Source organism: Desulfosporosinus sp. HMP52 (assembly GCF_000765145.1).
In the GTDB taxonomy this organism is placed as follows: Bacteria; Bacillota; Desulfitobacteriia; order Desulfitobacteriales; family Desulfitobacteriaceae; genus Desulfosporosinus.
Genome location: NZ_JMGA01000009.1, coordinates 1 through 57,671 on the forward strand (window position 1 = coordinate 1; position 57,671 = coordinate 57,671).

General features: G+C 42.7%; 43 protein-coding genes and 1 tRNA gene (1 of these 44 running past the window's edge). 40 read left to right on the top strand and 4 right to left on the bottom strand.

The genetic code is table 11. The features are described 5' to 3' along the window. Positions 1-132: 132 nt before the first annotated feature. The 7 genes from DP73_RS03125 to DP73_RS03150 all read left to right on the top strand — a co-directional run bounded on the left by DP73_RS03125 (position 133) and on the right by DP73_RS03150 (position 6,332). Complete coding sequence (locus DP73_RS03125; RefSeq protein WP_034597344.1) at positions 133-945, top strand: DUF3102 domain-containing protein; 813 nt, start codon at positions 133-135, stop codon at positions 943-945. Positions 946-1,231: 286 nt separating this feature from the next. After that, the gene (locus DP73_RS03130; RefSeq protein ID WP_034597345.1) at positions 1,232-2,365 is read left to right on the top strand and encodes a glycosyltransferase family 2 protein; all 1,134 of its coding nucleotides are present in this window, start codon (positions 1,232-1,234) and stop codon (positions 2,363-2,365) included. Between the two features lie 128 nt (positions 2,366-2,493). Next, positions 2,494-2,772, top strand: a complete 279-nt coding sequence (locus tag DP73_RS22975; RefSeq protein WP_242865680.1) for a hypothetical protein — start codon at positions 2,494-2,496, stop codon at positions 2,770-2,772. Between the two features lie 314 nt (positions 2,773-3,086). Further along, positions 3,087-3,302 carry a hypothetical protein gene (locus DP73_RS23790; RefSeq protein WP_034597346.1) on the top strand — a complete coding sequence of 72 codons (216 nt, stop codon included), beginning with the start codon at positions 3,087-3,089 and terminating at the stop codon, positions 3,300-3,302. 1,100 nt (positions 3,303-4,402) lie between these two features. Further along, positions 4,403-5,734, top strand: coding sequence for a hypothetical protein (locus tag DP73_RS03145; protein ID WP_034597348.1), 1,332 nt, complete (start codon positions 4,403-4,405; stop codon positions 5,732-5,734). A gap of 254 nt (positions 5,735-5,988) precedes the next feature. Further along, the gene (locus tag DP73_RS23295) at positions 5,989-6,141 is read left to right on the top strand and encodes a hypothetical protein (protein WP_165574373.1); all 153 of its coding nucleotides are present in this window, start codon (positions 5,989-5,991) and stop codon (positions 6,139-6,141) included. Next, a complete protein-coding gene (locus DP73_RS03150) occupies positions 6,138-6,332 on the top strand; it encodes a hypothetical protein (protein ID WP_034597349.1) in 195 nt (64 codons plus the stop codon). Before DP73_RS23295 ends, DP73_RS03150 begins: the two co-directional genes overlap by 4 nt. Here the strand turns inward: DP73_RS03150 and DP73_RS03155 are convergent. The 3 genes from DP73_RS03155 to DP73_RS03165 form a co-directional block, all read right to left on the bottom strand. Continuing rightward, complete coding sequence (locus DP73_RS03155) at positions 6,329-8,257, bottom strand: AAA family ATPase (protein WP_034597350.1); 1,929 nt, start codon at positions 8,255-8,257, stop codon at positions 6,329-6,331. The two genes, DP73_RS03150 and DP73_RS03155, sit on opposite strands and share 4 nt — an antisense overlap. Positions 8,258-8,419: 162 nt before the next feature. Next, positions 8,420-9,403 (bottom strand): hypothetical protein, encoded by a 984-nt coding sequence (locus tag DP73_RS03160; RefSeq protein ID WP_128751374.1) that lies wholly within the window; start codon positions 9,401-9,403, stop codon positions 8,420-8,422. Beyond that, the gene (locus tag DP73_RS03165) at positions 9,381-12,086 is read right to left on the bottom strand and encodes a hypothetical protein (protein WP_052090355.1); all 2,706 of its coding nucleotides are present in this window, start codon (positions 12,084-12,086) and stop codon (positions 9,381-9,383) included. The genes DP73_RS03160 and DP73_RS03165 overlap by 23 nt, the downstream gene beginning before the upstream one ends. A gap of 197 nt (positions 12,087-12,283) precedes the next feature. On the opposite strand from DP73_RS03165, the gene DP73_RS03170 reads away from it, so the two are divergent. The 4 genes from DP73_RS03170 to DP73_RS03185 all read left to right on the top strand — a co-directional run bounded on the left by DP73_RS03170 (position 12,284) and on the right by DP73_RS03185 (position 13,513). Continuing rightward, on the top strand, positions 12,284-12,472 hold the full coding sequence (locus tag DP73_RS03170) for a hypothetical protein (protein ID WP_034597352.1): 189 nt from the start codon (positions 12,284-12,286) through the stop codon (positions 12,470-12,472). A gap of 44 nt (positions 12,473-12,516) precedes the next feature. Further along, positions 12,517-12,798, top strand: coding sequence for a DNA adenine methylase (locus DP73_RS23795; protein WP_034597353.1), 282 nt, complete (start codon positions 12,517-12,519; stop codon positions 12,796-12,798). A gap of 184 nt (positions 12,799-12,982) precedes the next feature. Further along, a complete protein-coding gene (locus DP73_RS03180; protein ID WP_348982375.1) occupies positions 12,983-13,180 on the top strand; it encodes a hypothetical protein in 198 nt (65 codons plus the stop codon). A 36-nt stretch (positions 13,181-13,216) separates the two neighbouring features. Beyond that, positions 13,217-13,513, top strand: a complete 297-nt coding sequence (locus DP73_RS03185; RefSeq protein ID WP_034597354.1) for a helix-turn-helix transcriptional regulator — start codon at positions 13,217-13,219, stop codon at positions 13,511-13,513. A 205-nt stretch (positions 13,514-13,718) separates the two neighbouring features. Here the strand turns inward: DP73_RS03185 and DP73_RS03190 are convergent. Continuing rightward, a tRNA-Leu gene (locus DP73_RS03190) sits at positions 13,719-13,805 on the bottom strand. 243 nt (positions 13,806-14,048) lie between these two features. Here DP73_RS03190 and DP73_RS03195 point away from each other — a divergent pair. From DP73_RS03195 to DP73_RS03340, 29 genes are all read left to right on the top strand, one after another. After that, positions 14,049-14,339, top strand: coding sequence for a DUF1294 domain-containing protein (locus DP73_RS03195; protein ID WP_034597355.1), 291 nt, complete (start codon positions 14,049-14,051; stop codon positions 14,337-14,339). Between the two features lie 185 nt (positions 14,340-14,524). After that, a complete protein-coding gene (locus DP73_RS03200) occupies positions 14,525-16,294 on the top strand; it encodes a sigma 54-interacting transcriptional regulator (RefSeq protein WP_034597356.1) in 1,770 nt (589 codons plus the stop codon). Positions 16,295-16,563: 269 nt separating this feature from the next. Beyond that, on the top strand, positions 16,564-18,924 hold the full coding sequence (gene xdhA, locus DP73_RS03205; protein ID WP_034597357.1) for a xanthine dehydrogenase molybdenum-binding subunit XdhA: 2,361 nt from the start codon (positions 16,564-16,566) through the stop codon (positions 18,922-18,924). 15 nt (positions 18,925-18,939) lie between these two features. Continuing rightward, complete coding sequence (gene xdhB, locus DP73_RS03210; protein WP_034597359.1) at positions 18,940-19,821, top strand: xanthine dehydrogenase FAD-binding subunit XdhB; 882 nt, start codon at positions 18,940-18,942, stop codon at positions 19,819-19,821. Beyond that, positions 19,814-20,320 carry a xanthine dehydrogenase subunit XdhC gene (xdhC, locus tag DP73_RS03215; protein ID WP_014902216.1) on the top strand — a complete coding sequence of 169 codons (507 nt, stop codon included), beginning with the start codon at positions 19,814-19,816 and terminating at the stop codon, positions 20,318-20,320. Before xdhB ends, xdhC begins: the two co-directional genes overlap by 8 nt. A gap of 75 nt (positions 20,321-20,395) precedes the next feature. Further along, complete coding sequence (ygfK, locus tag DP73_RS03220) at positions 20,396-23,464, top strand: putative selenate reductase subunit YgfK (RefSeq protein ID WP_034597362.1); 3,069 nt, start codon at positions 20,396-20,398, stop codon at positions 23,462-23,464. A 564-nt stretch (positions 23,465-24,028) separates the two neighbouring features. Beyond that, positions 24,029-25,378: a nucleobase:cation symporter-2 family protein gene (locus DP73_RS03225; RefSeq protein ID WP_034597364.1), complete on the top strand. Its 1,350-nt coding sequence runs from the start codon at positions 24,029-24,031 to the stop codon at positions 25,376-25,378. Positions 25,379-25,460: 82 nt separating this feature from the next. After that, entirely contained in the window at positions 25,461-26,666 is a 1,206-nt protein-coding gene (gene preA, locus DP73_RS03230; RefSeq protein WP_034597367.1) for an NAD-dependent dihydropyrimidine dehydrogenase subunit PreA, read from the top strand. A gap of 89 nt (positions 26,667-26,755) precedes the next feature. Beyond that, positions 26,756-28,084 carry a putative aminohydrolase SsnA gene (gene ssnA, locus DP73_RS03235; RefSeq protein WP_034597368.1) on the top strand — a complete coding sequence of 443 codons (1,329 nt, stop codon included), beginning with the start codon at positions 26,756-26,758 and terminating at the stop codon, positions 28,082-28,084. Positions 28,085-28,095: 11 nt separating this feature from the next. Next, positions 28,096-29,337 carry a threonine synthase gene (gene thrC, locus DP73_RS03240; RefSeq protein ID WP_034597370.1) on the top strand — a complete coding sequence of 414 codons (1,242 nt, stop codon included), beginning with the start codon at positions 28,096-28,098 and terminating at the stop codon, positions 29,335-29,337. Positions 29,338-29,373: 36 nt separating this feature from the next. Further along, positions 29,374-30,852, top strand: coding sequence for a pyridoxal-phosphate dependent enzyme (locus tag DP73_RS03245; protein WP_034597371.1), 1,479 nt, complete (start codon positions 29,374-29,376; stop codon positions 30,850-30,852). A gap of 449 nt (positions 30,853-31,301) precedes the next feature. Continuing rightward, positions 31,302-32,684, top strand: coding sequence for an 8-oxoguanine deaminase (locus tag DP73_RS03250; RefSeq protein ID WP_034597372.1), 1,383 nt, complete (start codon positions 31,302-31,304; stop codon positions 32,682-32,684). A 462-nt stretch (positions 32,685-33,146) separates the two neighbouring features. Next, complete coding sequence (gene dpaL / locus DP73_RS03255; protein WP_034597373.1) at positions 33,147-34,370, top strand: diaminopropionate ammonia-lyase; 1,224 nt, start codon at positions 33,147-33,149, stop codon at positions 34,368-34,370. 228 nt (positions 34,371-34,598) lie between these two features. Then, on the top strand, positions 34,599-36,365 hold the full coding sequence (locus DP73_RS03260; protein WP_034597374.1) for a sigma-54-dependent Fis family transcriptional regulator: 1,767 nt from the start codon (positions 34,599-34,601) through the stop codon (positions 36,363-36,365). Positions 36,366-36,770: 405 nt separating this feature from the next. Then, the gene (locus tag DP73_RS03265; RefSeq protein ID WP_034597375.1) at positions 36,771-38,018 is read left to right on the top strand and encodes a YgeY family selenium metabolism-linked hydrolase; all 1,248 of its coding nucleotides are present in this window, start codon (positions 36,771-36,773) and stop codon (positions 38,016-38,018) included. Positions 38,019-38,456: 438 nt separating this feature from the next. Next, entirely contained in the window at positions 38,457-39,461 is a 1,005-nt protein-coding gene (locus tag DP73_RS03270; RefSeq protein ID WP_034597376.1) for an ornithine carbamoyltransferase, read from the top strand. Between the two features lie 2 nt (positions 39,462-39,463). Beyond that, positions 39,464-40,414: a carbamate kinase gene (gene arcC / locus DP73_RS03275; RefSeq protein WP_034597377.1), complete on the top strand. Its 951-nt coding sequence runs from the start codon at positions 39,464-39,466 to the stop codon at positions 40,412-40,414. A 365-nt stretch (positions 40,415-40,779) separates the two neighbouring features. Beyond that, positions 40,780-42,174 (top strand): dihydropyrimidinase, encoded by a 1,395-nt coding sequence (gene hydA, locus DP73_RS03280; protein WP_034597378.1) that lies wholly within the window; start codon positions 40,780-40,782, stop codon positions 42,172-42,174. Positions 42,175-42,176: 2 nt separating this feature from the next. Beyond that, a complete protein-coding gene (gene xdh, locus DP73_RS03285; RefSeq protein WP_034597379.1) occupies positions 42,177-44,735 on the top strand; it encodes a selenium-dependent xanthine dehydrogenase in 2,559 nt (852 codons plus the stop codon). A gap of 401 nt (positions 44,736-45,136) precedes the next feature. Next, entirely contained in the window at positions 45,137-46,024 is an 888-nt protein-coding gene (locus tag DP73_RS03290; RefSeq protein ID WP_034597381.1) for a hypothetical protein, read from the top strand. Then, positions 46,006-46,635: a nucleotidyltransferase family protein gene (locus DP73_RS03295; protein WP_034597382.1), complete on the top strand. Its 630-nt coding sequence runs from the start codon at positions 46,006-46,008 to the stop codon at positions 46,633-46,635. Before DP73_RS03290 ends, DP73_RS03295 begins: the two co-directional genes overlap by 19 nt. 18 nt (positions 46,636-46,653) lie before the next feature. Continuing rightward, entirely contained in the window at positions 46,654-47,493 is an 840-nt protein-coding gene (yqeB, locus tag DP73_RS03300; protein ID WP_034597383.1) for a selenium-dependent molybdenum cofactor biosynthesis protein YqeB, read from the top strand. Positions 47,494-47,844: 351 nt separating this feature from the next. Beyond that, complete coding sequence (locus DP73_RS03305; protein ID WP_034597386.1) at positions 47,845-49,092, top strand: Zn-dependent hydrolase; 1,248 nt, start codon at positions 47,845-47,847, stop codon at positions 49,090-49,092. Positions 49,093-49,132: 40 nt separating this feature from the next. Next, positions 49,133-50,524, top strand: coding sequence for a dihydroorotase (gene pyrC, locus DP73_RS03310; protein ID WP_034597388.1), 1,392 nt, complete (start codon positions 49,133-49,135; stop codon positions 50,522-50,524). 31 nt (positions 50,525-50,555) lie between these two features. Continuing rightward, on the top strand, positions 50,556-51,347 hold the full coding sequence (locus DP73_RS03315; RefSeq protein ID WP_034597389.1) for an IclR family transcriptional regulator: 792 nt from the start codon (positions 50,556-50,558) through the stop codon (positions 51,345-51,347). Between the two features lie 60 nt (positions 51,348-51,407). Further along, entirely contained in the window at positions 51,408-52,889 is a 1,482-nt protein-coding gene (locus DP73_RS22310) for an FAD binding domain-containing protein (protein ID WP_081962927.1), read from the top strand. Between the two features lie 15 nt (positions 52,890-52,904). Continuing rightward, positions 52,905-55,190 (top strand): xanthine dehydrogenase family protein molybdopterin-binding subunit, encoded by a 2,286-nt coding sequence (locus DP73_RS03330; protein ID WP_034597390.1) that lies wholly within the window; start codon positions 52,905-52,907, stop codon positions 55,188-55,190. 232 nt (positions 55,191-55,422) lie between these two features. Then, positions 55,423-56,631 (top strand): branched-chain amino acid ABC transporter substrate-binding protein, encoded by a 1,209-nt coding sequence (locus DP73_RS03335; RefSeq protein WP_052090356.1) that lies wholly within the window; start codon positions 55,423-55,425, stop codon positions 56,629-56,631. A 209-nt stretch (positions 56,632-56,840) separates the two neighbouring features. Further along, on the top strand, positions 56,841-57,671 hold the 5' portion of the coding sequence (locus DP73_RS03340; RefSeq protein ID WP_034597391.1) for a xanthine dehydrogenase family protein molybdopterin-binding subunit. It continues 1,515 nt past the right edge of the window; the window shows 831 of its 2,346 coding nt (coding positions 1-831); its start codon is at positions 56,841-56,843; its stop codon lies beyond the right edge, outside the window.

Genomic DNA, 57,671 nt, shown 5'->3' on the forward strand with positions numbered 1-57,671 from the left:
GGTCTTCCCATTATTTTGTCACAAGTGAGGGCTTGAACACATAGGCTATGAGTAAGGTTGTACAAATCCATCTTGTCTTATGGGAGCTTTTCTCCGGAAAAGCTTATGAATAAGCAGAGGAGCTAGAAAATCATGGCGAAGGGAATAAGTGAGCGAACGCCACAGATTATCGCGGCGGAAATTAACAGTATTAAAGATCAGACTGGCAGAATGCTGCTTTATAGCTCTGTCGAGATCGGACGGCGCCTGACGGAGGCTAAATCCATGGTCAATCATGGAGAATGGGGAAAGTGGCTGGAGAGCTCGGTGAGTTACTCCCAAAGCACAGCCAATAAACTCATGCGCCTCTTTGAAGAGTATGGGGCCAAGCTCACCACCGGACAGGACAGTTCAAATTCGGAATCGATTCCGAATTTGAGCTACACCCAGGCGATTATCCTCCTGGGAATTCCCGAGGAGGAACGGGAGTCCTTTGTGGCAGAGCATGACGCAGCGAATATGTCGACCCGGGAGCTTAAACAGGCAGTCCAGGAAAGGGATCAGGCTGTTAACGAAAAAGCGGAGCTTCAAAATGCTCTGACCGCCAACCAGGGCACAGTCACTGAAATAGCCTCTGAGCGGGACGAGTTGAGAAAACAGGCCTCAGGTTTCCAAGCGGCCATCCACACGAAAGAGTTGACCATCAAAACTTTACAGGGGAAACTGGACTTAGCCAGACAGAGTGAAGCTTCAGTTGAAAAAATCGCCGTCCTGGAAAAGGATATCAAAGTCGCCCGGATCAAGCTGTCGGCCAACAAAGTCAGCTTTCTCTACAACAATATCGCCAAAGAGTTCGAAGACTTGCTGAGTGAACTGACTAAGCTGGCCCCGGCGGATCCGGAAGCTCATGAAAAGTATAAGAGTGAGGTAAGCGGGCTGATCGGGAAAATAGCGGAGAGACTGTAAGGCTGCTGTCCAGGCCCAGGTGCAGGTAGGGTTGCGGCACTATCTGAAAATGGTTTATTTGATGTTACGAAATCAAGCCACAGCGCAGACCTGACAGCACTAACAAGACAGTAATGTTTTGAAAACCCTCGCCTGAAAAAGCGAGGGTTGTTTGATTTTATTGGAATAAATCTCTTAATCAAAGGTAGAAAAAGAGGAAATGGAAAAATATTATGGAAATGTAATAAAAAATTAATTAATTAGAGGTGATCACACCAAGTTTACAAATGTTGGAGAGGAGAAACGTATGAGTACACTTTTCATAGTTTTGGCCTTTATCAATCTTGCCACTTGGATACTTATGGGCTCAATGTTCTTCAGTTATTTGAAGAGCAAGCCAATTTTTAGTGGTACTAGTTGTTCCGAAAAGGGTACCACTTATACTTCCTTATCTGTGGTAATCCCAGCGTGTAATGAAGAAGAGTCAATCGGAAAGGCGATTAGTCAATTACTAGACCAAGATTATCCGAATTTTGAAGTGATAGTCGTTAATGATCGTTCTACAGATCGCACGAGAGTGATTCTTGATAAACTTAAAATTATATATCCTCAATTAAAAGTTGTAAATATTTCAGATTTACCCCCCAATTGGTTAGGTAAAAACCATGCTGTTTATCAAGGAGTGAAAGAGGCAACAGGTGAGTGGCTACTTTTTACAGATGCCGATGTTATGTTCTCCCCTGGAAGTCTAAAGAAAACCGTAAAGTACTCGATGGAAAACAAGCTTGATCACTTAACAATCACTCCTGACATAACCTACAAAGGTTTTTTCTACGGCGGTTTTATCTCCTTTTTCGTTCTGGTTGTTACTGGTTTTTACCTAATTAGTAAGAGTGCTGGAATCGGTGCTTTTAACCTCATAAAAAGATCTACCTATCAAGAAATTGGCGGTTACGAGAGATTAGCAATGCAACCTGTTGATGACGTTTCTTTAGGTAAATTAGTTGTGTTGAAGGGATACAAACAGGGTTTCGGGTTTAGTAAAGGCTTAATATCAGTAAAATTATTTGATAACCTAGGTGCCATGCTAAAAGGTATTGAGAAAAATCAATTTGCAAGTATTAATTATAAAGTTCTGCCCACTTTAGCATTTTGTTGGTTCATTCTTTTTCTTCATGTTTATCCATACGCGGGAATGTTCCTGGGATCCGAATGGGCGAGAGCAATGTGTGGGTTTTCCATCATTATATTAGTAGCTATTTATTATCATTTGAAGAAGTACACCGTTGTGTCATTAAGGTATGTTTTAATTCATCCTTTATCAGCTATACTGTACTTTTGGGCGGTATTAAACTCGATGGTCAAGATTCTAAGTAGGGGCGGTCTCAAATGGCGGGGGACAGTTTATTCTTTAGAAGAGCTGAAGAAACATATTATTTAAGAGAAAGTAATAAGTATTCTTATCAAATACATCAAAAGAGTGCAAATTGAACTAGGTATTATCCTCAGGAGTGTTTTTCCACTGTCTCGTTCAGAGATAGAGGCTAAATAGAAGGGAGGAGTAAGACTATGAATGTTCTTTTTTGGGTATTGTCCTTAGTTTCTGTCTTTTTGGGAGTAAGTACAGCCGTGCTTTTACTCAGATATACTGTCCTCAGTTTGTTTGCAATCTATAATTACTTGTCCAAACTCATCGATATCTCACCTAGTTATTTTCTAATTCACCCCATATCGGCTTTACTTTGTATTGGAGCAGGAATAAACTCTGTCGTTAAGACTCTAAGCCGTGGTGGTACCGAATGGCGAGGAACCTTCTATCCCTTAGAAGTATTGAAGAAACATATTTAAGTGCAACGTTAGAACAGCCTTACATCTATGGCCTAAAAAAGAGAAGAGAGCAGGTTGAAACAATTCATGTCTTTGCCGATAAAGGCTATGATGATAAGGATGAAATTAAGGCAGCCTAACGAGCATGATATCGCGAGAGCTGTCGAGGAGTTGAGCTGGGTATGATAAAATTGACCGCTCGGAAACCAAATAAAGTAAGGCTTGAGAATACTCAAGTCTTTTTTGTTATAATGCCATTTTTCCTAAGGTATGGTATATAATGGATTGTGAGAAGAACATGCCGAAAAATATAGAAGAGTGAGAGGAGGAGTGTCGTGAGAACTTCTAAGATACTGACATATATCTTGTACATATTAGTTCTGCTTGGCGCTCTGGCAGTTGCTTCTTGGGCGATGTTTATGATCAAAGTATGGGTAGGTAGAAATTATACACCAATACCAGGGTTTATTGGATCTAGTGTAATTAATATATTATTAGGCTTATTATCATGGGAGTTCCATCAGGTGTTTTTGCTTTTTATTTGGTTTTAATTTTTACGTTGCCAATTCGACTTCCAAGTTTCCTTTCCTATAATAACTTGTTCTTTCAGGTCTCAGGAATAATTTGCGGATATACACTTATAACTAGTTTTTATAAGAAAGAAGCAATGTTAAGGGACGAGATCCAAGAATTCTATAAAAGTTAGTCCGATTATTATTATGAACATATTAACAACGCTTTTAGTGTTAGTTTCGATTGCTATTGCTATGATTAATGCAAAGCATTGGCGTACCATTCTTATCCTGTGACGCTTTCGTAGGAAATTGTGCAATAGCAATATATAAAAAGGAGATATTATGAAAGTATCAACAAAAAAGTCTCTCGAAAGGAATTTCATAAATCTTGCTGTTATAACTATAACTTTTCTCATTGTTAATCTGATAATTAGGGATTCATTTTCTGATATCGAGTGGGATGTGTTATTTGTTATGTATTTAGCATTTTTTATAACCTCTCTAATGAGGAGTTATAAAGAATAAATTGGTAATGTTATTTTGGTATGAATTTTATGGTGAAAAGATATGATTCTAATGAACTACATTCTATTAAGTGTAAGATATCTTGGCTCTTAGGGAGGGACAAAGTTAAAAAGATATAAATGCTAATGGGTCAGTTATTTATAATATTAACTAAACTGACTTAGAAGAGTAAAACTTCCATAGCCCCTTCCTGTATGAAATGCTTGATTGATATCTGACGGTCTGGCATTTTTATTTTTTATTCGGTAACTTCCAAGATCTAAAAGGATATCAAGGAAATGTGTGGAAGGATACAATTAGGTCGTCATGGCTAGGAAATTATTGTCGGCAAGATACCAAGAAGGGGATATAGATGATGCAGGGTTTTAAATAGTGTAAGGTCGCCTCCACCAATCAAACCCCGTAAATTTTGGTGGATGTTGATTTAAAGAAGACAATCCTTAATTTAGGGAATATATCTACGACGATATTTTCTATGTTAATAGAAACAAGTTTTATACATAGGATTGTTACCACAATATGCCGGAGTTACCTATTATTATGGTTGGATTTGTTTCATGCCAGGAATAAAAGAGTCAAGGGAACTAGGTTTGAGGAAGAAGAGGTGTTTTATGAGCGATTATTCCGAAACTTTAAAGTATTGCTCATTGGAGTTTATTAAGGGAGTAGAGTTTATTGAACAACAATTATTAGACAGTATATCTGAATGCGAAACAAATAAGAAAAAACTAGACCTTATATTTTCGATAGAACTTTCCTATGTTTTATTTAAGCTTGGATCTACAATTGCTACAAAGTACTTAAATTCAATTGATGAAGAAGATTTCCCTGATTCGGAAATTATATTTGAAAACCCTCACATCCTTTACTATTTGTATAAAATGGGATTTGGAACAAGCGAGTATTTCATGGAAGCATATGATGCCTTTATAAAGGATAATCAGACGGTAAGAGGATTTATTAATTCAAATCAAATTTCACACACTGGTTCAATGAGGGTACTGACTTTGGTGGAACCGGATTCAGAGGCTACATCTCTTGCAATTAAGTACTTACTAGACAACTATCAAAGGTTTAGAGCGGATGAAATATCTGTAGGAATTCTTTCGTTGATAGAATATGATTATTATGGTTATAAGGCATACATAGAACAAATGGCTGAACTTCTAAAGAAAAGTTTTACAGACATAGGTTATATCACAGCATATAGAGATGAGCCTGATATAGAAGCTACTAGCCTTGCCATACAAGCTCTTGTAAATGTTTTTGGCAAAGAAGATTCTTATGTTGTAAAAGGGATAAGTTGGCTAAAAAGTATTCAGAAAAATAATGGTGATTGGGGATCATATTATTCCAATGGACATGTGTTATTAGCGCTGATGAGTGTAGGAGAAGGGCCAAAGGTATCCTGTGAAGAAGTTGAAAGAACGAAGATGTTGCATAAACAGGAGCTGCAATCTGTTAAGCCCAATTTAGTTGGGACTATTCCTTTTGATGGTGATTTTTCAATTAAAAATACAGTAAAAGGAATGATTTATAGTAAGACAAGCAAAATCTGGATATGTTCGAGATTTATAACAGAATTTTGGACTGATTTAATAACATTAAAGAAAGAGAATCCCGAGATTGATATACGTATAATCACTATACCCTTAAAAGAAGCGAGATCGAAAATAATGGGAGATGGCAAAAAATATGTGGATATTGCCTTTGATTCATTGCAACGAACATTAGAGAGAAATTTAAAAACCACCAACTATTTACACGCTAGGTGTGTGATTACTGATAGTTGTATCATAGTATCATCTGCAGATTTATCCACTGAGCAACTAGAAAAAGAATTTAACTTTGGTATTTGGACAAAGGATAAAGAATCAGTTGATTGCGCAATACGACTTTATCAAAAGCTTTGGAATGAAATTGAAAAACCGATTGTTGATTAAGCGTTTCTATGGAGCCTGATTTCACATTATAACCATCAATTACAGTTTCATTATTAGGGTTTCTAGCAGTGTCTGTTCACCTCCACTAATTGTACTCTCTTATAGGGACGATAAGTTAAAATAAGCATTGACCAAAACATTCGACGGCACCACCAAAAGTTAATGTCGTCGTTTTTACTTTTCATAGCTTCTGTCTTATTGTTTATAGGTGTAAGTCGACATTAACCGGCCTTCGCATAACTTCTAGATAATTTATGAGGTTCTTAGAAAGAGAAAAAGCCATTGATGAATATTACGGGTCAAGAGAGAACCGCAGTTCCGGAATGATGGCTCAATTTGCTCTGGATTATTCAATTGATGAACCTCCTGTTGTTGTACTAAACCTAGGGGGAATTGATCTTATATGATTGTGTTAAATATATTCTTCTTAATAACTCTCGGAGTTGCGGTTATCGCTGGATTCGCAAAATACGGTTTTATCCTTCGAGGGAGGTTCTCTTATTGGATTGTCGGAGGGCTTACGACGATACTCGTCGCGATTATTATCTTCTTGGCTGTGATGGATAACTCTATTCTATTTCCGTATTTTATAGACTAGCAACTCACATCACTAGTAGCCGCTGCCAAGAGCTCACTTTGCATTTCCTCAAATGCATTAGGCAATAAATCGAATGATTCCTCAAAAACTCTTTCCATCAAATCTTTCCACGGTCCAGAAACACTTGCCCAATCATCGCCCCAATTACTATTGACATAACTATAGGCTTTTGAAGGCTTTTCTTTTGTAGGTGCAGTATAGCCTAAAATATCCTCGATACAGTTACAAAGCATATGACGCTTAGTGGGGTCACCAACTGCATTCAAAATCGGTCCATTATGCATTTCAGCGTTTGCGACACCTCCGTCTTCATCGTGGATAACTACGGGATCAATACCCATTGATTTTAGATATTTAACCAAGGAAGAAATGGTTGCTTTTCCGCGTGCCTTAATAATCTGCCATTTTTGAAGAATATCTTGTCTGACTTTTTCAGGCATTCTATTTATTGATTCCCTTAGCACGATGTCTTCAGTATCACCTTCAACAATTAGAACTTTTTTAGCAAAAAATACTCTAGCAACATAGTCATCAATTTTAAGTAACATTTTCACATAGGTCTTTTCATTCTCTTGTAATTCCTTAAAAGCCTTAGAGGTATTAAATGGATAAACTCGTATTCCTTCGATATCAAGTACTTGTCCATTTACTTCAATTTCACAAGAGCCTAAACAAAGATTATTAAGAGTTTGTGAGGGCTTTTTACTTAAATCAATCATGTAAGGGGAATGCGTTGTACACAGAATCTGATTGTTTCCCGATGATGCTAAGTCATAAATTGTATCTCTTAATTGATTAGCGGCATTTGGGTGCAAATAAATTTCTGGTTCTTCAAAGCCAATTAGCAATGGACGTATGAATTCACCTTCATGACGTTGCTTATTATTATCACGGATGTTTTTATAACGGAGCAATGCGAAAACTGCTGAACGAACCATTCCTGTTCCTTGTAAGGATACTGAAGTATCCACATTACTGGACATACTCACATCGAATTGTGGTTTAATAGCAGAGTTAGGGTCAGAAAGACGAGGTTGGGCTCGAATTCCCGTGTGTGGAAACACATCGTTTAGAACCTTATTTAAGTCCTTCATCATTTTGCCGAACTCCCTATCTTCATCGGATGGATCTAGTTCGAGGGCTAGTTGGTTCAGGTAATATTGTGCTTGTCTGTAATTCTCTGATTCATCTCTAACGCTACTAAATAATTCGTTAAGAGTTTTTACCAGAGTTCCTGAATCTTTATATAGCTCTTCAGTCCTATCTTGTGCAGGTATCAGTAGGAACTTAGGTAGCTTATGTAAGATATTACCAGGAATACCGCCTGGATTATTAACCCATTCTTCTTGGTTTTGGTCGAAATCGTTAAGATCATCTAACTGCCTAACAGCTTCTAATAACTTTGATGACAATCTTTTGTCTTGTGTTAAATTACCGCATAAATCCACTAAAACATCTGGATCAATACCTGCCTCGATGAAATCATTGGGTGATAGGCAATTTGCAAAAGTGGATTTTAGGGTCTTCTTGAATTCTTTCATTTCTACGGTATAATCGCGATTTGGTTCAAATGTTTTTCTGTAGATAACGCTTAATCCAGTCTCTTCCGAACCATCCGCTATTTCATAAGGAAAAAGCCTACCTCTGAAGCCAAACCATTGTGCGGCTTCTTCTGGAACATTACGAAATTCCGCGGTTAGTACAATTTTGTGTGCCAGTCGTGTGCTTAAACCATCGGCCCCCTTAATTTTCAAAAACTCATTTTCAGGTATTTTTTTAGTGTCACTGAGCAAATAATCCAAAGCAGCTAAAACCGAGCTTTTTCCGATATTATTTTCTCCGATTAAAAACGTTGCATCAGATAAATGAATTTGAGTATTGACATGTCGTCTAAAACCCTCAATCCTAAGGTTATGTAGCCTCATAATAACCACTCTCCCACATATCATTAATTAGAAATTGAATTATTTTAATCAAAAATTTATTTGGAAAGAATAAATTTTTTGTAAATACAAATAGGCTTAACCTTCTCGCAAATTTTAGGTCAAGAGGTCAATTAATCATTCGAACAGAAATATCAAAATCACTTAAAGTTCAAACCAACGTTCTTCCATAGCTATCTTTCCAACTGGAATAATTTCTGAAGCGACCATTTCTTTATAAACTTTTTCTGCTACAATTAATAAATCCCTGGGATAGTTCTTGATGTTGTCAAAGATTTTTTGGGCGATTTCCATAGGCATTTTTTCATCATTTCTTATTCGTATAACATTAAAAGAATATAAATCGTATTCTAATGAAAGATTATAAAGTTTGGCTGAGTAAAGCAACAAATTTCCCCATAACGTATAATCTTTTTCTTTCATTTCAGAAAGGACATTTAAACAAAAAAATAATATTGTTTTATCGTCACCTTTATAAGAATGCAGATACTTTAGATAAATTTTATCAGCGATTTTATTAAATCTATTTCCTAAAGCAACAACGAGTCTTTCTGATAAGTGGTCGGTATACTCATAGAGTTTTAATGAATCTTTTTTATTTATATAATTTTTAGAGATAATTGATATTAGTTCTAATATTTTTTGCCATTTGTCTTCATCCACTAATTCAATGTAAGTTTCTATATATTTATGAAGTTCAAGGATTTTACTCATACTTCCCCAAGTTAAGAGAAAAAGACAAACAACTAACCCATGCATATTTTTTTCCACGGAATTAAATTGATCCTTCCACCAATTCACAGAAGCCCTTTTTGCATAAAAAAGTCTATTACAAATAGGCTTAGATTCATCGAATAGACTACTTGGTTCTTTAGGTGTAGAACTTGCATCTAATTTAACCATGCCAGCTATATTCGCGATTACATAATGTATCCATTGATCTCCCCATAAATCATACGAGGTTTGAATAATTTGTTCATATGGGGCAGTGCTATTTATCCACTCATCTATACTTAAACCTCTATTATCGTACCAAACTTTGGAAATATTGTAACATTTTAATAATAAATCATTTGATACTTCACACGTATTTATTTCGGGAATATCAGAGGAGGTCCTCCGACTCAAGAAGCATGACCAAGTAATAAAATGGTCCTAAGGCCATGGCGAAATAATTGGTTATGGATGAATCTCGTGTTATAAAAAAGTTTTTTGGTCCGTTTAAAACACAATCGATTGTTAATTTTACTAGAGATTCATTATCCTCAATGAAGTCTGAATGATTACTACGTAATAAAATCCATATTAATTCTTCATCAACTATTTCGTTACAAATTATTTCAGATAACTCTTCTTTGGTTATTTCAGACAGTAAACCTAAATGATGACCAAATTTTAGCCATTGTTTAATCTTAGAAGTGTCAATAATACGTAAATACGCCTTCCATATTTCCTTGCGTTCATGCCATGTAGTATTAGAATTAACTATTTGTATCAGTTCAATTGCATAATCCCAAGGTATATCCGTATTTAAGGCCTCCCAACAATGTTGAGTAAGTTGCTCCCTCCCACATCCTGTTGGTAGAATTAAGTCTGTGGTACTTTTGGCCCTAAAAACATTACTGCTCGTAAGTAAACTGTGAAGTCCAATACTTTTAACGATTAGATTTATTACTTTAGTCATTGATCTTTGGTCCTGAGAAAATACCCAATCTGATAGTAGCATAGCCGCAAGTTCTCTTGGATATAATAAATGCTTGTATCCATCTTTTTCTGCCAAAACTAATAATCTTTCTGCGAGCGAAGGAAGTTCTCCCTTGCTAAAAAATCCGGAGTAAAATCTTGTTACATTTAACCAATAAAAGTTTGCGGCTATAGCATCGAATCGATCTGGTTTAGTTCCCGACTGCTCCATCCCTGGAGGTGAGTATGGAGCAGTTTCGTATAAATATCGTGCTGCGAAATATTCTCTTATTGGCTGCACCTCAAATTCAAAGGTGCCCTCCAATCTAGAAACAAGAAAGACTACTCTTTCGGTAACCCCTGTAAATAGTTCTTCTACTAGGGAAGAATCCTTTTGTTCATATGTTATGTAGTTCAATATTAAGTTTTTGAGATTGCTAGTACTAATTGTTCCATCAGTATGGTTGCCTTCCACTTCACAATGTAATACCCAAGCCAAATAGCCGTGAATTTCTAATATTAGTTCACGATGCAAGCGAACTATATTATTTTTTTCGGATTCACGTGCGAAAAATAGATCTATATATTGGGTATAAAGAGCGGTTCTCTTGTCTGGAAGTGAAGAACCCCTAGTATATATTAAGTTTAGAAGAATTGATAACTGCATTGCATTTCGGGATAAATCTTTTAGGTGTGAATAACTAAGTTTTTCTTTAAGAATTTTCCTAATATCACTTGCTTCATTTCCATGTATTTTTTTGGTTATTATCCACTTATTGGTGTAACTCTCTATTAAAGATTTAGTCAAGGCATCTAACCTAAAAACCGGGAAATCATTTTCTGGAAACCCCGGAGAATTTGCGAAAGCCGTTGGCCTGCTAGTTATGATAACTTGTAGAGATGCGAAACTCTCATTTAAACGTTTAATACCACGTTTAATTTCTTCAACCATTGTCCTCCTTTTGGAAATATCTGCAACCTCATCAAGTCCATCAAACACAAGTAGTATTGCGCTAACACTACCAATCGCAATAAGATCCCCTATTTCAAAATCAATACCACCTGATTCGTATTTTATTTGAGCGACTAAGAAGCTTTCAACTGATTTTGGTTTTTGATGGAATAGTTGCTCATCATCGCTAACCGAAAATGGATCTCGACCATCAAGCCAAGAGGCGAAATCTCTTAAATCAACTCTAATGGGTAATCTTAACGATGATGGTTTATGATAATCTGGTAATTGAGATAACTCCGAATCCAATCCTAGAATACGTATTCTATGAACCTGACATATGTATTGTGAAACGGTAGATTTTCCCTGGCCTGGTGCACCTTCTAAAACTATTTTAGGAAAGTAAGTTTGTATATTAGGGTTTAACAATAGTGCAGCAGCTCCAACTTGATTTTCATTATTTGAATCTTCATGATTTAAATATTGACGACAAAAATAACTTAAATCATTTCTACTAGATATTTCAATTGGAACATCAACAAATAGCTTTAAGAGATTATTCTGTAAATCAACTTGTTTAAATCTAAGTTCTCTGTCTCTTTCATACTGATTTCTAATGAAAGCTTTAATGGTAGAGGAACGTGCAGAACCCCTAATATCTAGTTCCTTTTCGATAATATACCTAAGGAAATCTGTACCTGTCATTATTTCTGGATAAGCCCATTTTATATCCCAAGAATTATCTAATCTACGATTAAGATCATCTCTCCATAAACATTGTGCAGGTACATTTAAAATACCTAGCATCTTTTGAATCTTGTCGATTGAACCGGATTCTTTATGAGCAGTACCTGGGATATTAGTGATCAAATAATATTCTTTGGCACCTTTTGGAATTAGTTCCTTTATTTTTGGTAACTCATCTTGAATTACATCGTAAAGCCATTTGTGAGGATTTTCGATACTTAGTGGTTTCCTAACGAATTTCACTTGAAAAATTATAAATTTATTTAATTTGGTAGCTTTATTTTTATGACGTACAATAGAAATTGCATCTCTGCCCCCATCAGGTTGTGCAACAGGAAAACATTGAACTTTATCGAATTCCTTTAGTAATAGAGCCTGACAAAATTCTTGAAATCTTTCAGGACCTAGATTTTCATAAATATAATCCATTTGATCACCACCTATTCTATATTTTAGATCCGAATTCTTTTTAATTTTTTAATATTCTTCATCTTATGCCAATTTTCCTCGTATAAAGTAAATTTTTTTTTATATTTAAATGTAGATAAAACATTTTTTAACTACGATTATAAATTAATAATCATACCATCAAATCGGAATCCACAAATCCATAAAAGGAGATAACCATGATTGTTACGAAAAAATACATACGTAATTTAAGAGAAAAATCCTTGCATGAAATCTCTGAAGAGACAGAGAAACGCATTCTTGAACAGTTTGGGAAGGAACCTGAACCGGACGAAAATGGACGTATATATGCCTATACTGTACAAGACATTTGGGAGCAAATAAGGAAGATGATCAGAACTGAATAGTTAAAAGAGCCATCAAAAGTGTCCATTGGTAGGGGTTCAGCTCAGTGAAGGTGGATCAGCCAAAAGCGTATAGGCGGCTCTGTCATAACGAAATATTCAATTGTGAGCCCTTTGGCGGCACAGGATGGGTTCTCTTCGAAAAACCGCCTTCTGAAGTTGAGGTCTACAACGACATAAATTCCGAACTGGTCAACTTCTTCCGAGTCGTAAAAGAAAAGCCCGAACAATTCATTCAGGTCTTTGATTATTTGCTTATCTCAAGAGAGATCTTCCAGAAATACAAGAAATTAAGTCTCGCTGGCACATGCAAGACTACGTCAGGCTAAAAGAATGCCTCTCAAAAATTCATGGGAAGTTCTTGCTCAGTATTAATGACCATCCGGAGATTCGGGAGCTTTATTTCGGGTTTAACATTAACCGGGTAGAAGTAAGATATTCGGTCTGCAGAACCGACAAAACAAGTAAGGCCAGGGAGTTATTCATAAGTAATTATGAAGTGGGGGTGGTTTAATGAAAATCTTAGCTGCCCCCATCGAAGCCTTGGCTTGGTTTGAGAACGGCAAACCCCACCCCTTAAGATTCAAGCTCGATGGCAAAGAACTTAAAATTAATAAAGTAGTCACTGTGACAGAAGAAAAACTTGCTGGCAACCGAATGCTCCTTTTCCGTTGCCAGTCTGAGATTAACGGTGATCTGCGGGCCCTTTGAGCTTAAATATGAACCGAATACGTGTAAGTGGTACCTGTGGAAGATGTAAACAGGGGAGAGTCGACAAAGCTCTCCCCTTATATCGAAAGGAGGCGTTACCATGGCCGTGCCAGCAATACATACTATGCCAGATCGTCCAATAAGGTTACAAGCTTCCCTATAACTTTGATGGGGGCTCTTTTATTTGCCAAAGATCAAGTATATATTAAGGCCTACTTTGCAAAAGCCAGCTCGAAGCGAGTTGTGGCTTTATCTAGAATTGATCGACTTTGTAGTTTACTTAACTGCAACATAGAGGACATTTTAGGGCATAAAAAAGACGCCGGGGATTAACCGGCGCTTTGCCATACTTTTATGGACATGGTCATATAGTGTAGTAGATCAGTTGGAAGTTTTTTCTTAGGGACAGAAACCCGGTGTGTAGGGGAGCGCACCGGGCTTCTGCTTTTTTGAGAGAGGACTTAATTGTTCTCCTTAGTAGAATACGAGAGATAAAAGAAAAAACCCTTGAATATCAAGAGTTTTAGCATTTTCATTATGGTGCGGTCAAGAGGACTTGAACCTCCATGCCCTTGCGAGCACTAGAACCTGAATCTAGCGCGTCTGCCAGTTCCGCCATGACCGCGTGACATTGATTATTATATGAGAAGATAAGCTATTTGTCAATTTAATTTTTCTAAAACATTAGTCTACCCGGTATAGGGAAATCGCATTTTAATTCCCTCAAGGATCTGTGCTAGAATATACACTTATATGAAAGACTGAAAAACTCCTACATGCTAGGAGTTTTTCATATTGGCTCATTGGCACCGTTTCCTTAAATTGTGTTACCGTTTTCACGAGGATCAATAGATAGGAGGAAAATTAGATGAGTATGGAAGTAGTCATATTAGGGGCCTACCTTCTCTGGAACAGTTACGTCTTTATTGCCATGGGGAGAGATAAACGGCGGGCTAAGCTGAACCGCTGGCGGATTTCTGAATCAAGTTTACTCTTAATGGGAGCAGCCCTTGGGGGAGTGGGGCTTTATGGGGGAATGAAGTATTTTCATCATAAAACAAAACATGCTAAGTTCAGAATAGGATCGCCGCTTCTGATACTATTTAATCTTCTGGTCGTCGCTTTGTTTTACTATATTGGGTGGTATAGGATTATCTAGCCCATATTTATCAGAATGATAAATACGAGAAAGGATATTATCATTTTGAAACGAATAGTTAAGTAAGACGCAAAAAAAGTCTATCAATGCTTTAATATTGTTGCTGTTGAAAAGTTAATAGTTTAAGGGTTAATAGTCATATTAACTGACATTCTGAGAAATAATACTTTTATGGGGGTAGCTTAATGGTTGAACTTATGGCCGTTAAAGATTATGCACAACAGATTGCCGAAGCTATTGCTACTGTCGTGAAAATCGATATCGAGATAGCGGATCATAAATTAATGCGGATTGCCGGGACGGGCAGATATCAGAAGCTTGTTGGTCAATCTATGGATCGGCAAGGGTATATCTACCAGGAAGTCTTAAGAACCGGACATCAATTTGTTATTGAAACCCCGGGGATACATCCTTTGTGTGCCCCGTGCAAAGCCCGGGGGAATTGCTCTGAGAAGTACGAAGTTGTCTCGCCCATCAATGTTGATGATAAAGCTGTCGGGGCGATTGGGCTGATTTGCTTCACAGAGGCTCAAGCTAAACTCATTCAGGAGAATCAGCAGTCCTATCTGATTTTCCTAACCAAGATGGCGGAAACCATCGCTCTAAAGTTGAAAGAACAAGAGTTTTTAGCAGGGCTGGTTTCAGCGAATCACTATCTGAATTCAATTATCGATTGTTTGGAAGAAGGACTGATAACCGTCGATCTTGAGGGGAATGTTCTCCACTATAACCAATCTGCCAAGCGCTTGTTCAGTGCTAACCTGCTCACGCCTAGGACTCATTTAAAGAGCTTGTTTTCCCCGCAGATAGTCTCTGACATCCTGAGAGTGGGGACTAATGTGGATGAAGTGATTGAACGAGAAGTTCAATTAGAAACCAAAAAGAATAAGGCTCAAATGATCCTGAGGGCTTTGCCTATTGATAGTGAGGGTGGAGTTAAGAGTATTGGCGTAACCCTGCGGCCATTTGACGAAATCGGACGAATTGTTCATCGCCTCTCCCTCCAAGATGCGGGATACACTATTGAGGATATTTTAGGAGTTAGTGATACGGTGCAGCAAATACGGGAACGAGCTAAGGTTGTTGCAGCCAGTCAATCGACTGTGCTGATTCGGGGGGAAAGCGGAACCGGCAAGGAAATGCTGGCACGCTCAATTCATAATCTGAGTTCCAGGCAACAAGGTATGTTCATGGCAATTAACTGTACGGCAATCCCGGAAGCCCTTCTGGAAAGCGAACTTTTCGGGTATGAGGAAGGTGCCTTTACCGGTGCTCGTAAAGGAGGGAAGATTGGAAAGTTCGAATTAGCCAATAAAGGTACCCTTTTTCTCGATGAAATCGGGGATATGCCTTTGTTTTTGCAGGCCAAGATTCTTCGAGTGCTGCAGGAGCGTCAGATAGAGCGGATCGGTGGCATAGTGCCCATCCCTGTCGATGTTCGAGTTATTGCAGCAACCCACCGCAACCTTGAGGAAATGATGGCTAAAGGAGAGTTTCGAGAAGATCTCTACTATCGGATCAATGTTATTCCTATAGACATTAAACCTTTGCGAGAACGTAAAGAGGATTTGCAGATATTATGCGAGCACTTTATTAATGGATTTAACCAGCGGCTTAATAAAAACGTTCGATTTTTATCGGATAGATTCCGACAAAGGTTGGTAGAATACAGTTGGCCAGGGAATGTTCGTGAATTACAGAACATCATTGAATACGCAATGAATTTGGCCAATGATTCGACCTTAACTGAGGAACACTTGTCGCCAAGGCTAAAAAATAATCAGGCCTTGAATCTGGAAGATGAATTTAACCTGGAAAAGGTTGAGCGGGAGACTATCCTGCGTTGTTATCAGATGTTTGGCGGAGGGGTTCAAGGTAAGGAAAAAGCCGCCAAAGCTTTGGGGATTGGGATAGCGACACTTTATCGCAAGCTTGCTCGTTATCACATAGAATAAGAAATCAGCGGTAGGCCTTATCAAAATGATTAAGGTCTACCGAAATGATAATTTATTATCAATATGATAACAAGACCAGCTATAGGGTAGAGCGAGTTTTGAGATAAGTATAGCCTATCAATCTGATAACTGGGTTTTGGGTGCAAAAATGAAAAGGCGGGATATTAGCACATTATTCGACATTATGACTAGTTGGCATGAATTTTGCACCTTTACATATGCTAGACGTTAATGGTTTCAATAATTGTTAGGGACGGGAGGAAAACAAAATGGCTTATACAGTTGTAGGAAAAAGCGTTAGAAGAGTCGATGCTGTAGCCAAGGTGACGGGCAAGGCCAAATATACGGATGATTTTTCTGAACGAAATATGTTAGTTGGGAAAATTCTGCACAGTCCCTATGCGCATGCCCTTGTTAAATCAATCGATGTCAGTAAGGCGAAAGCCTTACCGGGGGTTGAGGCTGTTCTTACGTACAAGGATTTGCCGGATATTCGCTATGCTACAGCAATCCCGGGTATAATCGAGGCTATTGCTACTGATGACGTGACTGTTGCTGAGCTTAAATATGGTACGGCGGGGCATCCGTATTCTCTTGAGGAAAATCATCGGGATAAAGAGGATCGTAATATTTTAACTCGGAAAGCTAGATTTGTAGGAGACAATATTGCAGCAGTGGTTGCCGTCGATGATTTGACTGCCTCGAAGGCTTTAAAATTAATTGAGGTGGAATACGAAGAGTTAGAAGTTTTAACAAGTACTGATGCGGCACTTAAAGAAGGAGCACCTCTCATTCATGATGATTGCGAGGGGAACATCCTGTCTTCCCATGGATATGAAATAGGAAATCTTGAAGAAGCTTTACAGGAATCGGATCATGTCATTGAAGGGGAATATGAGACCAGCATTGTTCAGCATTGTCATTTAGAAAATCAAGTATCTCATGCTTATGTTGATTCGGACCGAAGAATTGTTATCATGACCTCGACTCAGATTCCTCATATTGTGCGCAGGATTGTCGCTCAATCCCTTGGGATCTCCTGGGGTCGGGTGCGGGTGATCAAGCCTTATATCGGAGGTGGGTTCGGTAATAAGCAGGATGTTTGTATTGAGCCCTTAAATGCTGCCATGAGCTTAGCTGTCGGTGGCCGACCTGTAAGATTGGAACTATCCCGTGAAGAGGCAATGATTGATACTCGTACTCGTCATGCCTTTAAATTTAAAATTCGGACAGGGATTAACAATGACGGAAAAATCAATGGTATTCATATATCCGCCGTCTCAAACACGGGGGCGTATGCATCTCACGGACATTCCATTGCCAGCAGCGGGGGAGGAAAGTTCCGTTATCTTTACCCGACCAAGGCCTTAAAATATGATCCGATAACTGTGTACACTAACCTGCCGGTGGCTGGGGCAATGCGTGGGTATGGTACTCCTCAGATCTTCTTCGCCTTTGAATCCCACATCGAGGATATTGCCAAAAAGCTTAACCTGGATCCTATCGAGATTCGGAAGAAAAATGTTGTCAAGGAAGGTCATGTCGACCCGTTAAGTAAAAACACAATTCGAAGCTGCAGTATCCGTGAGTGTATCGATAAAGGCAGAGAGTTAATTAAGTGGGATGCTAAGAAAGCCTTGTATAAGAACCAAACCGGAGATATCCGTCGAGGGTTGGGGATGGCTTGCTTTAGCTATGCTTCAGGAACCTATCCTGTAGCCTTAGAACTGGCAGGTGCTCGAATTGTAATGAATCAAGATGGTTCGGTTCAGCTCCAGCTGGGTGCTACTGAAATTGGTCAAGGAAGCGACACGGTTTTTGCTCAAATGGTGTCTGAGGTTCTGGGAATTCCCATGTATATGGTGCATGTAATAAGTACCCAGGATACGGATATTACCCCCTTTGATACTGGGTCCTATGCCTCCAGACAAACTTATGTCTCAGGGATGGCTGTGGAAAAGGCAGCCTTAGAGGTGAAAAAGAAAGTTCTTGCTTTTGCCAGCAGCATGACAGATATTCCCGCTCATCTGTTAGACCTTAAGGAGCAATCAGTTGTTTTTAAAGATTCGGGAGAAAAGGTCCTTGGCCTGGAAGTGGTAGCGATGCAGTCCTATTATGACAGAGTTAATGCAGAGCCCATAACCAGCGATGTCTCCAATAATGCTCGTATTAATGCCATACCTTTTGGGGTTACTTTCACCGAAGTAGAAGTGGATATGAAGACTGGAAAAATTAAGATTTTAGAAATCTACAATGTCCATGACTCAGGTAAGATTGTCAATCCTCTTTTGGCAGAAGGACAAGTTCATGGCGGAGTCAGCATGGCCATCGGTTATGCCTTGTCAGAGCAATTGCTCTTTGATGAGAAGACGGGTAAACCTCTTAATAATAATTTGTTGGATTATAAACTTCCGACCATCATGGATACTCCGGATATTGGCGCGGCCTTTGTTGAGAAAGAGGACCCTACCGGACCCTTTGGTGTCAAATCCTTAGGAGAACCTCCCATCGTTTCCCCGGCTCCGGCCATCCGCAATGCGGTACTGGATGCCACTGAGGTTGCTTTCAATCGGATACCCATGAATCCACAGCGTGTCTTTGAAAAGTTTAAAGAAAAGGGATTAATCTAGTAAGGCGGTGATGAGATGTACGATATTAAAGGATACTACGATGCTGAAACCGTGAGCGAAGCAACTGCCCTGCTTGCGGAAAACCCTAATCTAAAAATAATTGCCGGCGGTACTGACGTGCTCATCAAAATGCACGGAGGGCAACTGGAAGATGCTGAGCTCCTGAGTCTGCGTAAGATTAAATCCTTGGAAAAAATTGATTTAGCAGATGATGGGACGATTGTTATCGGTGCTATGGCAACCTTTTCTATGGTTTTTCATAACACCATCCTGAAGGATTTAATTCCGATTTTAACGGAAGCAGCCATCTCTATGGGGGGGCCGCAAATCAGAAACATTGCGACCATCGGTGGAAACGTTTGTAACGGTGCCACATCGGCTGACAGCGCCTCATCCTTGTTTGCTCTCAACGCTCAGCTGAAATTAGAAAGTAAAAATGGGGAACGGGTTGTTCCGATCCGGGAGTTTTATCTAGGGCCCGGCAAGGTTGCCATTAATCCCGGGGAAATTCTGACAGAGGTGCGCATAGCTCCCGAAGACTACAAGGGCTTTGCTGGGCATTATATCAAGTTTGCCATGCGTGAAGCTATGGACATCGCCACCCTGGGAGTAGCTGTTGTTTGTAAAGTACAAGGTGGAAGTTTCGAAGAGGTTAGAATTGGCCTGGGCGTCGCCGGCCCTACACCTTTGAGATGTCTTGAAGCGGAAGAGTATGCCAAGGGTAAGAAAATCTCTTCGGATACCCTGGCGGAGATCGGGAAGCTGGCAGTGAAATCCACGAAGGCGCGAACCTCATGGCGGGCTTCCAAAGAATATAGGGAACATTTAGTGGAAGAGCTCACTCAAAGAGCTTTGAAGACGGCGGTTGTCAGTGCAGGAGGTGCGGAAGTTGTATAAACGAATTGCCTTTACCGTGAATGGAAAAGCTTATAATTTTGAAGTGGATGTGCGAGAGTCCTTGCTGGATGTCTTAAGAAGTCATTTGGGCTTCACCGGTGCCAAGCAAGGGTGCGGGGTAGGAGAATGTGGTGCCTGTAGTGTCCTTATCGATGGTGTTCCTACGGATACTTGCATTTACCTGGCAGTTTGGGCTGATGGCAAGGAGATTCGAACCATTGAGGGTGTGGCTGAAAAGAATGGCGAGCTTTCTGAGGTGCAGAAAGCCTTTGTTGACGAAGGTGCTGTACAATGCGGGTTCTGTACTCCCGGGCTGGTATTAACCACTACCGCCTTAAAAGAGAGTGGAAAAGATTACACCCGGGAAGAGTTAAAGCGAGAGCTGTCGGGACATTTGTGCCGCTGTACAGGGTATCAAAATATTTTAAAAGCAGCTGAAAAGTCTTTAGAGGGACATGTTTGCACTTGTGTTGACAGCCCTCATTATAAAGGGGAATAACAGATTTCTGCCGAGGAAGTCTTGGCTTCCTCGGCAGGTTTAAATTATATTAAGAGAATTGAGGCTTGGTAAATAATGATGAGTGATAAAATGATCCCGATTCCCTTCCCGAAGCTCGTGAATTGGATGCTGGAGGAGTACAAACGATCTCATACCATCTTTGGGGTTTCTGACGTTAAGTTTTTCCAAAAGAAAAACGATAACCAAATTGGACTTTTTGGAGAGACTATGGACACTCCTGTGGGTCCGGCAGCCGGTCCCCATACTCAGTTGGCTCAAAATATTATTGCTTCCTATCTAAGCGGAAGTCGTTTCTTTGAATTGAAATCAGTTCAAATCATGGACGAATTAGAGATTCCTAAGCCTTGTATTTTGGCGGAAGATGAGTGCTATAACACTGAGTGGTCAACAGAACTCCCGATCATGGGCGCTTTTGATGAGTACGTAAAAGCTTGGTTTGCCCTTCATATTCTACAAAAAGAGTTGTTTGGGCAAAGTGACCGACGTTTTATGTTTAATATGAGCGTTGGCTATGACCTGAAGGGTATTCAATCTCCCAAAGTTGATGAATTCATTGAAGGGCTTAAGGATGCTTCAAATACTGAGGTCTTTAAGAAGTGCAAGGCCTCTCTGTTAGAGAGTGTTAATCAGTTTAAGTTTGTTGATCAAGCTTTTGTTGAGGGGATATCTCCGACTATTTGTACCTCTATCACCTTGTCAACCATGCACGGTTGTCCTCCGGCAGAGATTGAGGCTATTATTAAGTACCTAATCAGTGAAAAGAAACTGCACACCTTTGTCAAGATGAATCCAACACTATTAGGCTATGAGTATGTCAGAAATACCTTCGACAAAATGGGCTATAAGTATATTCAGCTTAAAGAAGAGTCCTTCACTCATGACCTTCAGTTTAATGATGGTGTGGAAATGTTGAAGCGTCTTAAAGTCTTCGCTAAAGAGAATAAAAAAGACTTTGGGGTGAAAATGTCTAACACCTTGCCGGTGAAGATTGGCAGATCTGAGCTGCCCGGGGAAGAAATGTACATGTCCGGGCGAGCCCTTTATCCCTTAACCATTAATCTGGCCTATAAATTGGCCTCGGAATTTGATGGGGATCTGAATATCTCTTATTCCGGTGGAGCGGATGCCTTTAATATTGACCGGATCTTTGAAACCGGAATCCAGCCTATTACTGTTGCCACAACCTTGCTGAAGCCCGGGGCCTATCTGCGCTTTAAACAAATGGCAGATATCTTAGATCCACTCATGGGTAAAAAAGCTACCGGCAAACTTGATATGGAGAAATTAAAAACCCTTGCGGAAAGCGCTTTTGATGATGCCAATCATATCAAGGAAAAGAGAGACCTGATCAATCGTAAGACTGAGCTTAAGCTGCCGGTTCTGGATTGCTTCATCGCTCCTTGTACCGTGGGATGTCCTATTGAACAGGATGTTCCGGAATATCTCCGTTTGGTGGGAGAAGGCCGCTATGAGGAAGCCTTTGATGTGATTGTTTCTAAGAATCCATTCCCCTTCATCACAGGTACAATTTGTACTCATAACTGTATGACTAAGTGTACTCGGTTGGATTATGACGAATCTGTTCATATCCGCGGCCAGAAATTAGTTGCAGCGGAAAAAGGCTATGATGCTTATATGCAAAAGCTTCCCACTCTTAAACCTGAGTCAACGGCTAAAGTGGCGGTAATAGGAGCGGGCCCATCCGGACTGGCTGCTGCTTACTTCCTGGCTAAAGGTGGCCTGGAGGTTACGGTCTTCGACAAGCGGGCGAAGGCTGGCGGTACTGTTGAATATGTAATCCCGGATTTTAGAATTTCCCGAGAAGCAATTGATAAGGATATTAAGCTTATTGAAAAAATGGGCGTAAAGTTCGAGTTTGGCATTGATCCTAACTTTTCTGTTGCGGATTACAAAGCTAAAGGTTATCAGTATGTTTATCTGGCTATTGGGGCGGGTAAAACCAACAATCTGGAAATCGACGGGGATCAAGAGCGGATAATGGGCGCGATTCCTTTCTTGGAAGCTTTTAATGCCGATAAAGATGCTTTGAATTTAGGGAAGAATGTTGCTGTTGTCGGCGGTGGGAACTCTGCTATGGACGCTGCCAGAGCTGCTCTCAGAGTCAAGGGCGTTGAAAATGTCTATATCGTATACCGCAGAACCAAAGATTACATGCCGGCTGATCATGAAGAACTGATTTATGCTGAGGAAGATGGCGTAATCTTCAAAGAACTCCTAGCCCCTGTTTCCCTAAGCGGTGGAATCTTTAAATGTCAGAAGATGGAGCTTGGTCAACCGGATAAATCCGGGCGTAGGACACCGGTAGCCATAGAAGGTGCTTATGATGAATTGCCGGTGGATACTGTGTTATCGGCCATTGGTGAACTGATCGATTATGATTTGCTAAAACAAAACGGTATTGCGATTGGGGAAAGAGGTAAGATCTCCGTTAATGAAGACACCCTTGAAACCAACGTGGAAAATGTCTACATCGGTGGGGATGCTCTCGTCGGGCCTTGGACAGTGGTTGGTGCTGCCAAGCATGGTACTGTAGCAGCTAAAGCAATTCTGGAAAAAGAGCAACGTGTCTTCAAGCAGGAGTATGTGAATCAGATATCCTTTGATAATGAAAAACAGTTGCTGGAGATTGCTGAAAAGAAAGGCGTTATGAAACCTGTTGCCGATCACGAACTAGAGTCAGAACGCTGTTTAGAGTGCAACAAGGTATGTAATATCTGTGCAGAGGTTTGCCCGAACCGTGCTAACCTTATGATTCCGGTCAATGGCAAGGGTTTGACTAATATGAATCAGATTTTACACGTAGACGGCATGTGTAACGTTTGCGGTAACTGCGGAACCTTCTGTCCCTATTCCAGTGAGCCTTACAAGGTTAAATTGACGTTATTCTGGACGGAAAAAGATTTTATGGATAGTCCTAATGTTGGCTTCTACTTCTTGGATAACGGCTCGAATGGCGAGTTTATGCTGCGTTTTGACGAGCAGACAGCCAAGGTGAAGTTCGATCAAGCAGGCAATACAGATGCGAAAATTGACGATCGGATTTCAGCTTTTATTTGGACCATTTATAAAGACTATGAACACCTGTATAAAGTTTTGAACTAATGCACATATTGAGAGAGGCCACATTTTCAAAATAAATGAGGCCTCTCTGGACTCTAAGAACCTTAGAGAGTCGCAACTTCGTTTCAGTAGCAAGATTTAATTTTCTTATGATCGTATTGGTGGTCTGAATCGTCGTTATCAATACGGTATGGATTCCTATCAAAATGATAGGGTTACATAAGTGCCGAAGCAGAGTGGTCTGAAGGCAATGAGACGGGAATGATTTCTGAGTTTACCAATAGATGATTATCAAAACGATAAGCTTTATTGAGAATTCAGTAGGAAAAGGTCGTGTCTTAGCCATCTTTAGTTCAATCTGTCGAGTTGGCACGAATATTGCTACTGAAACAAAGCATGGGAGTAAATAGGCCTGACAAGGATCCTTGACCCCAAATTTATACTTTTGCTCTAGACCTTGTAAGTGATCTTAGGCTTACAAGGTGGTTCGGAGCAAAGTAAACCCCTTGAATTAGTTGCGGGACTTATCTCAAGGACGACATTCATAAGGAGGTGACTATTGTTTTACTTATTCTACCGCATTGAAAATAAGGAGGAAAGTTACTAATGGCTAATACAAACAACGGTGTCGCACCGGTTGACGAAATGTTACCTCCCGGGAAACTCTTTTTGTATGGATTACAACACGTACTTGCTATGTATGCCGGAGCAGTTGCTGTACCTTTGATTATCGCCGGAGCAGCAAAGTTAACACCGGCCCAAACTGCCTTTTTAATTAACGCCGACTTATTCACTTGTGGAATTGCTACCTTACTCCAAACCTTAGGGATTTGGAAAATCGGAATCAAAATCCCTGTCATTCAAGGTGTAACCTTTGCAGCTGTAACTCCCATGGTTATCATGGCTCAGACCGGTGGGATGACCATGATTTTCGGATCTGTTATTGTGGCGGGTTTGTTTACGTTTTTAGCCGCACCGTTCTTTAGTAGGTTAATACGCTTCTTTCCACCGATTGTTACAGGTACAATTATCACCATTATCGGTATTTCTCTCTTGCCTGTCGGCATTAACTGGGCCGGGGGCGGAATCGGAAATAAGAATTTTGGCTCCTTATCCTTTATCTTCATCGCCTTTGTCGTTCTAATTAGCATTCTCCTCATCAATAAATTGTTCACGGGCTTTGTCTCCCATATCGCAGTTTTGTTAGGCTTGATCATCGGTCTTATAGTAGCCGTGCCCTTTGGACTCGTGAGCTTTGCAGATGTGGCTGATGCTCCTTGGATTGGCATCACAACACCCTTTTACTTCGGTTTCCCAATCTTTGATGCCGGTGCCATAATCTCCATGATTCTGGTTATGCTGGTAGTTATGGTTGAGTCCACCGGAGACTTCCTAGCTATCGGTGAAATGGTCGGTAAAAAGATCGGTCAAGAAGAGCTTACTGCAGGATTAAGAGCAGATGGATTAGCAACTGCCCTGGGCGGAGTCTTTAATGCTTTCCCTTATACTGCCTTTGCTCAAAACGTTGGCTTGGTCGGCTTAACCGGTGTCAAGAGTCGTTTCGTTGTTGCAGCATCCGGTATAATCTTGGTTGTTTTAGGCTTATTCCCAAAAATGGCTACAATCATTGCTTCTTTGCCTAACGCTGTACTTGGCGGCGCAGGAATTGCAATGTTTGGAATCGTTGCTGCCAGTGGGATTAAGACCCTGGCCAAAGTAGACTTCGAAAAGAATCATACGAATATTTTCATTGTTGCTATTAGTATCGGGATTGGGGTCATTCCTGTAATGGTTCCGAATTTCTTCCAAAACTTCCCTTCTTGGAGCCAGACCATTATGCACAGTGGAATTACCCTAGGTTCTATCACAGCTATTATTCTCAATGCTTTCTTTAATGGAAGCAAAGGTGCCGGAGATTTAGACGAACTTAAAGCTAACGCTGGAATTCGTGAGTAATAGTAATGGGGGGTGAGAGAGTTTCCTCTCTCACCCTTTGCTGATTATGGTTAAATTCGTACATTTGAAGGGGTTTTAGAAAATGACAGTTGATTTATCCGTTATGTATTGCGGCATAAAACATGATAGCCCCTTTATCTTAGCCCCTTCACCCACAACGGATCATGTGGATCGTTTGATTCAGGCTTTTGAAGCCGGATGGGCTGGGGCCGTCTTAAAGACTGTTGCTGTTGATTCCCGAATTGTAAGTCGTGTTTTTCCCATGGTTACCAGCGTGGAACGAGAGAAGGCCTTCATCGGTCTGCAAAACATTGATCTTGTCTCCGAGCACTCTGTTGATATTGTAGAACAGAATGTAAAAGTCCTCAAAAAGAAATTTCCCCATAAAGTTGTCGTTCCCAGTATTATGGCCTTTACCAAGGAAGATTGGCAATCCTTAACCCAGCGTTTTGTTAAGGCGGGAGCGGATATTATTGAGTGTAGTATCTGGCATCCCCATGGTACTGAATGGACTCTATGTACTAAAGTTGATGAACCGGTAGGAACTGAACAAATCGCCGGTTGGGTTAAAGAAGTAGCCGGAGATGTTCCCATCGTGATCAAATTATCTGCCTCAGATTCCGATATCATTGCCACGGCTGCAGCGGTAGAGCGCAGTGGTGCTAATGGAGTCAGTGCAATCAACACCATTAAAAGTATTACCGGAGTCAATTTAGACTCCTTAATCCCTTATCCTAATATAGCGGGGGTTTCAACCTATGGAGGACTTTCCGGACCGGCCTTGAAACCAATTGCCTTACGCTGTACTGCTGAGATTGCCCAAAAGGTTAATTTAGATATTGCGTCCAGCGGAGGAATTACAACTTGGCAGGATTGTGCTGAATTTCTTCTTCTGGGAGCCAGTACTTTGCAGTTGTGCACTGCTGTTTTACGTTTTGGCATAGGAATCATCGAAGAACTAAAACAGGGCTTAGAAGGTTGGATGATGGAAAAAGGTTTTCAAAATCTAACCGACGTAATTGGTAAATCATTGCCCTATCTGGTTGAGCATTCTCGACTTCCCAGAGGGATACAAGTTGTTTCCCAAATCAATGAAGAAGCCTGTAATGCCTGCGGGGCTTGCTACACTGCTTGTCATTCCGGTGGGCATGGAGCAATCAGCTTATTTGATGGGCAACCTCGGGTGGATGTTAATACATGCATAGGGTGTGGACTTTGCCGCTCTATGTGTTTTATGAAAGCGATATCTTTAATCCGGCCTAATGGTAAACCTAGCAGTGGGTTTTAGAGTACCTGCATGTCGGATTATTAAAATAAGCAGCTATCAACATTTATGATCACTAACTAACCAACTTTAATAGAGAGGATGAAGATCGTATGATTCTAGTCGCAAACGGTACAGTCTTAACCTTGGGGAAAAGTAATCAAGTAATTGCGAACGGCGGGGTTCTGATTCAGGACAGTAAAATTGTAGAGGTCGGTTCAACCCCAGACTTACAAAAACGTTTTCCCGAGGCGGAATTCATTGATGCTCGTGGAAAAGTAATTATGCCGGGTATGATTAATACTCATATGCATCTCTATAGCACCTTCGCCAGAGGAATGGATTCCAAGAGTAAGCCGCCAAAGAGCTTTGGAGATATTTTAGAAGGGCTTTGGTGGAAGCTTGATAAACTGTTAACAATTGATGACGTCTATTATAGCGGCCTAACTCCTTTGATTGAGTGTATTAAGACGGGGACAACCACAATTATCGATCATCATGCCAGCCCAATGGCTATTACGGGAAGTTTATCAACTTTGGCAAAAGCAGCCAAAGAAATGGGAGTGCGGGCTGCATTTTGTTATGAAGTCTCAGATCGAGATGGAGATGAGATTGCTCAAGAGGGAATTAAAGAGAATGTGGACTTTATTGCGGAGTGTCAGGCCAAGCCGGACTCTATGGTGGCGGGGATGTTTGGACTCCATGCTTCACTGACCTTATCCGATGAAACCTTGACGAAGTGCAGCGAGGAAGCTAAACGTTTAGGAGCAGGATTTCACGTTCATGTTGCCGAAGGAAAAGAAGATTTAGACGACAGTCTCTCTAAATATGGAATGAGAGTAGTTGAACGACTAAACAAATTCGGAATCTTAGGACCAAAAAGTATTGCTGTACACTGTGTACATATCGACGATCACGAAATAGACCTTTTAAAGACTACTCAAACCCAAGTTGTGCATAATCCTGAATCCAACATGGGAAATGCTGTAGGTGTGACACCGGTTCTAAAAATGTTAAGCGCAGGTGTTAAGGTAGGACTTGGGACAGACGGTTACACCTGTGATATGTTCGAGAGCGGCAAAGTCGCAAATATCCTGCACAAACATGCTTCTGCTGATCCCAGCGTTGCTTGGGGTGAAGTGCCGCAAATGCTTTATGGCAATAACCCTGAGATTGCCTCGGATTTATTCGGCGGAAAGTTTGGGGAGTTGACCCCAGGAGCTTGGGCAGATATTATTGTTGTTGACTATGTACCACCGACTCCTCTGGGTTCAAACAATTGGAGCGGGCATCTCCTTTTTGGTGTTTCGGGGAGGTCTGTTGAAACAACCATAATCAATGGTCGTGTGCGTATGCTCGATCGAAAGCTCATTGATATTGATGAAGAGGCTATTGGTGCTCGTTCAAGAGAGTTGGCCCAGGCACTTTGGAATAGAATTTGAGGTGATCTTTGATGAAAAATGTGTTAGGACTGCGCTGTATTGATTGTGGAAAGCAAGTCCCGGCAGTGGCGGGAACCTATACCTGCCCGACGTGTGGCAAAACCGGCGGTATCATGGATGTGGAATATGATTACAAAGTAATTAATCAATTGACCTCACGTGAGCAGCTGGCTCAGTCCAAAGACTATTCGATTTTTCGTTACATGCCTTTTCTACCCATCGGACCGGATTCTGCCCGCCCTCATTTGAGAGTTGGCTGGAGTCCTCTTTATAAACCTCAGGGCTTGGGAAAAAGCTTAGGTATGAGTAATCTTTATGTCAAAGATGATGGTCAAAACCCGACGGCATCTCTTAAAGATCGAGCTTCGATTATTGCTGTTATTAAAGCAGTAGAGGAAAAGGCACCCACAGTTGCCGCGTCCTCCACAGGTAATGCGGCTTCCTCTTTGGCCGGCAGTGCGGCGGCTATGGGTATTAAGTCAGTGATATTTGTGCCAAGCCGTGCACCTCAAGGGAAGGTAGCTCAATTACTGATTTTTGGAGCTACGGTCATTAGTGTTCAAGGATCCTATGAAGATACATTCAGGCTATCGGCTGAGGCGATTGAACGATTTGGCTGGTATAATCGCAATGCGGCCATCAATCCCTACCTGGTTGAAGGTAAAAAGACAGTTGCCCTGGAAATTGCCGAACAATTAAACTGGGAGGTGCCGGATTGGGTTATCCTATCTGTGGGGGATGGCTGTACAATAGCAGGGGTCTGGAAGGGCTTTAAGGATCTGTATAATGCCGGCTGGATTGACCGCTTACCGAAAATCGCGGGAGTGCAGTCAACGGGCTGTTGTCCTCTGGTGGATGCTTTTGTGGAAAATCGTCCTTGGCGTCCCAAAGAAGAGAACACCATCGCTGATAGTATTGCTGTGGGTGTGCCTCGTAATCCGGATAAGGCTTTAAATGCAGTTCGGGAATCCGGTGGAACAATGGTTGCTGTGTCAGATGAGGAAATCCTGGCAGCCATGCGCGAACTGGGTAGAACCAGCGGTATTTTTGGCGAACCGGCTGGAGTAACAGGAACGGCAGGACTTAAGGTCTTGGTGGAAAAAGGCGTGATTGGTGCCGACGAAAAAGTAGTTTCAATTGTAACCGGTAATGGCTTGAAGGACGTTCAAAACGCCATTAAGGCAGTTGGTGAGCCTATTAGGGTTGAGCCATCCTTAAAGGAACTGCTGGTTAAGCTCGAAGGAAAAGTCTAAAGCTGGAATCCTAACACGAATTGAAGGAGGACTAATATGAGAAGCTTGATAAATTTAGAAATTAATGAAGAGCAGCTTAAGAAATCCGTACAGAGTGTTAAAGAAAAAAATATTGTTATCCCTACCTTGGCGCAAATGAAGGATCCTGATAAGATACCTGAATCCGTTAAAGAGAAGCTGAAGAAAACCGGCTTATGGGATGTTGACCCAATTAACTTATTCAGAATTTCTTGGAAGAATCAACCGGTTAAAGAAGGCGGTTTATTCAATCCGTTGCCGAATTATGTGGAAATCCCTTCCGAGATTTCAGGGGTTAAAGCCAGAATTATTGCTATGGCAGGAAAGTATTTTCCGACGGGTGCCCATAAGGTGGGAGCAAGTTTTGCTTGCTTAGTCCCTCGTTTAGTAACGGGACAATTTGATCCTAAATATCATGAAGCTGTTTGGCCTTCGACAGGGAATTACTGCCGTGGCGGAGCCTACAATTCTGCCTTATTAGGCTGCAAATCAATTGCAATTCTCCCTGAAAATATGAGCAGAGAGCGTTTCGAATGGCTGAAGACCGTTGCCGGGGAAATCATTGCCACTCCGGGCAGTGAAAGCAATGTTAAAGAAATCTATGATAAGACCTGGGAACTGCGCCGAACCCGGGATAATGTAGTGATATTTAATCAGTTCGGTGAACTGGGCAATCATCTTTGGCATTATGAAGTAACAGGAAATGCTATGCATGAAATTATCAAAGCTGAAATGGGCGCGAAGGGGAAATTGGCAGGGGTTTGCTTAACTTCCGGTTCTGCCGGTACCCTTGGCAGCGGAGACTACTTAAAAGATCAGTATCCTCATGCTAAGATTGCCGTCGGTGAAGCTTTACAATGCCCAACCTTGCTGGATAATGGTTTCGGAGAACATAGGATTGAGGGGATTGGGGATAAACATATTCCTTGGGTTCACAATGTTAAAAACACGGATATGGTCATTGCTATTGATGATAATGATAGCTTAGGGCTGTTCCGTCTCTTTAATGAACCGGCAGGACAAGACTATTTGAGAGAGCAAGGAATCTCGGAAGAGGTTATTACTAAGCTTTCTTGGGTAGGAATTTCCGGTGCGGCCAATATTTTATCCTGCATCAAATTTGCCAAATACTATGAGTTAACCGAGGATGATATTGTCATTACTGTCCTCACAGACTCAGCAGAAATGTATCAGTCCAGATTGAAAGAAATGGAAGAGGAGCGTGGCAAAGTCTACAATGCAGTCAATGCCGCCATCGACCATAATAGAAATGTCTTGGGTGTCAGAACTGACTCAATGGAAGAACTGACCTATCTAACCAGAAAACGCATCCATAACCTCAAATATTACACTTGGATTGAACAGCAGGAGTATGACTTGAGCGAACTGAATGCCCAATGGTACGATTATGACAATTATTGGGGACGACTCCACAAGATGGCTCCCGAACTGGATAAATTAATCGAACAGTTCAACGCCATGACCGGCGTGTCGTAGGGACGGTCCTTTTAACACGTTTTTTCGTAAAATTTTCATAGTTAACAACTCGAAAGAGGCAGGGGTTCTTGCATAGGAACTACTGCTTCTTTTTATACTAATTAGGAAGTTTTGGTTTTTGTATGCTGCAAGGAGGCTGAGGTGGGAAGACTGTGCGGCGAGAAAGTATAACGTGTGGGAAGACAGTGTCGTCGTCGTTTTAGTCGTTTGAAGCATAAGTGCCTGCAACTGTGGTGCTTTCTGCTCCGAGGCTTCTTCGCTAAGTTAACTCATGCTAAGTTAGTGTCTGTAAGAAGAGTAATCCGTGCGAAGACAGTGCTGCAAGAAGGTGTAACACGTGCGAAGACAGTGCTGCAAGAAGGAATAAATCGTGCGAAGACAGTGTCTTCGTCGTCGTTGTTGTAGTAGGCGCTGGCCAAAGATTTATACAAAGAAAGGATGCTGGTGGAATGTCAATTTTGGTAAAAAATGCTTCCTATATTATAACTTTTAATGATCGGGACGAGATATTGGAGAATGCGGATCTTCTCATAGAAGGAAATAGAATAACTGCCATAGGACGGGATTTGAGCTTGAACCCCATGGATAATCCTCAGATTATTGACGCTCAGGGAATGGCTGTCCTTCCTGGATTGGTGAACACTCATCACCACCTCTATCAGACCTTATTTCGCGGACTTCCTGAAGTTCAGGGGATGCCTCTCTTTTACTGGCTTGTTAATCTCTATGAGTTTTGGCGGCATATCATCCCCGATGCTGTCTATTATGGGGCGATGGTAGGTTTCAGTGAGCTGCTGCGCACGGGCTGCACCTTAACCACGGATCATCATTATGTTTTTCCAAGGGGGGAAGCCAGCAATTTCATCGATACACAAATTAATGCCGCCCAAGAGATTGGAATTCGCTTCCATGCTACCCGGGGGTCTATGTCCTTAGGAAAAAGTGAAGGAGGGTTGCCGCCTGATGAGGTGGTTCAGGACGCGGAGACAATCCTCAAAGATTCCCAGCGTTTGATTGAGAGGTATCACGATCCTTCTGATTACTCTATGACACGCTTAGCGCTGGCCCCTTGTTCACCCTTTTCTGTAAGCCTTGACTTGATGCGGGAGTCACAATTATTAGCCAGAGAAAAAGGGGTTATGCTGCATACCCATTTGGCCGAGACACTGGATGAAGAAAAATTTTGTCTCGAACGTTATGGACGTCGGCCGGTGGAGTTAATGGAAGACGTGGGCTGGATAGGACCTGATGTCTGGTTTGCCCATGCAATTCATCTTAGCGAACGAGAAATAAACCTGCTGGCTCGAAGTGGGTCGGGGGTTGCCCACTGTCCAAGTTCAAACATGAAGCTTGGCAGCGGGATTTGCCCAACTTCAGATTTGGTTAGAGCGGGGGCAAAACTAGGGATAGCTGTTGACGGAAGTGCCAGTAATGACGGTTCAAATATGTGGGAGGAGGTGCGCAGAGCTTATCTGCTTAACCATCTCCGTTATAAGGATGAAGGGTTGTCGGCTTATGAAACTCTGAAATGCGCTACCCGTGGGGGTGCAGATGTCTTGGGCAGACCCGATACAGGGCGACTGGAACCAGGGAAGGCAGCAGATATCATTCTCATTGATTTGAAGGACGTAGCCTATGCGGGTTCCCACGACCCTTTGGTTTCCATAGTTTGCTGTGGGAATCATAGCTTTGTTGATACAACAATCGTCAACGGAAAAGTGGTTGTTCGCAAGGGTCAACTTCTAACTCAGGACACGGAAGAAATTCGAAAAAAGGCTCATCAAGTAGCCTGCGAAATTGTCCAAAAGGAACGCGGCTTGAAGAGTTCTTAGAGGGCCCGCATTAATGGGCCTGTAAGGGTTTGATCCGGTTATTTTAACTTACTTCGAGGGCGATTTATCAAAGTGCGGCGAGAAGACTTCCACCTCCCTAGGTGGTGAGATAAATCGCCGCCCACAAAAGCTGCTGGCAGTCAATCGAGGGGTTGTTGAGAGAGTAAGGCCAGAATATTATTAGCGGTTCATATAAAGAAAATAACTATTGTAAATCAGTACTCTGAAAATGTTTGGGTGCTGTTTTTTGTTTGGAAAATTGTGACGAACGTGTTAGGGGGACGGTCCTTTTAACACGTTATTTGGCACGGAAATTGCATATTAGATTTGTGTTAGTAAGGCCAAAGGAATTTTTTTAGGGGGAGATAAAAAGTTCAATAATAAAACAAGAAATTGTTTTTAATACCGTATTAAAATCCTAGTTTTATTGCACAATACTTAAAAAAGAGGAGAGGTACACTAATGTCTGATAAAATTAAATGGACTAAGAATACTATGCTTAAGAATAACGGAACGGGTTCTTCGACTGAGCTTTTTAATAAAGATGCTATTGAAAAAGCCATCAATTTCCACAGAACGTTTCCGGATTATCAACCTACCCCGCTTCGCCAACTTGATAAACTTGCTAAAAATTTAGGCGTTGGTGGAATCTATGTCAAAGATGAATCCTATCGTTTTGGACTAAATGCTTTTAAAGCCTTAGGCGGTTCGTATGCTATTGGCAGATACCTGGCGCAGAGGCTTAACAAAGACATTAGTGAGCTGCCTTTTGAAGTGCTTACATCCAAAGAAGTTAAAGAAAAGTTAGGGGATATTACCTTCGCCACAACAACTGACGGAAATCATGGCCGGGGAATTGCTTGGACTGCTCGACAACTTCGCCAAAAGTCCGTCGTCTATATGCCGAAAGGGTCTTCTCAATATCGACTGGAAAGAATTAGATCAGAAGGCGCGGAAGCAGAGATTACAGATATGAATTATGATGACGCTGTACGGATGACGGCAGCTGAAGCAGAGAAGCATGGTTGGGTAGTCGTTCAGGATACCTCTTGGGAAGGCTATGAGGAAATCCCGAGTTGGATTATGCAAGGGTATGGGACAATGTCCGCGGAGGCCCTGGAACAGCTTAATGACTGTGGTATCGATAAACCAACCCATATTTTTATTCAAGCAGGAGTAGGTGCTCTGGCAGGATCTGTACAAGGATATTTTGCTTCGCTGTTTAAAGAAGATCGCCCGATTACCGCGATAGTTGAAGCTGATCAGGCGGATTGCTTATATAAATCGGCTCTTGCTGCTGATGGCAAACCCCGGGTAGTTGGCGGTGAGATGGCTACGGTTATGGCAGGACTTGCCTGCGGAGAACCGAATTTAATCGGTTGGAATATTTTAAGGGATTACAGTGATGTTTTTGTTTCCTGCCCGGATTGGGTGGCTGCTAAAGGAATGCGTGTCTTAGCTAATCCCTTGCTCGGGGATCCGAAAGTTATCTCAGGTGAATCCGGTGCCGTAACGACAGGATTAATAAGTACAATTATGATTGATGATGCCTTCAAAGAAGCACGTGAAGCCCTTCAACTTAATGAATCATCTCAGATTTTAGTATTTAACACGGAGGGTAATACGGATCCCTTTAAATATCGGAGTATTGTTTGGGATGGTGAATTGCCATCAGCAGGGCGTTAATACGTCCTGTCCATGATATGATAAGAAGGAAGCACAAATCTTTCTAGATAAGGTGCTTCCTTTCCGTTTGTCGAGAATTAATTTTAAAAATCAGGCACTTTCCCAGTGCAGATATACGTTGTTGCTCTTTCTTTATACTTTTTAAGCCGCATCGGGTAGGAAGTAAAGGAATATACGGAGAATACAGTATATAAAGTATGCTAAAGCTAATTATATGAGGTGTAAAGCATGTTGTATTACTTGCGCAATATTAAGAGCACAGTTCAGCAAACGGCAGACGCCATTGCTGCAGCGCTAAAGATTGAAGTTGAAATTGCTGACGCTGACTTAGTAAGGGTCGCCGGTACGGGTAAGTATAAAAGTCAATGCGGCTGCCCTATGGATGATGGTTTTGTATATCGGCATGTTTTAAAAACGGGGGAACCTGTGATCATTGACAACCCGGGCTTTAATGAGCTATGTCACCCTTGTCCATGTAAAGGGAATTGTATGGAGTATGCTGAAGTAGCTATCCCCATACGCAGTGAAGATCAGATTATCGGGGTCATTGGCTTAGTAAGCTTTGATGAAGAGCAAACTAAGCGGCTGATGGACAATAAGCAATCCTTATTGCTCTTCTTGGAGAAGATGGCAGATCTTTTAGTGGGAAAAGCAAGTGAAATCCAACAAAACCGTGATCGAGATATTTTAACCAGCCAATTAGTCACAGTGCTCAATTTGCTGCATGATGGGATTTTGTTAGTGAATGACCAGCAACAAATAACCCATTATAATACCTTAGCTGCCAAACTATTAGACATAGATGAGCAAGAAGAGCAGGCGTTATATCACTTGTTGGATAATAAAAAACTCTGGCAGGCAGTTGAACGGGGTGAAACCTTTTCGGGAAATATCCAGGGGAAAAGGGTCGCAACCCAGTTATACTGCGACGTTGTACCCATCAAAAAAGATGGGGTTATTGAAGGTGCGGTTATAACTCTCAGGGATATTCAGCAAATTAAGAAGCTGGTCAAAGCGGCTACGGTTAATGAAATAGAAACTCATTTTTCCCAGATCGTAGGGAACTCGAGGAAAATGAAAGAATTAAAGGCCATGGCTTTACATGTGGCACCAAGTAAGGCTACCCTCCTAATTCAGGGGGAAAGCGGAACCGGGAAAGAGCTGCTGGCGCGGGCCATCCATCAAAGCAGTAAACGTAAAGGCCATGCCTTCATCGCCATTAATTGCGGTGCCATTCCGGAAAACCTCCTGGAAAGCGAGTTGTTTGGATATGAGGAAGGATCCTTTACCGGAGCTAAACGGGGTGGGAAAATCGGTAAATTTGAGCTGGCCCATAATGGTACTCTTTTTTTAGATGAGATTGGGGACATGCCCCTTCACCTGCAGGTAAAAATCCTTAGAGTTCTCCAAGAGAGAAGGGTTGAACGAATCGGCAGTTCTCGCTCGATTCCCGTAGATGTACGTGTCATTGCTGCGACTCACAGAGATTTAGATAACATGGTTAAAACGGGAGAATTTAGAGAAGATCTCTATTACCGGCTAAATGTTATTCCTTTGACGATTCCGCCCTTACGTGAACGGCTAGAAGATGTCCCGATTCTGACCCAATTCTATTTAGATTATTATTCAGTAGTAACGGATAGGTCAGTAAGTGGAATTACCCCTGAGGCTATCGAGATTCTGTCTCACTACACTTGGCCGGGAAATGTTCGCGAGCTGGGTAACGTGATCGAGTACTGTGTCACAATGGTTGCAGGGGGTATGATTACCGCAGATACGATGCCTAAGAGGATAAGGACCGAAAATAAAGCGGAAATCAAAGATTTATCTCTAAACCTTAAAGCTCTGGAAAGAGAAACGATTATGCGAGCCTTAACCCTCGTTAATATTGATGGGCATAAGGAAGACGCAGCAAAGTTGTTGGGAATTAGTAGAGCCTCCCTTTACCGTAAGATAAAGGAATACGAGATTGAGGAGAACAAGACTTTCACCTAAAAGGTTATTAATCTATGTTTCAAAGCTAGATTTTTGTCTCAAGATGAGACATAATTCGAAGATTGTCGAAATCACGGCTTCGTAGAGGTTTTTGCATTTTTATCTTTCTAATTATCGTCTCAAATTGAGATTGGAAAACGTGATAAAACTTCTGAAGCTGGGGAAAGATAGTTCTTGAATAAAAGATTTTAACAAAATTTCTTTCCGCGCTTTGGGCTGATATGGACAATTCTTACGAAGGAGGTTGAGCCCTCACTGAACTCAGATTAAAATTATCAAGAAAAGACTTTTCAAGCTAAGTTGGCATGGTTCTTGCTATATTTAACTGTGTAAGTTTAAACGTCAGCTTTAAAAAGTGATCGATCTACTTGACTTTAAGAGTATTGAAAGGGGATTATGTAAAAAATGGAATTTGCAAAAGTTCTTGAATTGGCAAAAAAATATGAGCCAGAAATGAGCCGGTTTTTAAGAGACCTTATCGCTATCCCAGGGGAAAGTTGTGATGAGAAGGGAACAGTACTTCGCATCAAAGAAGAAATGGAAAAGGTCGGCTTTGATAAAGTTGAGATTGATCCTCAGGGTAACGTTCTTGGTTATATTGGTCATGGCAAACACTTAATTGCTATGGATGCACATATTGACACCGTTGGTGTAGGGAACCTGGAAAACTGGAAATATGATCCTTATCAAGGGTTTGAAGATGATGAGATCATTATCGGACGAGGCGCATCAGACCAAATTGGTGGTATGGCTTCAATGGTTTATGCCGGTAAGATTATTAAAGATCTTGGTTTAGAAGATGATTATACCATGGTTGTTGTAGGTTCTGTACAGGAAGAAGACTGTGACGGTTTATGCTGGCAGTACATTATCAATGAAGACAAGGTTGTACCTGAATTTGTTGTAATTACCGAACCAACTGATGGCAAGATCTATCGCGGACATCGTGGACGTATGGAAATTAAGGTAATGACTAAAGGTGTTAGTTGTCATGGTTCAGCTCCTGAGCGTGGCGACAATGCAATTTATAAAATGGCTCCGATTCTCCAAGAATTACGCAGCTTACATGAAAACCTCATGGATCACCCCTTCCTTGGTAAAGGCAGCTTAACTGTTTCGGAGATCTTCCATACTTCTCCTTCACGTTGTGCAGTTGCCGATAGCTGCTGGATTTCCGTTGACCGTCGCTTAACTGCGGGAGAGACTTGGGAATATGCAGTTCAACAAATTAAGAACCTTCCTTCAGTCAAAGCTGCCAATGCTGAAGTAACCATGTACCAGTATGACAGACCTTCGTATACCAACCTGGTTTACCCAACAGAATGCTATTTCCCAACCTGGCTCATTGAAGAAGGACACCCTGTCACCAGTACTCTTACAGATGCTTACAAAGGATTATTCGGTAAAGATCCAATCGTCGATAAATGGACCTTCTCCACCAATGGCGTGGCCATCATGGGACGCTATGGAATTCCTTGCATTGGTTTTGGACCAGGACATGAAGACCAAGCCCATGCTCCAAACGAGCGAACCTGGAAAAAGGAACTTGTTGATTGCGCAGCTATGTATGCAGCTATCCCTGGCATTTATGTTAAGGAGTATGCTGACAAAATGCCTAAGGATACTGAGAACCTTGTAGGGATTAAGAAGTAGATTTTTTGAGTGTGGGGCAAGGCGACATTACTCCATTCGCACACGTTTCGTCGCTACTCCGGTCAGCGCTGAAGCTAAAACGTCTAAACCCTTGTGCTTTCTGCATGTGCGCCGCTCCTTGCCATCCATGGCACCGCGGCATCAGTCCATCCATGGACTAGTCCCACGACGTTTCTTGACGCTTCAGCACTAACCTCCGCTTACGCGACTACACTAAAGTGCTCATTCTGTAAAGTCGCCTTTGCTGCAAGCTCGGGTGGGCTGGGGACGACGACGAAGGCTTTGTCGCGGTTCGGCGTTGATCTTCGGTAAACGCTGCTGCGCGCCAATTGTGTCGACCTTTGGTCGACAAGAATGTATAGCTAGAAGATTTTAACGATTTTGTAGTCTTAGGACTACTGAAATATAGTAAACATGAATTTTAGGAGGAATAATTAAATGAATACAGTTTTCAGAGGAAGACATTTTATTAACTTAGAGGACTTTACTAAAGAAGAATTAGATACTATGCTTGATGTTTCTTTAGATCTTAAGAGAAAATTTGCTATGGGCGAAGATACAAATTATCTTCATAATAAAACAGGATTCTTAATGTTCTTCGAACAATCTACTCGTACCAGAAACTCCATGGAAGCCGGTATGGCTCAATTGGGTGGTCATGCAGGATTCTTGGATTCCAGCAGCATGCAAATCGCTCATGGTGAGACTGCTAAGGACACAGCTATTATTCTTTCTCGCTTTGGTCACATGATTGCTTGCCGTTATTGCAACTGGGGCAGAGGAAATCAATACTTAACTGAGATGGCTAAATGGTCCTCAGTTCCGGTTATGAACTTACAAGACGATCTTTATCACCCATTCCAAGGTTTAGCAGATTTGCTAACCATTAAAGAGAAACACCAAGACTTAAGACGCAAAAAGATCTCCATCATCTGGGCTTATGCCGAGAGCCATAAGAAGCCGATTTCCGTGCCTGTAACTCAAGTTCTTCTCTTCCCTCGCTATGGTATGGATGTATGGCTCGCTTATCCAAAAGGTTGGGAACTTCCTGAGTGGGTTATTGAGCAAGCCAGAGCTAATGCAGAAAAGCATGGCGGTACTTTAACAATTACTCATGATGAGGCTGAAGCATATAAAGATGCTGATATCGTTATTCCTAAGAGCTGGGGCAACTGGGTTACTGACCAAACCGGAGCTACTGTTACCGGTGCCACTGCTGTTATTGATGATGCTCTCATTTCCAATAAGAGCTGGAAGTGCACTGAAGCTAAAATGGCTACTGCCAGCAAAGATGTTATGTATATGCATGCCTTACCTGCTGACCGTAACAATGAAGTTGAAGACTCAGTTATTGATGGACCACATTCAATCGCTTATGATGCTGCAGAAAACCGTTTGCATACAGCTAAAGCTGTTATGACATTATTGGTAGGTGGAAAATAATTGTGAGTACATTAGCTGTTGTAGCAATTGGTGGGAATTCTCTGATTCGTGATAACGCACATGCGACCGTTGAAGATCAATATGAGGCTGTAGTAGAAACTGCCAAACATATTGTCGGTATGATCGAGCAGGGCTATGAAGTGATTGTTACTCATGGCAATGGTCCACAAGTCGGGTTTATTCTAAGAAGATCTGAAATTGCTAAGGATGTTGCAGCAATGCATCAGGTACCACTGGTAAGCTGTGGGGCAGATACCCAAGGAGCTATTGGTTACCAAATCCAACAAGCATTGGATAATGAGTTCAAAAAGAGGGGTATGGACAAAACGGCTGTCACAGTTGTGACTCAAGTTGTTGTCTCGGAGAATGACCCTGCTTTTCAGAAACCAACTAAACCCATCGGATCTTTCTATACAAAAGAACAAACTGAAGAGATTCAAAAAAATAATCCTTCATGGGTTATGATTGAAGATGCCGGCAGAGGTTATCGCCGTATGGTTGCCTCTCCTCGTCCTCAAGAGATCGTAGAGAAAAATGTTATCAATAAACTGGTACGAGATGGCTATTGTGTCATCAGTGTTGGCGGTGGCGGAATCCCCGTAGTTAAACGTGAAGACGGTTTACTTCAAGGGGTAGATGCTGTTATTGATAAAGATTTTGCTACTAGTCTTTTGGCTGCCGATATTAAAGCTGACGTTTTAATAATTTCCACAGGTGTTCCAACAGTTTATTTAAACTATGGCAAGCCTGACGAAAAAGCCTTAGACAAGGTAACCTTAGCGGAACTAAAGCAGTATGTGACTGAGAACCATTTTGCTCCGGGAAGCATGCTGCCCAAAATCCAAGCTGTCATTAGCTTTTTAGAAAACGGCGGGAAAGAAGCGATTATTACTAATCCTGAATCCTTGGAAGAAGCTATTGCTGGCAAAACCGGAACCCACATTTATCCCTAATAGGTATGTATCAGTATTCCCATTGTAATAGTTACTGAGCTTGGGATGGAGAGGAGTTAGCTTCATCTCCATCCCAAGTGTGATTTAAGAGTAATACGAAATAGGAATATTAAAATTGAAGATCTAAATTACTTAAGATTTTGCATAACTGTCATTTGAACCAGAGAAAATATCAAGGATTAGACATCCGTCAATTATTGTGTAGAGGTGTATAGTAAGTGGTCAGAGGCCTGAGGGCTGAAAAGTTCATCCAAAAGAATCTGACTTGTAATACGACAGATAGATTCTTCAGATTATCAACTGAGGAAGTTTCCATAATGTTTGTGCCCCCGAGATGAGGAGATTTCCCTTAAGGAGAAATGAACATGGGTATAGTATTAAACGGTGGAACTATTGTTACGGCTGCAGACCAGTATCAAGCAGACGTCCGCATTGAAGGCGAGAGAATTGTGGCTATTGGCTGCGATATCAAGCAACCTGGTGACCAGGCAATAGATGTGGATGGCTGCTTTTTATTTCCGGGTGGAATTGACCCCCATACTCACTTCGACCTCCCCATGGGAGATTTTTCAACCTCAGACGATTTCTTTTCGGGTACTAAAGCAGCAGTTTTAGGTGGAACAACAACCATTCTTGACTTTGCAACTCAGTTTAAAGGTGAAACTCTAAAAGAGGGACTGGCGAACTGGCACTTAAAAGCGAAAGACAAGAGTTATGTAGACTATGGTTTTCATATGGCAATCACGGATTGGAATGAAGCCATTGCTAACGAAATGAAAGTCTTGATTGAAGAAGATGGAGTATCTTCCTTCAAGCTTTACATGGCTTATAAGAACAGTTTGCAAGTGGACGATCAGGCACTTTTACAAGCTTTGCGTCAAGCAGGGGAATCCGGCGGGCTGGTTTGTGTACACTGTGAGAATGGTGATATAGTGTACGACTTAGTTCATGAACATCTAAAACAGGGAAAAACCACCCCGAAATATCATCCCTTATCCCGTCCTCCTGAAGTAGAAGAGGAGGCAACTCAAAGAGCCATTACCCTCGCTCAGATAGCAGGGGCGCCTCTCTATGTTGTCCATTTATCCTGCAGTGGAGCTCTTCAAGCAGTGACCAATGCAAAACTAAAGGGACTGGAGATTTACGCAGAAACCTGTCCCCAATACCTCTTGTTAAATGACAGTTATTATAGTGCTGAAGGATTTAACGGAGCCAAATATGTGATTTCGCCGCCTTTGCGCCCAATTCAGCATCAGGAAATATTGTGGTCCGGCTTAAACACCGGAGTCTTAGATGTTGTTGCTACGGATCATTGCGCGTTTAACTATAAAGGACAAAAAGATAAAGGCATTCATGATTTCAGCAAAATTCCCAATGGGGCTGCTGGGGTAGAAACCCGCATGGGATTAATATATACTCACGGCGTTTTGTCGGGAAAATTAACAATAAATGATTTCGTGGCTTTAACCTCTACTAATGCAGCTAAGCTGTTCGGATTGTTCCCCCGTAAAGGAACCATTGCTCCCGGAAGTGATGCTGATATAGTGGTTTGGGATCCGCGCCAATCAACGGTCATAAAAGCTGAAGAGTTACATCAGCAGGTAGACTATACTCCTTACGAAGGTTTTAAGCGGTCTGGTCAAGCGATTCACGTATTCTTACGGGGTAAGCAGGTTGTCCAGGATGGTCAGTTAAAGGAGGATAAACCTGCGGGGATATACTTATCCCGAAAGCCATTCCTCAAGAGAAAGGTCGGGTAACAATGTATACGATTGATATTAACGGCGCAGTTCATAATGTGCAAGAGGATAAGAATCTCCTGGATTTCTTGCGTGACGATATCCAGGTAACTTCTCTGAAAAACGGATGCGGAGAAGGTGCTTGTGGTGCTTGTATGCTTTTAGTGGACGGAAAGGCAATGAGAGCTTGTATTCTCACCGTTGCCAAAGCATCCGGGAAAAAACTTTTAACCGTCGAAGGGCTGTCAGAGCGAGAAAAGGAGGCCTATACTTGGGCCTTTGCCGAAGCCGGCGCAGTACAATGCGGTTTTTGTATCCCCGGAATGATTATCAGTGCTAAAGCTTTAATTGATAAGAATCCTAATCCTACTGCTCAAGAGATAAAGCAAAGTATTCGTGGAAATATATGTCGCTGCACAGGGTATATCAAGATAGAATTAGGGATATCATTAGCAGCGCAAGTCCTCAGAGGGGAAATCCATCCCAAGTCACTTCAGGCTAGTTCAGGAATTGGAACGAGTATTCAAAGAGTTGATGCTCGTGAAAAAGCAATGGGAACCGGACAATATGTGGATGATATGCATGTGGAAAATATGCTCCATGCAGCAGTTTTAAGAACCAAATACCCGAGAGCAATTGTCAAAGCCATTGATATTTCTGCGGCACTTGCCTATCCTGGGGTTGAAGCGGTCTTAACGGCAGAAGACATACCCGCAGATCGCAACCATGGTCACATTTTCCATGATTGGCCGACTCTGGTTTCCATCGGCCAAGAAACCAGGTATATCGGCGATGCCATTGCTTTAGTCGCTGCTGAAACCAAACAACAAGCCAGAGAAGCTGTGGCTTTAATTAAAGTCGATTATGAAGAGCTGAAACCAATCCTAAGTCCTGATGAAGCCCTCGCTGAGGGAGCTCCTCGTATTCACGAGAAAGGAAATCTGTTAAGCACAACCAAGATTAAGCGAGGGAATATCGAAGAAGCCCTGGCTAAGTCAGCCTTTGTGGTTACCAATCATTTCTCTACTCCTCCTACTGAACATGCTTTTATGGAACCTGAAAGTGCCTTAGCTATCCCTCAAGAGGATGGGGGAATTACTGTTTATGTTGGAGATCAAAGTGTCTATGATGATCAACATGGAATTATGGCGATGCTGGGTCTGCCCGCGGAAAAAGTACGGATAATCAGCAAACTGGTTGGCGGCGGGTTCGGTGGGAAAGAGGATCTAAGTGTCCAGCACCATGCGGCATTACTGGCAGTTAAAACCCAAAAACCTGTAAAGCTAACCTTTACTCGCCAAGAGAGCATCCTGGTTCATCCCAAGCGGCATGCCATGGAATTAGAGGTTACCACAGGCTGTGATGAGAAGGGAAAACTGACGGCTATGGTAGCCAAGATTGTAGCGGATACGGGAGCCTATGCTTCTTTAGGAACAGCAGTTCTCCAGCGTGCTTGTACTCATGCCAGCGGTCCTTATCAAATAGATAACGTCGATATTACCGGCTTATGCGTCTATACCAATAATCCCCCTGCCGGTGCCTTTAGAGGTTTCGGTGTTCCTCAGTCTGCCTTTGCTTCTGAAACACATATGGATCTTTTAGCTGAAAAAGTGGGGATTTCTCCTTGGGAAATTCGCTATCTTAATGCTCTGGAACCGGGAATGGTTAATTCTACGGGTCAGATCACAGATGAAGGAACCGCTATTAAGGAAACACTTCGTGCAGTTCGTGAAGTCTACGAAGCACATCCTCACGCGGCAGGTATTGCCTGCTCTATGAAAAATACCGGGATTGGGGTAGGACTTCCGGACACCGGCCGAGTAAAACTAAAAATTATTAATGGCAAAGTTGTCGTCCTGACAAGTGCTGCCTGCATCGGGCAGGGCTTTGCTACTATTGCAACTCAGATCGTCCATGAAGCAACAGGACTGCCTTTAGAAAAAATTGAGGTTGGAGCTCCTGATACCTGCCTAACCCCTAACTCCGGGACGACAACAGCATCACGTCAGACTATGTTCAGCGGCGAAGCAGTGCGTCAAGCGTCTTTGAAAATGCAGCAAGCTATGCATGACTCCACACTTGAAGAATTAGAAGGTCAAGAGTTCTATGGCGAATACTTTGGAAAAACTGATCCAATGAATTCAGATAAGCCAAACCCCATCAGTCACGTGGCCTATAGTTATGCAACTCAGGTTGTTTTACTGAATGAACAGGGAATGGTGGAAAAAGTTATAGCGGCTCATGATGTGGGAAGGGCTATCAATCCTAAAGCAATAGAAGGCCAGATTGAAGGCGGGGTTTGCATGGGTTTGGGTTATGCTCTACGTGAAGATTTCCCGCTGCTAAATGGAGTTCCCACTGCTAAGTATGCCAAGTTAGGACTGTTGCGCTCAACGGAAATGCCTGATGTGGAGTCCGTGATTATTGAAAAGAATTCATCCCCCTTAGCTTATGGGGCTAAAGGAGTAGGAGAGATCGCTTCGATTCCGACAGCTCCGGCTGTAGCGTCGGCTTACTACAAATTTGATGGCAAGCTGCGCTGCGCTTTGCCTTTACGAGATACTCCTTATAATAAGAAATAGATGGGTTTGTGGTGCCGCGTAGCGGCATTACTGTGAAAAATCATCCTGACAGGGGGACGGTTCTGTCGGGCTCTGGAGCGGAGCGATTTTCCGCACGCGTCTGCGAGTTGCGCCGCTGGCTCGCTGGACGGTTCGCGAGCGCGTCCGAACCTCTGGGTATTTCTGCATGTGAACCTGCGGCGCGCTACGGGACGCGAACCGTCAGCACTCGCCTTAGCGCGGCTCCACTGACGCATCCGCTTAGCGGAAAATCGCTCCTCCAGCTAGTTTATTGGGAATGGATGAAGAACTTTGGGAAACTTAGGTAAGGCTTCGTGGAATCTTTAGAGTGGTAGAAAGACAATCCTTAGTTCATCCCTCTGCTGTTATAGCGGCAAGAAAAATATGGTTAAGGAGAAAACATGAGTAGTTCGGCAAGAAGGATGACCGCCGGTTCCGCCATGGGGAGCGGCAGCCTATGGAATATGACCGGTAAATCCCCTGTGACTACCTTCATCGGGGCTGGCGGAAAAACAACCTGTGTCCGATCCATGACTCGCGAAATCCTATCTATGGGTTTGCCGGTTGTAGCGACGACGACAACAAAAGTTTATCCTGAGCACCAAATGAGTGCTTGGAAGAGTGTCGACCCTCCGCCTAATGAAAAGGGTGCCCGGTTCTGGTATGATAGAGTTGATGAGGAAAGTGGGAAATGGGTAGGACCTTCCCTTAAAGCCGTTGACCAGGCTATCGCTGTGGATCTTCAGACTTCGGAGCACCCAAATAATCAGGCAGAGGTTCAGAGTGGAAGTGAAGGTTTAATTAAACGTTATTGGGTGATAGAGGGAGATGGGGCTCGAGAACGCAAACTAAAGTGTTGGGAGTCCTACGAACCTCAAATTCCCATGCAGACGGATTGTGCTGTGTTAGTGCTGGATCGTGGGTTATGGGGAAAGGTTTTGCAGGCCGACCAAGTTCATAGATCTCATCTCTGTCAGGATCTTGTGGGAAGGGTCTGGGAGGCTGAAAGTGCTTGGAGCTATTTTCTGAGGTCTCCTGTCTTTGCTCCTCAATATCGGCAAATGTTTTGGATTATTCTCTTTAACGGCCCAGGGAATATAATTGAAAATATACAAGGTATAGATCTGATGAATCCCTCGGATCTGTTCCTTGCCCTCAAGAATCACTGGACAGAAATACATAAGAATCTTGATAGTGAATTTGAAGGTGTAGATATGCGGCCGCGTAATTTGCGTTTAGCCGTAGGGGATGCCAAAGAGGGGGATTTACGATGGTTCGATTTGTGGTAATGGCTGCCGGGTTAGCCAGCCGAATGGGTAAAGATAAGTTGGCCCTTCCCTGGAAGAATACCACTGTGCTGGGGCATGTATTAGATACCGTCCTGTCAGTTGTTAAAAATCAACCAAGTGCTTTGGCATCCGAGATGGAGATTCGGGTAGTTGCGCGGCAACCTATTGAGAAGTATGTTTCGGAAGATAGGATCGGAGAGTTTTATGAGCACAACGGGGTCTGGCTTTTTGATCCCAATCCCAGACCTTTGGCAGAGACCATCAGGATAGGGTTACAAGATCTGAACAGTGAGGTTCACAGTTATGCCTTCTTACAAGGTGATCAGGTAGGCGTTACTGCTCAGATGTTGTCGGCCTGCTTGGCAGAGGTTATTAACCATACTCCCGACTTTCTTGTACCAATGACTGGAGAAACAGCCGGATCTCCCGTCTTTTTCCATAAGCGATATATTCCGGAATTGTCCGCTCTCCAAGGTGAGCAAGGGGGAAGAATGGTTTTAAATCTTTATCCAGATCGATGGCGGAAGTTCCCGGTTGAAGAAGGCTGTTTAGATGATGTTGATACCCCTGAGCAATACCAAGCTTTATTTAGCCAACATAATGTTTATTAGGATAAGGAGAAGTATGCCATGAAGAGTAAACTGGTGATGAATGGACCGGTAGTATTAATTCGTGGAGCAGGAGAACAAGCTTCTGGAGTAGGCTGGGCGTTGGCCAAAGCGGGGTTTCGAGTGGTAATGACGGAAGTTGCTAAGCCCCTAATGGTTCGCTGGCCGGTTTGTTTTGGGACGGCAGTTGAAGAAGGGCGATGGCAGGTTGAAGGGATTACGGCTTGCCGTGTAGATTTGCCCGCTGCAGATTGCGAAACTGCTTGGCAAGCAGGAGAAATTCCGATTATAGTGGATCCTGATTTAGAGATGTTACCAGTGCTTAAACCAGTGATATTGGTTGACGCTATTATGGCCAAGCAAAACTTAGGGACAAAGCGGGATATGGCCCCGATGACTATCGGTTTGGGACCAGGTTTTACTGCCGGCGCAGATGTAGATGTTGTTATAGAAACTAACCGGGGACATAATCTGGGCAGGATTATTTATTCTGGACCGGCCCAGCCCAATACAGGTATTCCTGGAGAAATCAAAGGGGTTTCAAAAGATCGTGTGGTCTATTCTACTAAGACCGGAGTTTTCAGAGCGAAGCGAGATATTGGGGAACTGGTTTTGGCAGGGGATTGTTTAGGTGAAATTGAGGACGGCATCCAGACTGCAAAGGTCTTTACCTTGATTGATGGAGTTTTAAGAGGTTTATTAAGGACTAATACCCAAATCTCAGCAAATATTAAAGTTGGGGATATTGATCCTCGGGGGCAAAAAGAATATTGTTGGACGATTTCGGAAAAAGCACGTTCTATAGGGGCGGCAGTGCTATTAAGTATCATGGAAGCTGATTTTTCTAAAAATTTTGCCTAAACAACTCTAGACAGAGTTATTAAAGTAAGCTATAATACACATAATCTTAGTCAAGAGGGCAACGGGGCTCTAATCGGTGTTAGATTTACGCCTTTTAGATCCTCGTTTTTGTTTGATAGGGATTCAAAATATCCTAAGGTCACCACTTGAAGGGTGTCTCGAAATTGACAAATGCTTAAATTAAATACGGCTTTATTTCATTCGAGTATGAAGCATGGAACTAGTTAGGACTCGACAAATTCTGAACATTTGAATTATTTTTTTTAGTCTATTAGCGGAATGTCGTACCGCCTAGCGGAACACATTGAATTTCAATGGCACTTAACCCAGCCTAAACAGAGGTGGTGGCAGATGGATAACAGATTGGTTAGCCATGAACATCTAAACGACGATTTACAAGCCGTGAACCAGATAGGGAAGACGACGGCAGGTTGGAACCGACTTGCCTATACCGAAGCAGAACGCAATGCGGTTCAGTACTTCTTGGCAGCTTGTGAAAAAATTGATTTGGTTACTCGAGTTGACTCGATAGGTAACGCCTATGCACGCTGGGAGGGGGCGTATCCCGATTTGCCTGTAGTTCTCTGCGGCTCACACTTAGACACGGTGCGTAACGGTGGCCCGTTAGATGGAACCTATGGAGTATTTGCTGCTCTAGAAGCAGTACGTACTCTGAAAAATCAAGGAATAACTCCCTATTTCCCCCTGGAAATTGTGGCATTTGCCTGCGAAGAATCGTCACGTTTTGGGGTTTCAACTGTTGGGAGCAAAGCTGTGGCGGGACAACTGGAAGTAGATAAGGTGCGAGGATTAATGGATCGCGATGGGATTGTGTTTGATGAAGCGGTGCAATCTTGGGGATATTCATTTGACCGCATATCGGAAGCTGCTCGAGATGATTTACTATTATTTATAGAGATACATATAGAGCAAGGATCAACACTGGAGAATAATGGAGAACAGCTTGGGATTGTTACGGGTATTGCAGCACCAACTCGTTTCCAAGTTGCGATTTGCGGCATAGCATCTCATTCCGGAGCGACTATGATGTCTTATCGTCGGGATGCTTTGCCTGCTGCGGCTGAGTTTGTATTAGCCGTTGAGAAAAGCGGACTGGCTGAGGAGGGATATGGAACAGTAGCAACCGTAGGGGTATGTGAGGTTTTCCCGGGAGCAATGAATGTAATTCCGGGAGAGGTACGTCTGCAGGTGGATGTGCGTGGTATAGAGTCAGCTAGTAAAGAACGGGTGGTTAATGCGCTTAAAATTAGCCTTGATCATATTTGCCAGAAACGCAGGCTGGAGTATCGTTGGAATTCTCTAAGTGACGAGGCTCCGGTATTCATGAACGTTGGTCTAAATCAAACAGTGGCGGAAGTCTGTACCGAGCTTCAGCTTAGTTATCGCTTTATGCCTAGCGGAGCAGGTCATGATGCTATGAACATGGCTCGACTATGTCCCTCAGCTCTAATATTTGTCCCCTCCCGCGGTGGGATCAGCCATAATCCTGCTGAAGATACGGATAAGGAAGACCTGTTCCTGGGAGCGGAAGTATTAGGTGAAGTTCTAAAAAGGCAAGTGACACTTGGCGAAATATAGTAATTGCTAAATCCCAAAGGAATAAGGGGGATGTTGATTTATGTATAAGCTAGGGATAGTAAACGGACATATTGTCTCCGGAAAGGAAATTAAAAAGGCTAATCTTTATATACAAGATGGAAAGATAGCCCTTGAAACAACGGAGTTTCTTGAAGCTGCTGAAATCTATAATGCAGAAGGCCTGCATATAATCCCGGGATGTTTGGATGTTCACTGTCATTTTAGAGATCCTGGTTATACTGACAAGGAAGACATGCTGCATGGAACCAGAGCTGCAGCTGTCGGAGGAGTTACCACTGTTTTTGATATGCCGAATACTAATCCTCCGGTAAGGGACGCTCAAAGTTTTAGAGAGAAAGCAGTTTATTTTAGTGATCGTGCCTATGTTGACTTTGCCTTGTGGGGCTTAGCTTTAGGTGAGATGAATAGTTCTAAACTGGCAGAAATGGTTGAGGCGGGAGCAATAGCCTTTAAGTTTTTCTGGGGATACGCCTTGAATAGCAAAACCTATGAATTAATTTATAACTACAAACCAGAGATGCCTGATCTCATAGCACCCTTAGACAATGGGGAGGTCTATGAGTTGTTTGAAGAAGTAGCCCGTACTGGCGCTTTGCTTGCTATACATGCTGAGGATCATGTATTAGTTCGAATGCTGACAGAACGAGTTCTTAAATCCGGACGGCGTGACTACTCGGCTTTGCTTGAAGCCCGTTCTAATTTGGCGGAGGAAGTAGCTATCCAGACTGCCATTGCGTTTAGTAAAGTGACTGGCGCGAGGCTACATATTGCCCATATTTCTACCCAGGAAGGTATCGAATTAGTCAAAGAGGCCCAGAAAAAGGGGATTCCCGTGACAACGGAAACTTGTTCTCATCATCTTTTCTTAGATTCCGGCGACTATGACCGAGTTGGTCCTGTCATGAAGGTTTACCCACCGGTGAGAGGAAAGCGTGACCGTCAAGCTTTATGGTCCGGACTCCAGGAAGGAACGGTGAGTCTTGTGTGTTCTGACCACGCTCCTCACAAATTGGCGGATAAGAAGGGGGATCTTTTTTCGGTTCCCGCAGGCATGTGTGATGTGGAAACCATGCTGCCTCTGATGATCAATGAGGTTAGCCGGGGAGTTATTACTCTGCCATTTGTTGTACAGAAAATGGCAGAAAATCCGGCGAAACTTTTTGATCTTTATCCCCAAAAGGGCTGCTTAGAGATTGGTGCAGATGCAGATTTAGTTTTGATTGACTTAAATAAGGAAACAGAGATTAGAAATGAGCGCTTGCATAGTAAACAACCTATAACAGGGTTTCATGGTACCTTCATAAAAGGCTGTTTAGTGGCAACATTTCTGCGTGGAAGGCAGATTATGAAGGATGGCGAGGTCATAGGTGAGCCGCAAGGGGAATTGGTTAAACCTCAAAGACGGTCTTAAGTTTTATTCATTATTTAGTGAGGTGAGTTAAGTGGAGTGGTTAGATCGTATGACCATGGTCATGGATTCAATTTGCGAAGGATCAATGGAAGGTTTGGGCGTTACAGAATTGGTCAATCGCACTCAGTTAAGTAAAGGTACTCTCCATCGGATGTTAACAGGCATGGTAACACACAATTTGGTTAGTCAGAATCCAGAAACTAAAAAATATCGCCTGGGACCCAAATCTATGGTTTGGGGAAGCAAGTTTCTGGCAGGTCAGGATACCTTCGCCCTGCTTACGGAATACTGCGATTTGTTAGCTGAACGTACAGGACTCTATACTCATTTGTGCCGCTTTGATGCAGGTGAGGTTTATTGTGTTTATACTAGACAGCCCTCTGAAGGACGAACTGCCTACTTTGTTCATGTAGGTCAGAGAATGCCTCTCCATTGCACAGCTGCCGCCAAGGCCATCTTGGCATATCAGCCTTCGAGTGCTGTAGCATCCTTATTTGCTAAAGAGCAGGTACAACGCTACACGGATTTTACGAAATTAGACTTGCAAGACCTTAGAGCAGAATTAGATGAAGTTGCGCAAACTCGAGTTGCTTATTGTGTGGAAGAGATAGAGACGGGGGTTTCGGCAATTTCTACTCCGGTGTTTCATAAAAAGGGAGAGGCCCATTTCAGCATTGGTCTGCTTGAGGCAACTCAGCATCTTAATTCTCGGCGAGATTCTTTAGTAAAAGAACTCTTAGAAATTGGAGAAAAAGCCAGTGAACGTATGGCGGCAGCCTATCTGCTCACGTCAACGGGAGTGGGGGATCCGGGACGATTGTAAGTATAAAAAAAGGACAGTCGAGCTATATAATTATAATTTTGAGAGGAGGCTGGATTAATTTTGAGCAGTTTTACTTACCGAGCGCCCCAGACAGTGGACGAGACTTTGGGTATTTTGCAGGAACAAGGGGTTAAAGCACGTGTTGCAGCGGGATGCACTAATATTTTGCCTGATATTGAGTCGAAAAAGATTACTGAGTGTCTTCTGGTAGATATCAGTGGTCTGGATGAACTAAAGGGTATTCACCTAATTGACAACAAAATAACTATTGGTGCCCTGACGACGATTGATCAATTAATCCATTCTGAGGTTATTGAAGAAAATGCTTTTGTTCTGTGGCAAGCTTGCCGTCAATTTGCTGATCCTTTAGTTCGCAATCGGGCGACTCTTTGTGGAAATATGGCCAAACCTTCCCCGGCAGCTGATGGTGTAGTTCCCTTATTGGCCTTGGAGGCTACTGTAACTGTAGGGAGTTTGACAACGGGGAAAAGGGATCTGCCAATAGAAGAATTTTTGGTCGGACCGGGAAGAAGTGCTTTAAAGCCTGATGAATTAATCCTTTCCGTGTCTTTCCAAGGGAATAAACCCTTAGGTTCTTTCACCAAGTTCGGTTTAAGGAAGGCCATGGCCATTTCGCTGATTAATATTGCAGTTGTGCTTGAGATGAAAGATGAAACCATTGTCAAAGCTAGAATTGCTTTGGGGTCTGTTGCTCCGACAGCGGTAAGGGCTAGGCAAACAGAAGCTTTCTTATGCGGACGAGAAATTACCCCTGAGGTACTAGTCCAAGCAGCAGAACTGGTTCAAACGGAAATAAATCCAATTGGAGATATTCGTGCTTCTCGTGAATATCGACTACATTTAGCCGGTGTCTTGCTTCGACGAACTATTGAAGCTGCCATGGTACCCGTTAGTGAACTTGCTCAAAAGCAATTGTCGGACGACAACGACAGGGCTGAAAGTTCACAACCGGCTCAGGCCATACAAGAAGATTTAGAGGATGAAGGGGAGGGGATCCCCTCTAAAGTAGAAATTGAGGCTGCCCGCCCACTTGACCCAGAAGGCTCACGTATAAATGAAGTTGCCATAAGGGTGAAGGTTAACGGTATCGAGATTAGAGCGTCTGTTTTGCCGGAAGCATCTTTGTTGGAATTTTTACGTGATCAGGTCAGAAGTTTTGATGTAAAGTGTGGGTGCAAAAAAGGAGACTGTGGAACTTGTACCGTGGTTTTTGCAGGGAAAGCCGTTAAATCCTGCTTGGTTCTGGCAGCCCAGGCTCATCAGCAAGAGATTTGGACATTGAAGGGTATGGAGAACGATCAACTAATGCATGATCTGCAGGAAAGCTTTGCTAAGCATGGCGCGGTGCAGTGTGGATTTTGTACACCAGGCATGCTGGTTACGGCCAAAAGTTTCTTAGAACAGGAACCTTATCCAAGTCGAGAGCAAATCAAGGCAGCTCTTGCGGGTAATCTCTGTCGTTGTACCGGTTATAAGAAAATCGTTGATGCTGTCTCAGCTGTTGCAGGCGCGCGTGTATAAAAGGGGGTCAAGAATATGGAAACAACTGTTGTTGGCAAGGGACTGCCAAAGTTTGATGCTTATACCAAAGCTAAAGGAAATATTGCCTACGCAGATGACTTTAGTCTGCCGGGAATGCTGTATGCCAAAGTTCTACGCAGTAAGTATCCCGCGGCAAAGATAATCTCCATCAACACTGCCCGGGCAGAGTTACTCCCGGGAGTTCATACGGTCATGACCAGTAAAGATGTACCCCACAATAATTTGCGGGCCAAATTCGGTCAGAGTACGGATATTGGACCTAATTTTGAAGGGTTATACCGAGTATTAGCTGAAGAAAAAGTGCGATTTTTAGGAGAGGCCATTGCTCTTGTCGCAGCGGACAGTGAGAAGATTGCTGAAGAGGCCCTAACACTAATTGATGTGATTTATGAGCAGTTACCCGGAGTATTTGATCCCATCGAAGCCCTTAAGCCAGACGCTTATCTCGTCGGAGATAATGACACTAATCTGGTTTCCCAATTTAAAATTCGTCAGGGCGACGTTGCAACGGCCTTTGAAAGCGCAGATGTGATTGTCGAAAACACCTACCGGGTACCTTTTAAAGACCATGCCTTTCTTGAACCGGAAGCCGGCGTAGCCTGGGTGGATGAGAATGGGATCATCACTATTCGAGTTTGCACCCAAGTCATTGAACATTTCCGAACTGTAGCTGAGGTTTTAGGCATACCCCATAATCATGTGCGGGTTATCGGCACTTGGGTGGGAGGGGGCTTCGGGGGGAAAGAAGATATTTCAGTTGAGAGTTTTCTGGCCCTGCTAGCCTGGAAAACCAAGCAACCTGTTAAGCTGACCTACACTCGGGAGGAATCCTTTCTTGCACACAGCAAGCGCCATCCTTTTGTCATGAAATACAAAACAGGGGCGACTAAGGATGGGATGCTTGTAGCGCTGGAGGCAGAATTAATCGCGGACGCCGGAGCTTATACCTATTTATCCCCTTGGGTTTTACTCTATGCCACAGTGAATGCAGCGGGTCCCTATAACATACCCCATGTCAAAGTGGACACGGTTGCTGTTCTTACCAACAATCCTTTTAGCAGCGCTTATCGGGGGTTTGGCGCTGTCCAGCCTAATTTTGCTTATGAATCTCAAATGGATGAATTAGCCCGGATTCTAGACTTAGATCCCTTGACTATACGACTTAAGAACTGTCTGCGGCAAGGAGATACTTTGACAACGGGAGCGGATTTTGGAGGGAGTGTCGCAGTTCAAGAGGTAGCGGAGAAAGCTTGGCAGGCCTTAGGCCCAAAAAGAGCAGACCCCGGTAAACACATTAAACTTGGTCGGGGCTTGGCAGTAGGTATGATGAGCTATGGTCGTCTAACCTTCCTGCATGACACTTCCAGATCCTACATTAAACTTGAACTTGATGGCAGCGTGCTGATGCGCTCGGGTATTCCTGATCTGGGGGCAGGTCAAGCTCAGGCCTTAGTCCAAATTGCTGCCGAAGAACTTGGGGTACCTTTAGAAAAAATTAAAATTTTCACTTCAGACACCTCCTTGACTCCCTTGGCGGGCACTTCTACGGCCACCAGACAGCTCTATATGTCAGGTAATGCGACCTTAAAAGCAGCTCGAGAGGTTAAGGAACGCTTGATAGATAAAGCGTCAGTGATGTTAAATGCAGATAAAACTGACTTAAAATTTGTCAATGAGAAAATCCTCCGGATCAGCGAACCTGATAAGTATTTAGCTCTGAGCGCGGTTATAGGGCAATGCTCTACTGATGGAGATGAGCTATACAGTGAAGCCCAGTTTAATGCGCCTTTTACAGAGGTTCCGGTTTCAGATGTGATTACTGGACAAACCTTTGCTGATTTTACCTTCGGAGCCTATGCCGTTGAGGTGGCTGTTGATGAGGAAACCGGAGCAGTTAATGTGGAAAGAGCTGTAACCTGCTATGACGTTGGCAAAGCCATAAATCCTCTTAATGTTGAGGGACAGCTGGAGGGCGGCGGTGTAGATTCCATTGGCTATGCGCTGACAGAGAACTTTGAGGTGGAGCAAGGCTATCTAAAGAGCCATTCCTTAGCGGAGTATCTTTTACCGACAGCCTTGGATGTTCCGGACATTGAGACAATTTTAGTAGAATCAGGTGCCGGAATTGGGCCCTATGGAGCGAAAGGGATCGGGGAACCGGCTTGTAATGCCATGGCCCCGGCGATTATCAATGCTATCCGTGATGCCGTCGGTGTAAGAATCACTTCCTTGCCGGCGACTTCTGAGAAAGTTCTTTTTGCAATGCTCTCTCAGAATTAAGTAAAGCTCACGCAAACCTTGGCGGACGGTGTTCGCTCTACAGCAACTGCTTAAGTTACTTTGGCGAGGTTTAAATATATTTCGCAAAAGTAACTGGAGAATAGCAGAAAACTAAAAAGGAGGGATCCTTCAGATTAGTTAAGTAGGGTTGGTTAGGTGTAAGACGGTGGTAACTTGATAAGACGGCGGCAAGGTAATTAGTACACAAAAAAGAAGGAGGTAGATTTTGAGAATGAAGAGACTGAGTAAACTATCCATTAAGTTATTGGCTTTAATGATGGTATTTTCTCTCGTTGCCGGTTGCGGTTCACAAGGAACTGCGAGTGCCCCTAAAACCGAGAATAAAACAGTCAAAATTGCTTTTCTTGGGCCTTTGACAGGTTCTAACGCCATGCAAGGGGTTGGGGCTCGCAATGCTTTTCAATTAGCGATTAAACAAGCGAATGACTCTGGCAAACTGGCCTATAAGCTGGAAGTTGTGGATTTGGACGATGCCTCCAATCCCGGAACCGGAGCCTCAGCAGCGCAGAAAGCCGTTGCGGACCCGGATGTCTTAGCGGCAGTGGGACATTGGAATTCCCCGGTTGCCGAAGCAACAATACCTATCTTTAAATCAGCTGGAATCCCCTTGGTTATCTGGGGTGCCATTGGACCTAAACTTACAAGTGCTGATAATTATCCTTATGTTACAAGGGTTGCGCCTACTCAAGTTCAGGAAAATGCTCCTCTGGCGGCCTTTGCCATTAAGGACTTAGGACGCAAAAAGTGGGCTATTATCTCGGATACCAGCACTTATGGTAAAAGCAACACAGATGCTTGGAAAAACGAATTGGCCAAGTCTCCTGGTACAGAAGTAGTTTCTGTGGATGAAATTCAAGTGGGTCAAATCGACTTCCGACCTATTCTCAGTAAAATCAAAAATCAAAATGTCGATGCTATCTACTTCGGTGGAGTCGTGATGGAAGGCGCTATGGTTCGACGTCAAGCTAACGAACTGGGATTAAACAATACTTTGCTCGTGGGTATCTCCGGTATCTTGGATGACAAATATATTGAAACCGCCGGCAGCGAAGCCGCTGAAGGGGTTATTGCTACTAAGCCTGGTAAGGACGTAAGCGAGATGGCAGGCGGTAAAGCCTTTGATGAAGCTTATACACAAGCTGGCTATAAGGAACCTTATGGTGCTTATGGTCCCTATGCCTATGATGCAGCAAATATAGTGGTGGAAGCCTTGAAACAAGCCGGTTCAGATAAGAAGGCCTTAGTAGAGGCAATTACTAAAGCTAAACATGACGGACTACTGGGTACCACAACCTTTAATGAAGTGGGCCAAACCACTAACATTGCCAGTACTATTTCAGTTGTTCAAGATGGAAAATGGGTTGCTTGGGACGCTTCAAAATACAAGAGCGGAGAACGTAAATTGCCGGGTGCTAAATAACCTGTTGATTAACCATCCCTTAGGTGGGGGAGTCTACCCTCCACCTAAGTGGAGCACAGGGCAGCAATTCCACTATGCGAAGTGGAAAGTTCACAGTCGGATGAAGGAATAGAGTAGATAACTTCTTGCCGACTCTTCAATGATAATTGTTTCAGTTGGTAAGAAGCCTTTAAAGGTGAAGATGATAGCAGATTGAGGGGGAGTATTAAATGGATTTTCAGGTAATAGGCAAAGTATTACCACGAAAAGATGGAATCGCCAAGGTCTGCGGTAAAGAACCCTTTGCAAGTGATATTGTGGTTCCGCATATGTTATACGCAGTGACTTTACGAAGTGAACACGCCCACGCTGAGATTATTAAGATTGATACTTCGGAAGCTGAAAGCATGGGGGCAGTTTGTATAACTCCTACTGAAGTCCCGGACTTTACTTATAATGAACGAACCGTCAGTATCCCTGAAAAAACTTTCTGTGACCGCAAAGTTTTACCTAGGCGTGTCCGTCATGTTGGTGAAGCCATAGCTGCTGTAGCGGCCGAGACAGAGGAACTGGCTTTTCGAGCTATGCAGGCCATTAAAGTTGAGTATAATGTCTTGCCCTCTGTGTTGGATCCTGAGGAGGCCATGCAGCCAGAGGCTGCATCTCTCTATGATGAAATCCTATTAGGAAAACAACAGCTTAAAGTTAAGAATAATGTAGCCTGCGAACGTAATATTGTCATTGGTGATCCGGAAGCTGGTTTTGCTGCTGCAGATTATATCGTTGAACGGGACTATGATTTGCCGAGGATTTATCATCATCAAATGGAGACTAAAACTGTGGTTTGTCAACCGGAAGCCAACGGCGGCATTACAATCTGGACCACAACCCAAACAATTCACAATGTGCGTCAACTGTTAGGCCAGATTTTTGAGCTGCCTTTAAGCAAGATTAACGTTAAGAAACTGAGTATTGGCGGATCCTTTGGTTCTAGTATCCAGATGAATTCCATGATCCCCATTTGTGTCGCTTTAGCCTTGAAGGCCCGATGTCCTGTCAAG

Excerpts from the sequence above, each read along its gene's own strand:
- DP73_RS03125 (WP_034597344.1), top strand. The coding sequence starts at position 133 with ATGGCGAAGGGAATAAGTGAGCGAACGCCACAGATTATCGCGGCGGAA.
- DP73_RS03130 (WP_034597345.1), top strand. The coding sequence starts at position 1,232 with ATGAGTACACTTTTCATAGTTTTGGCCTTTATCAATCTTGCCACTTGG.
- DP73_RS22975 (WP_242865680.1), top strand. The coding sequence starts at position 2,494 with ATGAATGTTCTTTTTTGGGTATTGTCCTTAGTTTCTGTCTTTTTGGGA.
- DP73_RS03145 (WP_034597348.1), top strand. The coding sequence starts at position 4,403 with ATGAGCGATTATTCCGAAACTTTAAAGTATTGCTCATTGGAGTTTATT.
- DP73_RS23295 (WP_165574373.1), top strand. The coding sequence starts at position 5,989 with ATGAGGTTCTTAGAAAGAGAAAAAGCCATTGATGAATATTACGGGTCA.
- DP73_RS03150 (WP_034597349.1), top strand. The coding sequence starts at position 6,138 with ATGATTGTGTTAAATATATTCTTCTTAATAACTCTCGGAGTTGCGGTT.
- DP73_RS03155 (WP_034597350.1), bottom strand. The coding sequence starts at position 8,257 with ATGAGGCTACATAACCTTAGGATTGAGGGTTTTAGACGACATGTCAAT.
- DP73_RS03165 (WP_052090355.1), bottom strand. The coding sequence starts at position 12,086 with ATGGATTATATTTATGAAAATCTAGGTCCTGAAAGATTTCAAGAATTT.
- DP73_RS03170 (WP_034597352.1), top strand. The coding sequence starts at position 12,284 with ATGATTGTTACGAAAAAATACATACGTAATTTAAGAGAAAAATCCTTG.
- DP73_RS03180 (WP_348982375.1), top strand. The coding sequence starts at position 12,983 with ATGAAAATCTTAGCTGCCCCCATCGAAGCCTTGGCTTGGTTTGAGAAC.
- DP73_RS03195 (WP_034597355.1), top strand. The coding sequence starts at position 14,049 with ATGAGTATGGAAGTAGTCATATTAGGGGCCTACCTTCTCTGGAACAGT.
- DP73_RS03200 (WP_034597356.1), top strand. The coding sequence starts at position 14,525 with ATGGTTGAACTTATGGCCGTTAAAGATTATGCACAACAGATTGCCGAA.
- xdhA (WP_034597357.1), top strand. The coding sequence starts at position 16,564 with ATGGCTTATACAGTTGTAGGAAAAAGCGTTAGAAGAGTCGATGCTGTA.
- xdhB (WP_034597359.1), top strand. The coding sequence starts at position 18,940 with ATGTACGATATTAAAGGATACTACGATGCTGAAACCGTGAGCGAAGCA.
- ygfK (WP_034597362.1), top strand. The coding sequence starts at position 20,396 with ATGATGAGTGATAAAATGATCCCGATTCCCTTCCCGAAGCTCGTGAAT.
- DP73_RS03225 (WP_034597364.1), top strand. The coding sequence starts at position 24,029 with ATGGCTAATACAAACAACGGTGTCGCACCGGTTGACGAAATGTTACCT.
- preA (WP_034597367.1), top strand. The coding sequence starts at position 25,461 with ATGACAGTTGATTTATCCGTTATGTATTGCGGCATAAAACATGATAGC.
- ssnA (WP_034597368.1), top strand. The coding sequence starts at position 26,756 with ATGATTCTAGTCGCAAACGGTACAGTCTTAACCTTGGGGAAAAGTAAT.
- thrC (WP_034597370.1), top strand. The coding sequence starts at position 28,096 with ATGAAAAATGTGTTAGGACTGCGCTGTATTGATTGTGGAAAGCAAGTC.
- DP73_RS03245 (WP_034597371.1), top strand. The coding sequence starts at position 29,374 with ATGAGAAGCTTGATAAATTTAGAAATTAATGAAGAGCAGCTTAAGAAA.
- DP73_RS03250 (WP_034597372.1), top strand. The coding sequence starts at position 31,302 with ATGTCAATTTTGGTAAAAAATGCTTCCTATATTATAACTTTTAATGAT.
- dpaL (WP_034597373.1), top strand. The coding sequence starts at position 33,147 with ATGTCTGATAAAATTAAATGGACTAAGAATACTATGCTTAAGAATAAC.
- DP73_RS03260 (WP_034597374.1), top strand. The coding sequence starts at position 34,599 with ATGTTGTATTACTTGCGCAATATTAAGAGCACAGTTCAGCAAACGGCA.
- DP73_RS03265 (WP_034597375.1), top strand. The coding sequence starts at position 36,771 with ATGGAATTTGCAAAAGTTCTTGAATTGGCAAAAAAATATGAGCCAGAA.
- DP73_RS03270 (WP_034597376.1), top strand. The coding sequence starts at position 38,457 with ATGAATACAGTTTTCAGAGGAAGACATTTTATTAACTTAGAGGACTTT.
- hydA (WP_034597378.1), top strand. The coding sequence starts at position 40,780 with ATGGGTATAGTATTAAACGGTGGAACTATTGTTACGGCTGCAGACCAG.
- xdh (WP_034597379.1), top strand. The coding sequence starts at position 42,177 with ATGTATACGATTGATATTAACGGCGCAGTTCATAATGTGCAAGAGGAT.
- DP73_RS03290 (WP_034597381.1), top strand. The coding sequence starts at position 45,137 with ATGAGTAGTTCGGCAAGAAGGATGACCGCCGGTTCCGCCATGGGGAGC.
- DP73_RS03295 (WP_034597382.1), top strand. The coding sequence starts at position 46,006 with ATGGTTCGATTTGTGGTAATGGCTGCCGGGTTAGCCAGCCGAATGGGT.
- yqeB (WP_034597383.1), top strand. The coding sequence starts at position 46,654 with ATGAAGAGTAAACTGGTGATGAATGGACCGGTAGTATTAATTCGTGGA.
- DP73_RS03305 (WP_034597386.1), top strand. The coding sequence starts at position 47,845 with ATGGATAACAGATTGGTTAGCCATGAACATCTAAACGACGATTTACAA.
- pyrC (WP_034597388.1), top strand. The coding sequence starts at position 49,133 with ATGTATAAGCTAGGGATAGTAAACGGACATATTGTCTCCGGAAAGGAA.
- DP73_RS03330 (WP_034597390.1), top strand. The coding sequence starts at position 52,905 with ATGGAAACAACTGTTGTTGGCAAGGGACTGCCAAAGTTTGATGCTTAT.
- DP73_RS03335 (WP_052090356.1), top strand. The coding sequence starts at position 55,423 with ATGAAGAGACTGAGTAAACTATCCATTAAGTTATTGGCTTTAATGATG.